The sequence below is a fragment of the Nocardiopsis deserti genome (assembly GCF_008638355.1).
Lineage (GTDB): Bacteria > Actinomycetota > Actinomycetes > Streptosporangiales > Streptosporangiaceae > Nocardiopsis > Nocardiopsis alborubida.
This window is the reverse complement of record NZ_VWVS01000027.1, coordinates 1-53725: the sequence shown is the minus strand read 5'-3', so window position 1 is coordinate 53725 and position 53725 is coordinate 1. Positions and strand designations below refer to the sequence as shown.

Genomic DNA, 53725 nt, shown 5'->3' with positions numbered 1-53725 from the left:
GAGGACGGAGACGGCCAAGACCATTCAGGACCTGCTGCGGGATCCGGGGGTGCGCGGGTACTACGACGTGCGCGGCTACACCTCTCAGGCGCCGTCGCGCCTGGAGGTGCTCGCCTCGAATGAGGATCCGGCGATCACGGATGCGTTCTCGGCGTCCGACTACCGGAAGGTCACCGAGATCCTGGAGCGTTTCTACTCCATCTGCATTTCCGACTGCGGTACCGGGATTCTGCACGATGTGATCCGCGGTGAGGGCGGGGTGCTGGACCGCACGGACCAGCTGATCGTGGTGTCCAACACGTCCATCAACGGCGCGAAAAAGGCGGCGGAAACCATGGACTGGCTGGAAGAGAACGGCTATAAGGACCTGGTCCGCAATTCTATTTCCGTGATCAACATGGTGGGCACGAAGGGGCATAACCAGATCGACATGCCCCAGATGATGGCGCATTTCCGTTCCCGGTCGCGCGCGGTGGTGCAGGTGCCGGTGGATGAGCACCTGAGCACCGATGACCGGATCGACCTGGAGTTGCTCGCCCCGGCGACGCGGGATGCGTTCCTGGAGCTGGCCGCGCTGGTGGGTGGCGAGTTCAGCAAGCAGCCGACCAGGTAGGGGTGCGAACCAAGTAAGCCAGAAAGGGGCAATGGGCCAACGTTTGCGCAGGTCAGGAGGTAGGCCAATCCGGAGCTTTTGAGTGGTCTAGCGATCCGGCGTGGTTCGTCCCGGTATCGACCGGTTCTGACCTCCGGTAACTGCTCTTATCAGTACGGTCAGCGCCGGTTCTTGCGGCGCTGGACTTCATCAGACGAAGGAATCCTTCATCGGATGAAGCGCATTGCCCCTTCCGGCCTTATTTGGTTCGCCCCCCAGGTAGGACGGTACCCCTGACCCCCTGTAGCGCTCGCGGCCCCGGGACCGGTTCGGTCCCGGGGTCTCGCGCGGAAAGGACTCCCCATGCAGCGTCGTGACCCCCGGCGGCGAGGTTGGCGCCTGACGTTGACCCTGTTTTTCCTGATGGCCTGCCTGGTGCTGGTGCCGGGGTCCTCGTCGGCGCTGAGCTGGTGTGACGAGAAGCTCGCCCCTGAGCCGGCGACGACCGGCCAGGGCGTGGATGCGGTCCTGAACAATGAGCCGGTGGTGGATCGCATTCCGCCGATCGGGAGTGAGGGCTCGGGGAAAGGGCTCTACGAAGAGTATTTGATGTCGGGCACGACCTGGTTCGTGATCATCGACAGCGAAGACTGTTTCGATGAGCAGCGCACGCAGGGGTGGCCTTTCCTCTACAGCATTTTGTGGGGCACGGCGCGGGCCGTGGACATGGTCGCGATTGAGGCGCTGCGTTTCGCCATCGCGCCGCCGCTGGAGGAACTGGAGGCGGTGGTGGTCGACGTGGTCGACCACATGCGTGATGAGATCTGGCGGCCGCTGCTGCCTGTCATCACGATCTTGGGCGCGGTCACCCTGGCCTGGTGGGGCCTGGTCCGCAAACGGGCGACGCTCACCTTTGAAGGCGTCATTTGGATGGTGGCGGCGACCACCACCGGGCTGTGGATCCTGTCCGCTCCCGCCAGTTTCATGGGCATGGTCAACGGCGCCATGACCTTCGGTGAGAACCTGATGACGTCGGCGGTGACCACGGTCACCGACGACGGGTCGGACGGGCGGTGCATCCCGGGGGCCCCGGAGGTCGTCCGGGGCGTGGGGGAGGACCACCGCGAGTTCGTCGCGCGCCAGCAGGCCGAGTACCTGTATGAGTCGCTGGTGTGCCGCCCCTGGATCGTGGGCGAGTTCGGGTCGGGGCCGGCCGCTGAACAGTTGGCCGAGGAACACGCTCGGGACGTCATCCACGCGCAGGCGCTGACCCGTACCGAGTCCCTGAGCGTGGGCACCAACGTAGACGAAGACGGCAACGACGAGTATTACGACACCCTGGTGGAAGAGCGCCAAGAGCAGTTCGGCGAGATCTCCTCGGCGATCGAAAGCGCCCACACTCCCACCTGGGACATGTTCCGCGGGGCCAAGGGCGGGGATCGCGCGCTTGCGGGGCTGGTCGGTCTGGCCGCGGCCCTGACCGGCGGGCTGATGGTCCTGGCGGCCGCCATCGGGCTGCTGGTGATCAAACTCGGTTTCCTGCTGCTGATGCTGCTCTCCCCCATCTTCTTCCTCGTGGGCATTCACCCGGGGTGGGGGCGCCGGGTCCTGCTGCGCTGGGCCGAGCTGCTCGCGGGGCTCTTCCTCAAAATCTGGATGTGGATGGCCATGCTGCTCATCCTCGTCCTGGTGCTCAACGTCATCCTCTCCTCAGTTGAGCCCTACGGCCTGGCCCTGGTGATGCTCGGCGCCCTGACCGTGGCCGTCCTCAAGTACAAGGACGCCATTTGGACACCGCTGACGAATATCCAGTTCTCCGGCAGTGCCTCCGGCGGCGGGGGTGGGGGCGGGGGCGGCTACTCCGCGCTGCGCCATCAGATGACCCGGGGGGCCACACGCGCGGCGGGCACGGCCACGCGCAAGGCCGGGTCGCTGACCACCGATGCCGCCAAGCTCGCCACCAAGGGGGCCGTGGTCGGCACCGGGGCCGTGGGCGTGGGCGCCGTCGCGGCGGGCTACATGGCCACGCGCGCCCTGAACAAGAAGAAGAACGGCGACCAGGACCAGGGCAAGAGCGGTTCGCAGACCGTGGCGGACGCCTTCACTAACATGCGCAAGGAGGCGCCGGACCGGCGCGGGGACTCCTCCGAGCGGGACCAGGTCGTGCGCCAGGGCGCGGGCGCTCCGCGTCCCACGCGCAAGGACGGCGCCGCCTCGCGGACGGCGCGGCCGTCGGCTGAGGCTCCCGAGCGGCACACGCCCGCGGGCGGGCGGGCTCCCACGCGGACCGAGACCGGCCAGGGCGTGCGGGGGGACCGCCAGCCGGACCAGGCGCCGGCCGCGGGCGGACGCCCGTCCTCGGGCTCGGCTGCGCCGGATCGCTCGGGTTCGGCGGGCCGGTCGGGGCCGCGGCCTGCGCCGCGCGGTGATCAGCCCTCCCCGGCTCCGCAGCGGCGCGACCCCACGGGGGGTTCCTGATGGGCGCCAAGAAGGGTCTGGCCGGTGTGGGGCTGGGTCTGGGCGCGTGCGTGCTCGCCCTGGCCGTGGTCATGCAACAGCTCACCGCGATGACCTACCGGCAGGGTGGGGCGAGTCAGTCGTGTCAGCCGGGCAGCACGCGGCCGAGCGGGGTGGTCGACCAGGCCGGGGTGAGCGATGCGGCGGAGGGTGAGATCCCCGCCGAGATGCTGGAGCTGTACCAGGACGCCGCGGAGGCGTACGGGATGGACTGGGCGCTGCTGGCCAGCGTGGGGTATCAGGAGTCCACCCACAACACGAACCGGGCCGTGGACGTGGAGAATCGCGCCCGTGCGCTGGGGCCGATGCAGTTCACTCCGGCCGCGTGGGAGCACCACGGCCGGTACTGGGGGGACCTGACCGGCGATGAGGGCACGCCTCCGCTGGAGGACCGCCTCGACCCGGCCACGTCGGTCTGGAGCGCGGCGCACAAGCTGACCGACCAGGGGGTGAACGGCAGTCCTGAGGCGGCGCTCATCGCCTATTACGGGGCCGATACCGACGGGTACGTGGATTCGGTCATGAACCGGGCCGACAACTACCGGGACGGGGAATTCTCCTCGGGCACCGGCGGCGAGATCGTCATGACCAGCGCGGACTGTCCGCAGGAAGGCACCGGCATTCCTGGGCAGGCTCCGTCCTACTCGGTGGACGCGCTGGCCGCACAAACGCATCTGGAGCCGTGCATTGTGGAGAATCCGCCGTTCTCCCCGGGCAATATTCGGCCGTTGACATGCGCGGCGCACCGTAATTTCGTGGAGAACTTCGGGCCGCGGCTGAACTTCGGGGGCAACTGCATTCGCAGCGGCGGGGGCGGGGATCATCCTCGGGGTCTGGCCTGCGACTACATGACCTCACCCGGGGGGACCTACTCCACGGGGCCTCAGGAGGAACTGGGCGACATGATCGCCGAGCACGCCGTCACCAACGCCGATACCCTGGGCGTGAAATACGTGATCTGGCGCAAGTCCATTTGGAACGCTGGGTGGACGCTCTGCCCGCCCGACCGGTACGACCGCACGGACGGTTGGTACAACGGGGTTCCGGATGTTGAGGGCGGGAAGTGGTGCGGTATGGAAGACCGCGGATCCATCACAGAGGACCATTACGACCACGTCCACATTTCCTACATCGGATAGCCGCGCGAATTCGTGCATCTGATGCGAGCGCGGTTATCCGTTGAAGCGCTCGGCCAGTTCCACGGTCCAGGTGCCGCCTGAGGTCCGGGTCATGATCACCAGGTACTCGCCCAAGTCCTTGGGGTCGGCCTCGCCTTCGGGGTCGGCCTCCAGGCTCATCAGGAAGTGGATGCTGCTGGGGTCGTAGGCGCGCACCTGGTCCACGTCGGCCTGCCCGGTCCAGGTGTCCACGCTCGTGTCCTGGCCGAGCACGCGCCAGACACCTTCGGCGATGCCGTCGGCGGTGGTGAGGGTGACGGCCTGGGTGTCGGTGGCGTGGTCGCCGAGTCGCTCGCTGTGGGCCTCGAAGTCGTCGCGGGTGAAGTCGATCGTGGCGACCTGGCCGAGAAAGTCCTCCGCGGCCTGCCCGGCTTCGGCGAACTCCGCGCGGGAGTGGGGGAACCAGTCGTCCACCTCGTCCACGGTGCTGCGGTCGGGGGCCGCGGGGGTGGCCGTGGGCTCGGGGGAGGGCTCGGCCGACGGGGCGGCGGCGGGCTCCTCCTCGGTGAACTGGTCGCGGATGAGGGTGAACCCACCGATGACGACCAGCACCACGACGGCGCCGATGATGAGGGCGCGCGCCAGGCGCTGGGGCAGGGGCTGGTCCTTGGTCTCGGGGTCGAACACGGGGGTCTCCTCCAGGGGTGAAACTTGGCGGCGGCTACGCACGGTGTGCGGGCCGTTGGCTACTGTGGGGCACCATGAACGGTTCCCTGGTGCGGCTGGTGCCGCTGGCGGTCCTGCTGGGTGTGGCCGGCTGCGGCGCCGAGTCCGACGCGCCGCCCCCTGCGGCCGAACAGACGGCCCCGCCGACGCCGACGGCGACCGCGCAGGTCCGGATGGTCTACACCGGTGTGACGGACGGGCGGCTGCTCGGCCTGGACTATGAGGTCACGGCCGAACTCGGCGAGCCGATCAGCGGCGCGGGCTGTGAGCTGGCGGCCCCGGCCGGGACGGTCACGGTTCCGGTGACGGTGCGCCTGGTCAACACCCACGATCCCGACGCCGCGGCGGCCGCCGACGGCGGGGAGCCGGTGCGCTGGTCCACGCCCCGGTACCTGACCGCCGAGCCGGTGGGCGCGGACGGTCCGCTGCGGTGGGCTCCGGAGCGGGCCGGGCACCCGTGCACCGACCAGCCCGACCTGGCCTCGTTCGTGTCCCTGGGATGGGAGCACCGCGAACAGGCCACGTTCACCGGCTACCTGACCGGTGTTCCCGAGTCGGACCGCGACGGGGTCGGGGTCCGACTGGAGTTCGTGCGGGAGCTGTGGGAGGTCCACCAGGGCGAGCCTGAGCCGCTGACCGTGACCTACTGACCACCGGCGCCCACCGCCTCCTGTGCGGCCTCTGGGGCGGCCTCGGTGGCGTCGGGGCGCTGGCGGGTGGGGTTGGTGTCCAGCCACGCCAGTAGCTCCTGCGAGACCAGGTCCACGGCGATGCGGGCGGTACGCCCGTCCAGGTCGCGGAACAGGCACTGGCCGTTGCCGAGCGTGCGCAGCGCCGCCCGGTGCTCGGCGCTGTTGTCGATGCCCAGCAACGCCATGACGTCGGTGACCTCCCGGTCCTCGGTGGATCGGAAGGTGAAGACGCTGGACAGGCAGTTGGTCACCTGCTCGTTGAGCATGTCGCCGGCGTTCTGCGACACCAGGATCAGCGCGGTGTTGCGGGAGCGTCCCATCCGGGAGACCTCCGGGACCAGCTTGGCGCCCTCGGGGGTGGAGGTGACGGCCCACGCCTCGTCCAGGAAGATCGCCTTGGGCAGGCGCCGGTCCAGGCCGTTCATCAGACGACGGGCGAACTGGGACACCAGGTACAGCAGCGCGACGGACAGGCGCTGTTCATAGCTGTACTCGTCGCGGTGGGTGGACGCCTCGGGCAGGGACAGACCGGCCAGGGTGAACACCGTGGTCCACCCTTCGGTGTCGATCTGGGCGTCTCCCTGCGGGTCGAAACACAAGCTGGCCAGGCTCATTTCCGACATGGAGGCCAACACCGCGCCGAGGTTGCGCGAGGCGGCGTCCTCCTGGGCCTGGAGGTGCTCGACCACCCGGGCCAGGGAGGGGCGGGGCTCGTTGGCGACGGCGGCCACGGCCTGGATCATGGCGGACTCGCGCTCTTCGCTCATGCGGGGCAGCAGAAGGCGCAGGGTCTCGGTGGCCATGGTCTTCTTGGCGGCCAGGTCGTCGCCGAACGCGAAGGGGTCCAACAGGCCGGGCTGGGCGGAGGCCAGGGACATGGTGCGGGCCTTGCGGCCGCGGCGCTGGAGCAACTCCACCAGGGATTCGGCGTCGCCCTTGGGATCGATGGCGGCGATGGTGACGCCGCGCAGGGCCAACTGGTAGATGAGCAGCAGCGCCAGGGTGGTCTTGCCGCCGCCCGGCTCGCCCGTGACGGCGATGGCGGTGGGCCGGTTGCGGGCCGCGGCCACCAGCGGATCGAAATGCACCACGGAGCGGGCGCGGCCGACGGTCTCGCCGATGTAGGGGCCGGTCCAGCCGTTGCCCGCGCCGTCGGCCTCGTCCCCCACGGCCACGGTCGCGGTGGGCATGCCTCCGGCGATGGTGCGCAGCGGCTGGCGCTGGGCGTAGGCGGACAGGCGCAGGTGGTCGCCGGGCAGGGACTCGTTGAGCAGCGAGAACTGGTCACCCGTGCTGTGGGCGATGTCGATACCGATGTCTCGATAGTGCTCGATGACGGCCTCAACCCGCTGGGTCAGGACGTGGGGGTCGCCGGCCGAGACGCGCAGCCGGTGCCAGCCGTAGACGAAGGGCAGACGTTCCTTGGTGATGCCGTGCTCCAGCATGCGGGCGGCGTCGATCTGCTCGGCCAGGGCGATGGGCGCCTCTACCCCGGCCTCGGCGATGTGGGCGTCCATGTCGCGGGCGTGGGCGAGCTTGCGGCCCACGTCCCTGCTGGCCTTGGCGGGGGAGACCAGGCGCATGCGGGCCGAGACCTCGACGGGGAACGGGAGGGTGTCGGCGTAGTACATCCACGGTTCGCCGTCGGGGAAGGCCATGAGGTCGGGGAACCGGGCGAAGCTCAGGTAGGCCACGTAGCTGGTGGACGTGGGCTGTTGCAGGCGCAGCATGGACCGGCCGTTGACGATGATGCCCTCGGCCAGACGCTCGATCTCTCCGCGCCCCCACGCGCTGCGCTCGGTGGCGGAGGGCTGCCACGTCTCGTCCACGCCCTTGGTGGTGTGCTCCATCAGCCACGCGAGTTCGTCGGCGGTGGCGTGGCGGGCGTACAGGGCGCTGGCCGACAGGGCGCGGCCGAGCCGCTCGGCCTGGTCGGTCCACCGGTCGATCTCCTCGGCGTCCACCTCGTGGTCCTCCAGCCCCATCGCCTGTTCGGCGCGCAGGTAGAGGTCCTTGAAGTAGCCGAGCACGTCGCCGCCGGCCGAGCGGGCGCCGCGGGAGCCGAGCCGCACGCCGAGATAGACCTCCTTGGTCCAAAAGTCCTTGGCCCACACGTGCCGGTACATCTCGTCCAGGTACTCCGACCAGCCGGGCCCGGCGCTGACGCGCTGGTCCAGGGCGTTGGCCCACTCGGCGGCCGGGTAGGGGCGGTGGGCGACGCGGAGGTGAACCTCGGCGTCCTCCATGCGGATGGCGGCCAGGGCAATGGTGATGTTGGTGGCCAGAACCTCGCGGTCCTCGGGCGTGGTGAACTCATACGCCGCGGTGGGCAGGCGGAAGTACGCCCACGCCTCGGCGTCGTTGAACAGCACGCGGTCATCGAAGTAGCAGACCGCGAGTTGGGCGCTCGACTTCTTCACGGGGTCTCTCCTGAGTCAGGCGGCGGCCGGGGCGGTGGGCGACGCCTGCGGCTCGGGGGCGGGCTGGGCGGTGATGGCGTGCGGCAGGGGCATCGTGGGTAGGTGGCGCCGGGGCCGGGCCGCAACGTGGCGCCGGTCCGGGGCCTGGGGGCGGTGCCACACGGTGGCCGACACGCGCAGGTGCGCGGGCTCGTACTCGGGGCGCAGGCGCACGTACACGCGGGCCTCGCGCAGATACCGGACCTGGCTGTGCGCGAGTTCGCCGAGCCGCTTGGACTCGGCCACGGGCCGGGTCGCGGCGACGGCGACCAGGCCGGGCGGCAGAACCCACAACACCAGGTGCCAGCCGTTGCCGAACTCGAACGGCACCCGCAACAGCATCAACAGCACGCACCACACGAACAGGGACGCCAGGGCGATCCCGGCGGTGTTGACCGGCACCGGGGCGGGCAAGCGGAAGTCGTAGAGCTTGTACAGGCGCTTTTCGATGCGCCAGATGTTGGTATAGGTGGGCAGGTCCACGCGGCGCCTCCTCGCGTCGTCGGGGCCCGTGCGGGCCCGGGGAGGGTCAGGACTGGTCGGCGCCGACCGGGGCGGCGCCCTGGATGTCGCGCACGTACCAGGCGCCGGCCGACTCGACCATGGTCAGCGCGTAGCGCTGGGTGAGGGTGTCGACCTCGGTCCCCTCGGCGAGCTGCCAGGTCACGGTGGCCTGCACCTGGTGCGACTCTCCAGTCTGGCCGGGGGGCACGACCAGGGCGTCCAGGCTCGCGAACTCGAACACGCCGGCGGGCAGGGCCGCGATGTGGGCGCCGGGCTCGGCGTAGCGCTCCAGGTGCTCGGGGGTCTCGGCGTAGGCGGCCAGGAACCCCGACACGACCGGTTCCATGGCCTCGGCGGTCTGGCTGTCGGTGTCGGGGGCGCTCTGCTCGGGCAGGACGGCCTGGGCCGGAGCGGGCAGGAGTGCGGGCGGTCCGGCCACGACCAGGGCGGCGGCCCCGTCGGCGTAGACGGGGACCTGGAGGTGCATCGGCTCGCCGTTGACCTGGGCGGAGAGGGTGACCAGACCGTGCTGGTCGTCGGTGGCCTCCACGTCCACGATGCGCACGCGGGTGCCGGTGAAGCCCTCGGGGAGGGTGAACTCCGCGGCGGAGTCCTCGGGGACGAAGTCGGCCAGGACGGCGCCCTGCTCCTCCTCGGCGTCGGCGTCGGGGGCGGCGGGCTGGAGGTAGACCTCGGCGAAGCTGGCGGCGAACGCCGCGGCGGCGTCGGCGGGGAAGTCCGGGACCTGCTCGGCGGTCGTCTCCTCCTGGGCGGCCGGGGCGGCGTCGGCGGTCCACACCCGGTACTGGTTCATCCCCGCGTTGACGATGACCAGACCGATGAACGTCCAGATGACCCCGCGACCGAGGTAGACACGCCAGCGGCCCCCGCTGCCCCGGCGGCCGGTCCGGGGCTCGGGGGCCTCACCAGTAGAGCGCTTGGGGGACATCAATCCTCCGGTTTGTGTGGGATGAGGGGGTCACGGGACACGGCAGGCTGCACACGGATTGTAGAGGTCAGGACCCTCATTAGGGCAGTGAGTTCCACGCCGAAGGGCCCGGCCGAAACCGGCCGGGCCCTTGGGATCTTGCGTCGTCCGTCAGGCGCGCGTGCGCCGGGGAACCTCGGGAGTGGCGGGGTACCCGCTGTCCTCGCCGCGCCATTGGCGCATCAGGCCACAGAGGAACTCCTCGACGGTCTGGCTGCCGTCGGGCTCGTACTCCTCCCACTGCTCCCACACGTGGGAGGCGAACGCCTCCGCCGAGTGCGGCGGGACGTAGCGCTCGGCCCATGTCCGGATGTCATGCTCCTCCGGGCCGTCAGCCTCCTCCCCGGACACGGCCGGGTCGTCCCAACCCGGGAACGGTGTGGTGGTGTCGGTACTCATCGGTTCAGCTCTCCTTGGCGGTGGTGATCAGGGCGGCGCGGACCAGGCGGGTCACGGTGGCCTGGTACGCGGGATCGGCGTACTGGGACAGGATCAGGGCGGCGGCCGCGGCGCAGGCGTCGACGTCTTCGCGGCGGGCGGCCAGGATCTGGGTCGGCTCCTCGCGGTCGTCGGTGGCCACCCACTGCATGACGCGGGTCAGCCCGTCGCCGTCCAGGGCGGCCGCGTACAGCAGAGCGGCCAGGACGCCGTGGGCGGCGCGGCCCGTGGGGGTGTTCGGGTTGGCGGGGGTGGCGGCGGTCAGGACGGCGGCCCGGGTGCGGGCCTCCTCCAGCGTCGGCGCCGTCGGGGTCGGGCTCTCGGTCTCGGTCACGGTGTGCTCTTCCTGCGGGTCGTCTGGGCGGGCGGCCGCCGCACGCCCGGGGGCGGGTGCGCGGCGACCGGGGTTCAGGCTCTCGGTCACGGACTCGCCTGGTCCTTGCGCATGACCAGGTAGGACCCGACCAGATCACCGGACGGGCGCACCCGGTACCCGGCGCCGGTGAGGATCTGGTGGGCACGGGGGCCGGCCTCGGTCAGGTCGGGGTCGGTGGAGACCTCCACCGCCTGGGCGCGGGGCGCCGGGATGTAGGGCACGACCTGGATCACGGCGTTACCGAGCGGCTCCAGCAGAGCGGTGACGACGTCCACCAGGCGCCGCCACTCGTCGGTGACGTAAGGCGGGCGCAGAGCCCGGTCCGCGGCCAGGGCCGCGCGCAGCTCCTCGGGCACCGACACCGGGGCCAGGGCGCGGGCCAGGTCCTCGATGGACACCAGCGGCCCGCCGCCGGTGGGGGCGCCGTCACCGCGCACCACGTACGCCTCCCACGACTGGTCCCATTCCACGGTCAGGGCGGTGCCGGGGATCGGGTGCACGCGCGGCTCGGGGCGGGCGCCGGTGTCGACGCGGCGAACATCTCGGGGACGTCGGGGCTTCACTGCCCACCTCCGGTGACGTGTCCGATGTGGGCCAGACGGCTGGTGAGCACGTCTATGGCCTCCTGGATGTCCTCGACCGCGCGCCCCTCCAGGCGGTGCAGCGGGTCGGTACCGGTGACCAGCACCGTGCTGCACAGGCCGCCCTGGGCCTGGTAGGGCTCGGCGACGTAGCCAAGCGGGGCCAGGGCGCCGAGCATGATGGGTCCAGCCGGGTCGAACCGACCGTAACCGCGCACGATGAACCCGGCGCGGGTGGCCCTGGTCTCGATCACCCGGTTCTCACTCCAGCGGGCGGCCAGGGCCTCGCCACACACCTGCACGATCTCGGTGTGGTCGGCCTCGGTCAGCGGGAGCTGGCGGGCCCGGCGGGCGGGCGGCGCGTCGGCGCCGCTACGGCGGGTGAACATCTTCATGAAGTGGCTCCGGCGTGGCTCAGGGCGTGGGTGATGATCTCGCGGACGGCCCGGTGGTGCTCGGGCCGGTCGGTGTCGTGTGCGGCCAGATCGGCGGCCACCAGGCGCCCGGGGCGGGTCCCGCGGGCGCCGACCTTGTGGGCTCCGAGAATCCGGCGCGGCGCGGCCAGGTCGGCGGAGTTGTGGAGCCAGTGCTCCACGTGGGCGTCGCCACCGCCGATGTGGACGGCGGCCGTCCACAGGGCGGCCAGGACGCGCGCGGCCTCCACCTGGGCGAGGGTAGCGCCGGGCTCGACGGCCTGAGCGAACAGGTGCGACAGGGCGCGGTGGGCGCGAGGTGCGGCGGGTATAGGGGTGTCGTCCTGGGGCATCATGGGTGTGGCTCCTCTTGTTCCTCGTCAGGGCTGGGGAGTCCCAGGGCCGCCCGATCTTTGCCGGTGGGGCGGCCCTCGGCCTGCCTGCGGTCTCAGCCGCCGTCGGTGCTGCGGTCCAGGGTGTGCCCGTTGGGGCACACCAGGCGCGTGATGTGCAGCTGCTGGAACGGGGCGCGCTCCTCCAGGTGGACGGTCCCGGCGGTGAACAGCTCCCCGCAGTCGTCGCCGTCCGGGATGAGGCGCTGGCAGAACGTCCCGTCCTCGGCCAGTCCGGCCAGCCGAGCGGGCGACAGCTCGCGGCGATGGTGGCTGTGCGGGCGGTGGACACCGGCCGCAGGGGTGATCCGGGGCCGGGCGGGCACCGCCGTGCCGCGCACCTGCCCGACGGCGCCGGGGCGGTACTGGGCGGCGCGAGCGGCCTCGTCGTCGGCGGCCTGGGCCGCGCGGATGGCCTCCATCACGTCTCGGTTCGGTCCGCTGAACGCCCGGGGGTGCATGGCGGACAGGGCGCGCAGGTCGCCCATGTGGGTGCCGTCGCGCAGGGCCTCGGCGCGCTCAGCGCGCTCCTGCCTGCGGCGCGCGGGGGTGGTGATCCCGAGTCGGCCCAACAGGTCCGTGATGCTGCTCATGCGTGCTCTCCGTTCACGTTCGTGTTCGTAGTGGTGGCGGGTTCGGCGGCGGTGAGGGCCTGCCCCACCAGGGCGGCGATGCGGTCCCGGTCGGGGTGACGGTCGTAGGCGGCCAGGGCCTGGGCGTGGTCGTAGGCGTCCGGGGTGCCCTGCATGCCGAGCCGCTGCCGTGCGGGCTCGGGGTCGGCCAGACCGGCGCGCACTTCCTCGGCTAGTACCGGCCGTCCGGCCGTGCGGGCGGCGGCGTCCAGGGCCTCGATCACCCGCGCGGCCAGAGCCGCGTGGGGCTCGTGTTCGCGGGCGCGGCGGCGCAGGTCGATCTCCGCCCGTGCCGGAGCAACCCCCGGGGTGGGTGTGGAGGCGGCTGGGAGGCGGCGACCGTGCCACCACGCAGCCACGGCCGCGAGTGCGACGACGGACAGGCCAGGGGCGATGATCAGCAGCAGTGTTGTCACCACTCCGCCACCTCCTCCACCGCGGCGAACGCCTCAGCGCTGATGAGACGGTGGTGGCGGGCTCGGGCGCCCACCCGCCACAGCCAGGCGTCACGCTCATAAGTGACCTTGACCTGGGTACCGTGGGCCTGGGCCTGGTGCTCGGCGTCAGGGCTGGGGAACAGGGCGGCCACGGCCTGCGCGGCACGCTCGTCCAGGCACGGCAGGTTGTAGGTACGTACGTCCCGCTCCCTGGGGCTGCTGGCCAACTGCACCCGGGCGCCGGGCCAGTTGGCGCGGGCGGCCGTCAACGCCTGGGCCGGGCTGTCAGCCTTGATGGCGTCGTCGGCGGTCTCCCCGTCCGGCCAGGTCAGCACCACCGCGTGCTCCGGGCGCGGGTCGTTGACGTAGCTGTAGTAGGTGTTGCCCCACTTGTCGTATCCGCAGGTGTCGCACACGGCGACGGCGTTGGGGACGTAGGTGGCGCAGCCGGTGCACCGCCACGTCTTGGTGGTGGGGGCGTGCTGCGGGGCCGTCCAGACGGTACGAACCTCGCGGGCGGGGCCGGGCTCCGGCGCGGAGGGCGAGCCGGTCGGGTGCTGCTTCGGGCTTTCTCCTCGGTGGTGGGTCATCTTCTCCTCTTCTTCCTGTGCGAGTTGTGGGGCGGGCGCCCCTGGGGGCCGGTGAGGTCTAGGACTGGTCCTGAGCGGCGGGCGGGTCCCACTGGTCGATGCCGGCCGACACCACGGCCGTGATGTCGGCGCGGGTGCCCTCGGGCAGGGCGGCGGTGTCGGCCAGGACCTGGTGGGCAGCTTCGGCGGCATCCCGGGGGGCGGCGGCGAGCCCGTCACCGGCTCCCGCGAACATGGGGTCCTCGACCCACGCGCGCAGGTCGGCGCCGGTGGCCTGGCCGTAGCGGGCGGCCAGCAGCAGCGCGCCGAGCACGTCGGCGGCGGTGCGCGCCAGGAACGGCGAGATCGTTCGGTCGGCGGTGGCGGTCTCGATGTAGCGGGCGGCGCGGGCGGTGTGCGCGGGCAGGGTGGGGGCGGTGGGCAACGACTCCTCGGCCACGCCGTGCCGCTCCCGTAGGCGCTCGAACCGGGTCGCGGCCGCGCCTTGGCGGGAGTATCCGCGCAGGTCGGCGATTTCCTGCCACGTGGCGTCAGCCGCGCGCAGGTGGGCGGCCACGACCAGTTCGGCGTACTCGGCGCCGTCGACGGCGGCACCGGCCAGGGCCATGGCGGCGTCCATCTGCAAGCGGGTGACCGGGCGCACCGGCCGGCTGCCGAGTTCGGCGGCGCGCAGGTCCGCGGCGAGGAACACCAGGGCGGCGGCGGCCAGCATCTCGGATGTCTCCCCGGCCCGGTCGCGTAGGTCGGGGTAACGCTCGATGAGGATGCTCTCGGCGTCGGCGGTACTCAGGTGCGATCTCATCGGTGGTCCTCGTCGTGGTCGGGGTCCGGCAGGGTGCCGCACCCGGGGTCATAGGGGCCGGTGGTGAAGAAGTAGGCGGTGCCGGGCCGTCCGCACTGGTAGCGCTCGAAGGGGTGCCGGTCGAAGAAGGCGTACGTGCGCTCTGCGGCCTGCATGTGGGTCTCGCACAGCGGGGAGGTGTGCAGCGGGGCGGGCTGCCACGCCACGTGCCAGCGGGCCGGGGCTCCGCACGGGGTGCCGCACCCGATGTCGTGCCACAGGCAGTGCTGCGCCCCGGCGGGCGCCAGGGGCCCGGTGGGGAAGGGGTTGAAGCTCACGGCGGGTCCTTCTCTGGGTGGCGGGACCGCCCCGCAGGACGGGCGGGGCGGCCCGGGGTCGGGCTACTCCAGCAGGTCGCGGGGGCACGCGAACGGGTTGTCCTCGTCCTCCTCGCGGGCTTCGTCCTCGGGGCCCTTCTCGCAGTGGGCGCACACCCGGTGGTCGGGGTGGTCGTAGTGGGAGCGGTCGGCGTCCGCGTGGCCCTTGACGACCAGGTCGCCGAACCATCCGAGCTGTTCAGGGTCGGCCTTGACCTCGTAGGTCTTGCCGTCGGGGCCGGTCAGGGCGATGGTCGTCTTGGGGCCGTCGTCCATGGGGTACTCGGTGAACATGGCGGCCAACAGCTCGGCCACGTCCTCGGCGGTGGTGTACGGGGCGCCGCTGGTGGTCTCTACGGTGTTCTCCTGGGACATCTGGTCCACGGTGTGCTCCTGTTCGTGTCGGGTGGTGGGGCCGCCGCGTGGCGGAACGGCGGCCCCGGGGCAGGTGGTCTAGTTGCCGACGGCGATGGTCAGGCGGGCCCCGGCCTGGGTGCGGACGATGGCCTCGGCCTTCCAGTAGACGGGGGCGATGGCCTCCACCGCCAGGGCGTGACCGGCGGCGTCCAGGGCGCGCAGGACCTGGAGCAGGGCCGCGAACTCGTCGTCCCTGGGGTCGATGTCGTCGGCGACCTCGGCCAGGGTCAGGGGGCGCGCGGGGTCGGGGGCCTGGTCGCTGTCGGGGGTGCGGGGGTAGTGGTGGTACTCCTCCCCGATGGTGGCGACGGTCAGGACGTGGTCGTAGCCGTCGCTCCAGCGGCCTCCGGCCTCCACGGCGCCCTCGTTCCGGGCCAGGGCGGCGGTGACGCCCACGGGGGTGCCCGCCCGGCCCATGGCGGCCAGGGCGGCGCCGAGCACCTCCATGGCGGCCGGGTAGTCCACGGCCTCGGCCGCCAGCTCCTCGCGGATGTCGTCCACGGACAGGTACGGGTCCTGCCCGGCTCCTACGCGGCGGTACTGGCCCATGACGCCCTCCTGTAGTTCCTCGTTCTGAGTAACTCTGATGTGTTCATCATACCGAGAAACTACCGTGCGAGTACCCATTTCGAGGAACTTTCTTCAACTTCCTCGTACTGAGTAGTAGCACATAAGGCCAGTTATGGACGGAACGACATTTTGTCGTAGCTATGCGAGGAACAGGGTTTCGTCGCCTTGGCGGACACTGTGCCCTGTTGTCCTTCCTGCTGCCTCCCTGGTGCTTCGTCGTCTCACGACTCCAACGCGCTTAATGTCACCTCGGTGTCGTTCATGCGAAACCGCCACGGCTCGGCGTCTCCTGCTATACGGTCCTGCCATGGAAGAACACGACACACTGTCGGACGCCTCGAACCTCGACGTCCTGTCCGATGACGCGGCGGTCGGGCCGCTCGTCCGCCTCGCCGCCCTCGCCCACGCCCTGGACGCCCCCGGCGCCCCGGCGCCCTCCCGCGCCGAGCTGCGCGCCGGGCTCGCCGCCCTGGGCGCCGCCGAACCGGCGCTGGAGCGCGCCGCCCTGGTGGTCACCTCCCACGCTCGCGCCGCCGGGCTCACCTGGCCCGAGATCGCCGACGCGCACGGCGGGCGCCCCGATGCCCTGGCCCGGCGCCACACCCGGCGCCGGGAGCGCTTCCCCGACTACGCGCCGCCGCTGGCGCCGACCCTGGAGGCGTACACCGCGCACGCCGCCGACCTGCTCGCCCCGGTGCTCACCGAACGGCCGCTCTCGCCGTTCCTCGCCCACCTGGCTGCCGAGCGGCTGGGCGCGGTCCTGCTCACCGCGCACTGGGAGCGCGTGGACGCGGTGGGCGTCGCCTCCTGGCTGTCCGACGACGCACTGAGCGAGCCTCACCAGCGGCTGAACCACCACTACAGCCAGGAAGCCGGGCACGTGCGCGGGGTGCTCAACGCCCACGCCCTGGACCCCGGCCCGGTCCAGGCGTCCCTGGTCGACCTCATGCGGGAGGCCGTGGGCGCGGAGGACCTGCTCCGACACCTGCATCCGGTCCACCCTGTGCCCCGGCCCGCCTGGGCGGTGCCGGCCGCCACCGGCCCGGACGCCTCGGCGCCGCTGCCCCCTGCTGCGGCCGAGCGGGACGCTGACGCCCTGGTGGCCATGGATGGCGGCGTGGGCGTGCTCAACGTGGCCGTGGACCACGACAACGGCGTGGTGAAGCCGCACCGGGCGACCCCGAAAATCCTGCGCCGACTGCGGGAGGCCGGGCTCGTGGACACCGGCGGCCGGGTCACCGACCGGGGGCGCGCGGCCCTGCCGCTGGCCACGGACCGCGTGACCGGCCAGGGCCGGAGCGCGGTCTCCGGGTACGCGCCGGTGCTGGTGCGGGCCGGGCTCGACCGGGCGGCGGCCGCCGCCCTCACCGCACCGCTGACGGCGTTCACGGCCACGGTGGAACGGGTCAAGGACCAACAGGTGGACGGGGAGCTGCGCGGCGTGCTGCACGCCCTGGCCCCGGTGCTCTCCGACGGCGACCCGGCCCGGGTGCGGTTCCTGCTCGGGGCACTGCCCCACCTGCACCTGACCGGTCTGGAGGACTGGGCGTTGCTGGCCCTGGCCGTGGCCGAGCACGCCCCTCACCTGGATGAACGCGCCGACACCGCGGCGCTGGCGGAAGGCGCTGGGCTGCCCTCCGGCGCGGCCCGTCCGCTGGCCGAACTGGTCGACGCCGCGCGCCTTCCGGTTCTGGCCTCCTACGCCCCTGGCGCCCCCGCCTCGGCCGTCGCCGACGACCTGGCCGCGGTGATCGTCGCGGTGGACACCGCGAACGTCTCCGACCTTCCGGCCGTGCTCGACCAGCTCGTCCAGGCCGAACGCCTCGACCTGGAAGCGGACCAGCCGCACCGGCTCACCAGTGCCTGGGAGGACCTGGTGTACGCCCTCACCGACGGGAGCACCATCCGATGAGCGCCGATCCGATCTACCAGGCTCTCAAGAGCGTCAACGACAGCCTGGCCCGGATCCGCCTCCACCAACTGGAAACCGAGCGAGACGGCGCCGCCCCCTGCGATCACATCATCAGCACACCGTGGATGACCAGGCAAGGGTTTCCGATCTTCGCTCAGTGCCGCCGCGCCACCGACCACGACGACCTACACGAAGACGAACACGGCCGCCGGTGGCACCGCAGCGGTCTGCTGGTCGAAACCGAAGAGAATGAAGGCTGATGACGACCACGCCGAACCCCGGGCACGCCCCGACCGGGGAACTGGACGACGCCGGCCGGGCCCTGCTCGCCTCGATCACCGGAACCGCGGAGGATCGCCCCCCCCGGCGGCGGGGGAGCGGTACGGCTCCGCACAGGCCCTGGTCCTGGACCAGGGGCAGGCGTGGACACCGGCGCCACTGCCCGCCGACCTGGAGCCGTACCGGGGCGTCCCGGGATTCTGCTACGAGAACGCCCTCCACGTGGTCGACTCGGTCTCCGGGCTGGTGTACGTGGAGGGCTACGCCTGCCCGGCCTCGGGGACGGGCTGGGCGATCCCGCACGCCTGGGTTGGGCGCCTGGAGGACGGGGTGGCGCTGGATCCGACCTGGCCCGCAGTCGGGACCGCGTACTACGGCGTTCCGCTCACGGCCGCGTACCTGCACGATGCGCCGCGCGCCCTGGGGGCTCAGGCGCTGCTGGTGGAGATGCTCCCGCGTTCGGTGCGCGCGGGCGGGCTCCCGGCCGGGGCGGTGGCCATCGGGACCAGGTGAGCGGGTTTTCCGCGACCCCAGTCAAGGGCGGTCCACGCTGTTACGCTGGTAGAAGTCGGAGCGCGGAAACCCGACGGGCCGATGCCTGAATGGTGTGGTACACCTATTTTCGCACGCAACATCCGCCGTCGGAGCGGCGGCCTCTTCTGAGCAAAGGACGCGGAGCGCGTCCACTTCGCCCGTGGGCCGTCCTGGTGCACCAGGGCGGCCCACGGTGTTGTGTCTGCTACTCGTCCTGCTCGGCGGCCTCGTCGGCGATCTCACTGACCAGGGATGCCATGTTCACGGCGATGTCGTTCATCGCCCCCGCCGTCTCCCACCCGGGCAGGTTGACGTCCCACCCGTTCTTTTTGGCCTGTTCCCAGTAGACCATGTTCGTCCTGAGGATCTCGTCCCACGCTTCCTCATGGGCGGCCAGCCTCTCCGGGCTCAGTCCCCGGAGAGCAGCCCGGTAGTGCTCGGCCCACTCGTCGAACAGGTTGTGGAACATCACGTGGGGGTCGGCGGGGCGGCCCTCGTGCAGCTCGATGGCTACGGGGACGGCGTCAGGGTCGGGGACCAGGTCGCGCAGGTCGTCGGAGAGGTCGGACACGGGGGCCTCCTCGGGCTCGGGGTGGGAACGTCGCCCATCATCGCAGCGGGCCCCCGGCGACGGGGTTGGAAGGGCGTTTCGGCGCTCACCGGCGCAGGACGTACACGCGCTCCTCGCCCTGGATGGGGGCGGTCTCGCATCCCGCGGGCGTGGCCAGGTAGGGGCCGCGCCACACCCTCCGGGATTCCCCGGTCGACGGCCAGTGCCGGGTGATGCGGTGTGGTCCGATCCACCACCGCACGCTGTAGGTGCGCCCCGTGCCGTCGCTGGGGGCGGGCTGGGCCCCGGTGGCGGCGCCGGTGGGCGGCTCGTAGCGGCGCAGGGTCACGTAGTCCACGGTGCGGGTCGGGTCCCCGCCGGCGCGCTCGATTCTCCGGGCTGAGGCGCGCGGGGCGCTGACGCGCTCCACGTCGTGCAGGCTGCGGCGGCTCGCGGGCTGGCGGATGACCAGCCAAGTCGCCAGCAGCATGCGCATCACGGCGATGGTGTCGTTCTCCGCTTCCTCGACCCCGTCGCCGTTGATCAGCGCTGACCATGGGCGCTCGCGGCCGTCGGCCGGGAGACGGCACTCCCACAGCGGGATCACGTCGGGGATGAGGTGGGGCTCGGTGTGGCGCTCGACGCCCGCGCGCAGGGATCGGCCGAGCCGGGGCGGTTCGGTGGTGGTCGGGTTCAACAGGAGGTTGACCTCGATGCTCCGGCCGCGAGTGCGCCACATGACGCCGTCGGGGGCGTAGCTCATCCCGTCGTCGGGGTCGACGGGAACGCGGGGGCGGCGTCCCCAGATGAGGATGCCGTGAGGCTGGGGGAGGTCGTCCTCGGCGTCGACGGCGAGCGTGCTGAGCTGGGCGGCCATCTCCTGGGCGGTGTCGCACATGTCCGGGTCGACGTAGACCATGCCAGCCTGATCCAGGGCCTGGCGCCAGCGGTCGGTGACGCGGCGGGCCTGGTGGGCGTCCATCTCGGCCGCCGCTGCGATGGTGTTCACCGCGGCGGGGGAGGCGTACCAGTCGGCGAGCCGGTGGCGGATCTCGGGCAAGTGCCGGGGGCTGATCGCGGGGACGCTCATGGGACCAGTGTGTGCCGTACCGGTGACAATCCGCCAGGTCCGGAGTTTCCCGGGTTTCCCGTTTCCCTCTGCGAGGGGCGCGGGCAACACCTGGCCCGGTGAGCTGTGGGCCGTCACGCTGGTGACATGCCTTCAACTCCTCTTCGGATGCTCTCCTTCGGCTACGCCCACGCCGCGCCCCCGTCCGGGATGTGGTTGGTGTGGGATCTGCGGGCCCTCCTGAGTGATCCGGCCCGTGCGCTCGATACCCACCAGCGCCAGCGGACCGGACTGGATCCGGTGATCGCGGCGCACGTGGTGACCACGCCCGGGGCGCTGGAAGTGGCTGCGGCCACGGTGGCGGCCCTGGACGTGCTGCGGCGCTGGACCGGCGCCGGTCCGGTGGTGATCGGCTGGGGGTGTACGGGCGGTCGGCACCGCAGCGTGGCCATGGCCGAACACCTCGCGGACGCCGCACGGGTGGCCGGGTGGGCGGTCGACGTCGTCCACCGGGATCTGCACCGGCCGGTCCTGGCCACCTGAGCCGAACCCGCTGCGCGGCGGGCGACGGCGCTCTACCGTGGCCTCATGACTGCACCTCGCACCACCGTCCCGCCCCTGGTGGACGACCAGGCGGCGGCCGCGCTGCACTCCTACCTCGACCACGCCCGGCAGGGAACCGAGCTGGCGGCCGCGCTCGCCCCGGCGGGGGAGACCGGCCCGGCCGAACGCGGGCAACTCCTGGACGACGCGGCGGCGGCGCTGGACTCGGTGGGCCCGGCGGGCGTTCCGGGGGAGGTGGTGGCGGCCGCGGGCCGGTACTGGGCCGGGCGGGTGGTGGACCTGGGCCGCGCCCTGGCGGCGGAGGACGACGCTTCGGCGGCCGCCGACCTGCGTACGGATCGGGAGATCGCGCAGGATCACCACCAGGCCCTGGAGCACTTCCGCTCGACCTGACCGCGCCTCACTTCCGGTTGGAAATCTTCAACCGGCGCCGGTCCGGTCGGTCGGCGGCCGCGTAGGCTCGACCCATGACCTCGTCCGATGCCTCCGGCGCCCTGGTACCCCTCGCCGAACACATCACCCCCGGCCCTCGGCCGGAACAGAGCCCCGGCCTGGTCGACCAGATCCGGGCCGCGTGGCTGCTCGCGCAGCCCTCCCCGCACACCCGGCAGGCGTACGCCGGAGACTTCGACACGTGGCGGGGGTTCCTCGACGGCCTGGGCGTGGACGTCCTGGCGGCCCGGCGCACGCACGCCGACGCCTGGGCGCGCGTGAGGGAAGCCTCCCAGGACGCGCCGGCCACGCTCGCTCGGCGCCTGGCCGCCGTCAGCGCCTTCTACGCCTTCGCCGCCGTCTACGTGGATGAACTCGGCCTGGCCGAAGACGTGGACGTGACCAACCCGTTCTCCCTGGTGCGCCGCCCGCGACAGGATGCCGGAACGAGTACGCGGGCGCTCACCGCCGGGGAGTACGCGCAGCTGCTGGCGGCGGCCGCGGAGGAACCCCCGGTGTGGGGGGCGCGCGACGCCGCGGTGGTGACCGTGCTCGGCCTGAACGGCTTCCGGGTCTCGACCCTGACCGCACTGAACGTGGACGACCTCGGGGTCCAGGGCGCGCACCGCACGATCTCCTACCGGGTCAAGGGCGGCCGCCGCAAAGAGGCGCCGCTCGCATCGGTGACCCTGGTGTACCTGAACTCCCACCTGGACGCGCGCCGGGAGTTGGGCGAGTTCCTGCCCGGGGAGCCGCTACTCCTCGCGGGCGACGGCGGGCGACTGGACCGCCACCAGGTGAACCGGGTCCTGGTCCGGTGCGCGCGCCGCGCCGGCCTGGCCGATCCGGACGGGGTCCACGCGCACGTCCTACGCGCCACGTACCTGACCGTGGGAGAGGAAGCCGGGATCTCGCTGCGCGACCTCCAGCAGGGCGCGGACCACCAGGACCCGCGCACCACGGAGGGCTACATCAAGCGGGGCCGGCGCCTCGACCAGTCGCCCACCTACCGGCTGGCAAACCACATCCTCGGCGCCGAGTAACCCACACGCCCACCAGACGACTGCTGAGCAGTACACCCACGCGGCGCATCGCATCACACACGGATACCGGCGTTCGTGCGCGTGCGTGCATCCTGACGTGGACACACATGGCTGTTCTGTAAACGAAAAACGCGGTCATGGGGATGGCAAAACCGCCGCCTTTCCTTTACATCGTAGATTATTTGTGGCGCGGATCCGGCGGGCGCACCGGGCACGTTAAAGTATGCGTACTTAAAAGCTCCAGATCAGAGGGAGATATGGCATGGATTCAGCTCCTGCGCAGGTGCGGTTGCGGGTGCGGCTGCGCGCCCGCACCGCTCGGCGGCTGGCCCGGGTGCGCCACCAGCAGGACCGGCGGTGCGCGGACGCTCTGGCGTCCCGTCCGGAACTGGCGCTGGTCGATGACGATGGGGAGGCGCTGCCCGCGGCGGAGCTGCGCGCGCGCAAAGCGCAGAGGCGGGCCCTCGTGGCGTCCTGGCGCGCACGGGGCCGACTGCTCGACACCAACGACCTGTTGGTGAACGTTGCGGTGCGCGCCGAGCTAGTCGCGCGCGGGTGGGATCGGCCCTGGCCGGATCCCGGGCCCGACGCTCCGGCCCCGGCCCGCTGGCCCGGTGCCCGCTCGTCGGGGTACCCGGTGGCTGTGGTGGTGCTCCTGGACGCGGCGCTCGTGCGGCGGGTGCGGGCGGCGTGCTGGGCGCACAGCGCCCCGGCGATCGCCGCCATCCGCGAGTGGCGGGAGGCGCACCCGACCCTGACGCACCGGTGGCAGAGCCCGGAGCTGTGGGCGGAATACGACGCGCTCGCCGACCAGGTCGTGACGCCGGCCGCGGTGTACCGGGCGGGTCTGGACCGGGTGCTGTTCACGGCGCACACCGGCGACCCGCTTGGGCCACTTTAAAGTGTGCGTACTTAAGAGTAGCTGGTCAGAGGCTTGCACCGGTTTGCGCGTGGCGTCGTGGTGGGGCTACGGTACGGCCCATGACGACCTATGACGGCTGGGGCCGGGTCCCCGCCTACCTGATGACCCGCACGCAGCTCGCCGAACTCGAATTCCCCCGGACCCCCGGCACGGTGGCCGCGACGGTAAAGACCTACGACTGGCGGGGCAAGCCCGACGTGCTCGCCCTGTACGACTGGCGGGAGGCGGCCCCGTCCCCGGCCTCGGCCGCCCAGCTGGAGGCCGCGCAACGCTCGGTGCGCGAGTGCGGCGAGTGCGGCGCTCGCCCGGACGGCAAGCTGTGGGAACTGTCGACAGGTCTGCGGGTGTGCCGCCCCTGCCTGCTGGTCGCCCGGCTGCGCAAGGTCCAGCGCGACCTGGCCGACCAGCGCCGGGGCCACGCCCGGGAGGTCGCCGAACTGCTGGCCGCGACCCCTGGGCCGGTGGTGGTCTACCCGCGCCGGATCCGTCCGCCGAAACCGGCCGGGGCCACGCGCACGCCTGCGGTGTGCGCGGTGGAGCTGGACACCTTCGCCGACGGGCGCCGGGCCCGGGTGGTGCTGCGGGTGGGCGGCGCCCGCAACCCCCACGTCCCGCCCGGGGCGGTGCCGCTCGCGGAAGGGGCGCCGGCCGCGGCCGCGCTCCTGGCCGGGCGCATACCGGTGGTGTGGGATGAGACGGCGGCCGACGAACTCGCCGCCATCGGCGAGCACCTGCGGCGGGCGGGCCAGGACGTGCCGGGCCGGGGACAGGTGTGGGCGGCGCGGTGGCGGGCGACGGTCTGGCGCGGGGACCTGGACGTGTCCACGCGGGCCCTGGGCGCCGTGGTGGATCCGGGGACGCCGGATCGGCTGGCGCTGCTGCTGCGCCGGATCGCCGCCACCGCCGACGCACCGGCGCCCGCCTCGACGGCGTGAACGCGCGGCCGCGCCCCCGCGGTGGGGGTGCGGCCGCCGGATCATCCCTGCCTGATGACGGCGGCGGTCGCGTTGTCGTCCACCGCCTGGGCGCCGGCCTCGACGTCGGCGGCGCGGGCTGCGGCGACCAGAGCGGCCGCGCACGCGGCCGGGTCGGCGGTCGTGGCCACGATGCGGCGCAGCTCATCGGGGGCCAGGGCGTCGTGAACGCCGTCCGTGGTGAGTACCACGGCCGCCCACGGTCCGGTGTGGGTGGCGGTACCCATGCTCGCGGGGTCGACCACCAGGCGCCCCAACGTCGACGTGACGACGTGGTCGAACTCGCTCGGGTCCTCGGCGACGGGCTCCCCGGCGGCGACCAGGGCGCGCAACCGGGCGCCCTCGGTGTGGTCGGTGGTGAGCTGGCGCAGGGTCGAACCGTCGGGGTCCAGGACGTAGGCGCGCACGTCGCCGGTCCAGGCGACCACCACGGTCTGGGCGTCGCCGACGGCGGCGGCGCCGACGGCGTCGGGTTCGGGCCAGCCGTCGGTGTCGCGACCGGTGAGGGTGCGCCCGGCGGCCTCCAGGGCGGCGGGGGCCGAGCCGCCGGACAGCGCCGAGCGGACGGCGCCCAGGGCGGCGCCCTGGGCGGCGGCGGGCACGTCGGGGTGAGTTCCGTAGCCGTCCACCAGGGCGGCCGCCCACGTGGTGGACAGGGGTACCCGGGCCACGGCGACGGCGTCGCACTGGGAGTTCCTGGGGCCCTGGTCGGTGGCGGTGCCGGTCCGGATCGGGGCGGCGGCCGCCGGGGCGGAGCCGGAGGACGGGCGCGGGGAGGGGATCGTGTTCATGCCTGCACGGTAGCCGGACCGGCGGCAGGGGGCGGGGCACACGGAAGGGGGCCGACGCGCGGGGAAGCCGCGTCGGCCCCTTCCTCGGGCAGGTGGTCAGGACGCGGTCAGGGCCTGGGCGTCGGCGTGGGCGGCGGCCAGGTCGACGCGGCGGCCGCACTCGGACGCCATCGCGGAGTGCATGTTGACCATGTGGCGCCGGGTCAGCCGGGCCTGGCGCTCGGGGTCGGCGGCGGACCACCGGGAGAGAACACCGCGGTCCCATCCGGCGTGCGCGGCGGCGCGGGGAGTGAGCCCCTGGGCGGCGCCGGCGTGGGCGACGGTGGCGATGTCGCGCAGGTAGTCCATGCGCATGCGCAGGTCCGCGACGGTGGCCAGGTGGCGGGTTTCCACCCGGGCGCCGCCCTCGACCTGGGCGCGGGCGCTGATCACGTTCGCGTGGGAGCCGATGAGCACCAGCGGGGCATGGGCAACCGCGTACTGGAGCCCGTCCAGAGCGCGGCGCGGGCTGATGTGGGACAGGTCAGGAAGGTCCGGGGCCATGAGGTCCCCGGCGATCATCACGTCATCGGCCGGCGACCAGATGAGAGCCTGGTCGGGCCCGGCGCGGTAGGCGCGGGACTGGGGCACGTGCGGCAGGCTGGTGCCGCCGGGGCTGAGCTGGGCCGGGGTCAGGACGCTGACGTGCTCGGGGACCCAATCGCGCAGCTCGATGCTGGCCAGGGTGTCGCCCGAGTGTTCGTGTCCGGCGAGGAGGACCAGACCGGAGACGTCGCGGCCGTCCAGCCACGCGGTGTACAGCAGCTCGGCGGTGCGGGCCAGGTCTCGGCCGTGGTCCACCAGGGTCCAGGCGGTCCCCCGGCGGCCGGACCGCTCGATCAGGGTCGCGCCGGGCCCGGCCGGGCCCGTGGTAGTCAGGACGTTCTCACTCACCCGGGTCCAGGCTGGGACCTGGTGGCCGTGCTCGCGGGCGGTCGTGGTCGTCGGTGCGGTCGCTGCGGCGGTCATCCATCCCCCTGTACCTCTACGGGTCGGTGCGGTGGGCGCCACCCGGGCCGGGGAGGTCAGGAGGGGAACGGCCGGGCAGGCTCGGCCGTCACCTCCCCGCGCAAAGTGCCCGGGTGGTCACCTACGTCTAGAGTGGCTGACCTGTAGCTTTCCGACATGGGCCAAATCCGCAACGGGAAACTATTGACATCCCGCCGGACGATCGTCTAAGGGCTGCCGAGCGGGCCGGTCACCGTGCACAGCTCGACGGCGCGGTACAGCGCCTCGACGGCCGGCGGCTGCTCGCCTGCGAGCATGGCCACGCCGATGTCCACCGGCCGTTCCCCCAACTCCACGAACTTCGTCCCGGGGTAGACGCCGAGATCGCGCGCGGCCAGGGCGTTGACGCCGATGCGCCCGGTGGTGAACACCGCGGGCGAGACGTGTGCGGGCTCTCCGAGCGTGGTCTCCCGGCTGCCCTCCATGACCGGCAGATCCGCCCAGACCTCGCCGAGCCGTCCCGAGACGTCCGTGTAAAGGAACTCCTCGTCCTGGAGGTCCTCGGCGTAGAGAATCGGGGCATCGGCGAACTCGCTGCCCATCGGGACCACCACGGCCCGGGGAGAGCGGTAAGCCACGTGGGTGACCAGCTCGGCCGGCTCGGCGCTACCGAGCTGCTGCACGGAGATATCCACGCTGCCGTCCAGCACGGCACGGTCGTGGTTCTCCGCTGTCAGGGGGACGTACTCCAGCCGGACATCCGGCCACGACCGGCGCCAGCACCGCATGATCTCGCCCGCGTCTTCGGAGCCGAGCCCGACGCCGAGGATGCCAACACGGATCCGGTCCGTACCGGCTTCGTCGCCGCGCGCGGCGCTGGGGAGGTCGGCCAGACCACGCATCATGCGTTCGGTCTCGATGGCCAGTCGGTTGGCGGCGGGGGTCGGTTCGACGGGGCGGCCGGGGCCTCTGTGGAACAGCTGCACCTGTAGATCACGCTCCAGTTTCCTGATGCTGCGGGACAGCACGCCGGTATCGAGATACAGGGACTCGGCCGCCCTCGCGAAATGCCGATGCTCGTAGACCGCAACGAAGTGTGTGAGCCTTCGGGGGTCCAGTAGCTGCATCGTCACCTGCGCCACCTCCTAAGTTCCTCGCCGTCTGGTCACTTTAAGTGCGGACGAAACGACATAAGGTAAAGGGATGGCAAAGCCCCTCGTCCTGGTGGTACCCGTTCAGCGCAGGGCCCACCACGGCGACGGGAGGTGAAAGGGTCAGGGTGGTCAGCCCTGGAGGGCGGCCACCAGTCGACGCAGTGCGGTGGGGATGCGTCCGATGCCGCCGCTGTCGCGCCGTTCGGTGACCTCGTCGCTGCCGCGGGTCTGAACCAGCTCGTAGGTGGATCCGGTGACGTCCAGGGCGGCCAGGGTGCGGTTCTCCACCGCGCCGGGGGTCTGGCCGGTCACCGGCGGGGGAGCGATGCCGAACGCGGCACTGGCCGCCCTCGCGCGCAGCTCCTCGCGGGTGACCTTGGTGGCGTACCCCTCGTACCTCACCGCCACGGCCCACAGTGGCGGGGCTCCCACACGGAGCTGCTGGCCTACCTGCGGCTCGGCCTCCAAGGAGGCGGCCAGGTGGTTCATGACCTCGGCCGGGTGCCCCCATGCCTCCTCGGGCAGGGGCACCTGCCACAGGATGCACCCCACGTCCAGGGGGCCGGCAAGGAACAAGGCGGGCGGCTCGTTCCACTCCACGCGGCCGGTGATGTGGTCGTGGAACACCTGGATCAAGGCGTCCGGGTCGGGGGTGGGTGAGCGCACGGGCGAACTCCTCGTGTGTACGGGGTGGGGCACCTACGGTAGCGACCGCCGCGGCGGGCTGGGCGGGCTTTCGCCAGCGGCGCGGAGACCAGGGCGGCGCCGGAAACGACGGCGGCCCCGGGGAGAGTGCTCCTCGGGGCCGCGGCGGTCCGGGCGGGGTCAGCCGGGGTAGGGGTCGGACGCCTCCCACAGGTCGGCGAACAGCATCGTGTAGGCGTCCAGGACGCGCACCGGGGGGCCCGGCGGGGTGTACCCGCCCATCGGGCCCTGGACCAGGACGCGGCCGACGGCGCGCAGGATCGCGAACCCCGGGGGGTGGACGGGCACGCACGGCGGGACTACCCGCAGTTCGACGTGGTCCAGGCGGGCCAGGTCAGCGACCTGCGCCCACTGGCGCGACATCGCGGCCGCGGGCAGGACCTCGCGGTCGATCCCGGCGCGGGTGACCAGGATCCGGCGCTGGTGCACCCGGACCGTGCGCAGGACGGAGACGCGCACCATGCGGTCGGCCACCGCCCGGCCGGCCTCCTCGTCGGTGAAGACGTCCCCGGCGGTCAGGGCGGCAGCCGCGTACTCCTGGGTCTGCATGGCCTCGGGGATACCGGTGGGCGCCCACTCGTCCACGGGGCCGGCGGCCTCCTGGCGGCTCACCTCGCGCTGGCCGAGCATCATGTCCGCGGCCAGGGCGCGGGCGGGGTCGGTGGTGGTCCTCATCTGCTGTTCTCCTCGGTCGGGGTGGGAAGCGCAGCGGCCCCCGAGAGGGGTCTCGGGGGCCGCTGGACCGCCGCCACACCGGCGGCGGTTCCCCGCCCGGCGGGCGGGGGCCGCCCCTGGCAGGTGGGGCGGCGTGGGTCCGTGCCCGGGACGGACGGGTCGGCGGGCACGGGGTCCGGGGTAGTCAGGGCAGGTAGGGGCGGACCAGATCAGGGGGCGGCGCCGTCTCGGCCTCACGGATGCGGTGGCGCAGCTCCTCCGGGGAGGGGGCGCGCAGGACCTGGCCGGCGTGGGCGGCGACGTAGACGCGGCCGTGCCCGGTGGTGGTCTGGGCGTGCACCGACCACCGGGGGTGGTCGCGCTCGATCAGGTCGACGTGGGGGTCCTCGCGGCGGCGGCGGGCCTGCACCGGAACCACCTGGTACGGGCGCGGCGCGGGCGCGGGCTCGGGGTCGCAGGTCGCGGGGCGCACGGTCGCGGCCGCCAGGGTCAGAACCAGGTCGGGCAGGCTCATCGGGGCCCGCACGGGATCTCGGCCTGCACGGTCACGGTGCCATCAGTGTTGATCAGCCAGGACCAACCGCGGCTGATCGCCTCGACCAGGCGCAGCCCCAGACCGCCGGGGACCTCGGCGTCGGTGTCCTTCACCCGCGGGTAGACGTGTTCCTCGCCGTGGCGAGGGCCGTCGTCGGTGACACGCAGAAGGTAGTGGCCCTCGCGGGTGAACAACTCGACCACGACGCGCCCGCCCTCGTCCCCGGACTGACTGTGGCGCAGGGCGTTCGTGGTCAGCTCGCTGGCGGCCAGCGTCACATCCGTGGAGTGACGGGGGGTGCTGCGGGACGCCCCGGCGGCCCACCGGCGCACGTCGGCGACGGCGGCGAGCTCGTGGCCGATCACGATGCCGGAGTGGTGGGCCGAGCATGTGACCAGGCGGCGGGGTCGTCCGGGCAGTGGTACCGGTCCGGTGCGGTGGGACATCGGCTCTCCTTGGTCTGGAAACGCCCCCAATGACAGGTAAATGCCATGAGGTGCCGTGGCTCAACCATGCACACTCTCAATCCAGCTAGCCACTGATAGGCGCTCATTCAGCCAAGATTGCAGCATGCCACGGCATAGACATGGCATTCACCTGTCATACTTGCGGCATGGCACGACAATCAAATGTGGTCGATCAGGTAGCTCTGTCCCGATTCGCCGAGGAACTCAAGGCGCGGCGCGTGGATGCCGGCCTGAGCCAGGAGGAACTGGGTGAACTCGCCGGGTACTCCCGCCAAGCCGTCGGTGAGGTCGAACGCCTTCGCCAGCCGCCCACGCGCACGCTGGCGCAGAAGCTGGATGACGCGCTGGAGGCTGGCGGGGAGCTGCTGGCGCTGTTCCCCCGGCGCGGCGTTCCTGAGCGCAGCCGTTTGCTGAACGGGTACGTCCCGCTGGAGGAACAGGCGGCCGCGCTCGACCAGTTCCACGCGCAGGTCGTGCCCGCCCTGCTCCAGACCGAGGACTACGCGCGGGCGGACCTGGCGGGCACCGTGCCACCCCAACCGGAAGCGGTGTTGTCCGAGTGGCTCCACACGCGCATGGACCGCCAACGGTCCGCCCGGAACCGGTTGGCGGCGCAGTTCGTCGTGGACGAAGGGGCCCTTCGCAGGCAGATCGGCGGACCGCAGGTCATGGCCGACCAGTACGCGCACATCCTCGACCAGATGAACAGCCAGTGGGTGACCGTGCAGGTGCTACCGTTCGCATCCGGTGCGCATCCCGCGCAGCACGGGGCATGCACGCTCCTGCACCTGGACGGGCCACCCGCGGAGACCGTGCTATACGTCGAGACGATGGCCGGCAGTCAGACCAGCGTGGACCACGCCATCGTCGCGCAGGCCACCCGGCGTTTCGCGGCGCTGCGGGGGATCGCGCTGTCACCGGCGGCCAGCCGGGATTTCATCCGAGCACTAGCAGAAGGACGCGCCCATGAGCATTCCGATCCCGCCCGATGAGGCGTTCCACAAGTCGTCGTACTCCTCTCAGGGCGGCGAATGTGTGGAGGTCGCGCGGACCGGGAGCCACGCCCATCTACGGGACACCAAGCACCGCGACAGCCTGTGCCTGTCGGTTCCCTCGGCGGAGATGGCTGCGTTCCTGCGCGCGGCCCCCTCCGCGTAGTCACACCCGCTCAGAGACGACGAACGGCCCCCTGCCACGGCGACATGGCAGGGGGCCGATGTGGTCCTCAGGCTACCCACAGGGACCGGTGGAGTCACTACTCCATCTGCGGAGTCTCCTCTACTTCTTGCCCTTGGGCAGGTGGGCGTCCAGCGCAGCAGAGATCAGGTCGGACCGGGTGACCTCTGGCTCTCCGAGCGCCTCGGCCGTCTGCTCGCACAGGCGGTCGATGATCTCCAACTCCCCTTTGAGAGGGCGGATCCTGAGCGGGAGTTTGTCCTCGGGCTCGCGCTCCCCCGGGGTGGCTCGGAGCGGGAACAGGTCGTCCGCTGGTGGCGGTGCGGGCCGAAGTCCGCGAACCAGGTCGGCAAGGTCGACATGGTGGGCGCGGAGCGCGTCCAACACCATGGCCGTGTGTGAGGGGGCGTCTCGCCGAGCACGCTCAAATCTGCGCATGACGCTCATGGGGACGTTCACCACGGTGGGCCGGACCATCCGATCGGCCTCGGACGCGGTGGCCGATGCCGGGGGTTCCTCCTGCGTTGGCTCCGCCTTCGGAGTCTGCGCCGGCCGCGGCGTCGGCTGTGGCTTGGGAGCCGGGGCCGGGGCGACCGGCTCGACCTCCTCGGGAACGTCCTTCTCCGTTGCCTCTGGCGCCTCTGGAGCGACCTCCGGGGTCGCCGGTTCCTCCGGTGCGGCGGGGCTCGCGGGCTGGTCCCGCCTCTGGGTGAGCATGGCGGCGAGCCCTTGTCCCCGGTCGCGGGAGCCGAAGGACGACAGGTCGGGGTCCGGCGCCTTGTGGACGTTGCTGCTCATGCGGTCTCCCGCTCCTTTTCAAGCACGCGGCCGAAGATCTCGCCGGCCAGGGCCTGGAACTCGTCGGCGAGGGTGGCGGCCCGCTCGGTCGGCAGCACCGTGCCCGTGACTCGTCCAGCGCGCACGTCCCACCACTTGGGGCCGTCCGTGGCGGACTCCAGCTCGGTGAAGACCTGGCCGCGTTCGCGGCTGGCCTCGGCCGCGCTGTCGATTCGCCGGATCACCTGCTTGAACACGGGGGCCTCGCTGCCCACCTTGCGGAGGTCCGCCTCCAGCTTGGCGCGGATGCGCTTGCGCTGGCCGACTTCCTCGTCTCCGCCGGTCTTGGCGAAGGCGTACATGATGACGCCCAACAGCTCCAGTTCAGGATTGAGTTCCGCGGCCTTGGTGAACCTCTTACTGACCTTGGCCAACCCTTGGCGTGCGCCCTCGTCGAACGTGACGGGGCTGACCGCCCACCGGGCGGTGATGAGCGCCAGGTCCTGGAGCATCGGCTCCAGGGGCGGGCAGTCGAAAAGGATCCAGTCATAGGCCGGCGCGATGTCGGCGACGGCCTTAAGGAAGCTCAACCGCGCATCGTCCAGGGACCCGCTCGCGCCTCGCGCCACCAGAATCCCCGGGACCATTTCCAGGTTGTCACCGCCGGGCAGAGCGTCCAAGTTGGGGCGGACGTCTCGGATCGGGGCGAGCTTGCTGGGGCCCATGACGGACTGGACGATGCTCATGCCGCCGTCGTCTCCCGGCGTTCCCTGGTAGCCCAGATCCAGCCCCAGGTTGCCCTGCGGGTCCATGTCGACCACCAGGACTCGGCCCGTCGAATCCGACGATCGCAGCGCTTCCGCCATCAGAGATCCCAGCTGAGCGGTGCACGTCGTTTTGCCCTGCCCACCCTTTCCGTTGATCACCGCGATGGCCCTGGAGAGCACCGATCGCGCCTTGATGATGCTGTCGACCTGCTCAGATGTGAGCTGTGTAGGCATGGCACGCCCTGTTCTATGGGGGTTGTGTACAGGGCTGTCGTACCACAGATGCCCACTCCACTGGATGTCGTTCTGATCCCAAGTGACGTGAATACTTGGCCAGATCTCCCCCTGAGACAGCGTCAAACGTAACTGGTGACGTATCTCGCGACGTATTTCACGGTGTATCTCATAAGACATCTCATGGGCAGAGTCCACAGGCCCGTCGTACTCATGCGCGTAGTCGCACCCGGGGCGACGTGAGGCATCGCGAACGCAAGTAAACCCGAAGCGTGAAAGAGCTTCCGGCGCGTGGATGCGCATCCGAGAGGTAACGCAGTCCCGGCCTCGTAGACGAACGCGGAAGGTAGTGAACTACCGCGCGGGACCGCGCACGTTCAGACGCCTAGAGTCGTCCTCGTCGTAGACACCGCGCTGCTCGCCGCGAGTGTGCGCCAGGTCGGACGCGCGGTCTTCCTGATTGGCTAGCTGGGAAGCGGTCGCGGCCGTCAGCACGGACCGTTCGCCGAACAGCGACACATGAGGGCCCGACCAGTTCTCTGGTCGGGCCCTCATGCATCCGCGCGGATACCTACTAGCGGCATCCTCCGGGCATGGTGTGGTACTTCTTGTCCTCCGGGTCACCGAAGTCCGCGGGCAGGCCGCATCGCTCGCAGCGGCCAACCAGGATGGTGTACCCGCACACCGCGTCCTCGACCAGGCCGCGGGTGCCCCGCGGCGCGTAGGTGAGTACGTACTGAGGGCCGTTCGTCACAGTGCACTCGGGCACGGGGCAGTAGTAGCCGCGGGCGCCGATCGCACCGGTGGGCTGCATCGCGGTCCGGCACTTCGGGCAGGTGGGCGCAGACATGATCAGCCCTCCGAGTGCGCGTTGGCGATCCGGAGCACACCGACGGCCTCGGCGAGAGCGGTGAGGTCCCGCTCAGCCTCCGTCATGGGGGGCGTGGTCGGCGCGGGGTTGGTGGACTGCGCTGCGGTACGGTTGGACACAGGAATCTCCTTGTAGCGAGGCGTTTCCGGTTGGGCCCGGGGTTGGCGCTGCGATCGCCATCACCTCGGGCCCTTTGCGTTGCCTGAGTTCGGGCTGCGATCCCGAACAAGACCAGCATGCACTATGAAGTTCATAACTTCAACACTTACGAACTTCGCATGTTGCGAACTTATGAGGTATGCTCATCTGCGGAGGTGAGCACATGATTCCGACACAGGACGCGCCGTGACGGCCACGGCGGTGAGGACACAAGTTCCGAAGTTCGGCACTCTGGGTGATGACCACGATGGCCGCCACGGAATGGAGCCTCACCAAATGACCGAATCGCCCCGAACCCGGGTCTATCAAGGCCGGGCAGGCGAGACGCAGCGCCGCAAAACCGTGCCGATGTGGCGAGACCAGTGGAACGACCTGACGCCGCTCGCACGTGACCTACATGCGGCAAAAGAGGATCCGGAGGCTCCCCGGATCACCGAGAACACGTTGATCCGCGTAGCCGTAGATGTCCTCCTTGAACACGCCCACCTGCTGGCGGGGGAGACGGAGGACGACATCCGCAACAACTTGCTGAATGCCCTCAACAACGACCAGTGACCGAACACCCCGACCGGCGCCACTCTCGCCAAAGATCCAGCGCACGGCCGGGGCCAGGACAGACCGAAAGGGCTCTGACCTTGTTGAACAGAGTAGGCCCCAACCAGGGCACGAACAGCCTGAGTGACAGGGATGTCACTCCGCCGGCCACGGCTCAGCCGGGCCAGTGGATGGACAAGCCTCCCGGGGTGCGGGAGATCCACCACTATGGCCCCGGGATGGGACGGCCACGCCCGAACGTCCACGCTCCCGAAAACCCCGCACCGGTCAGTGACCGTATCTCGGCCGGGTCCCTGGTGGTCGCCGGCCTCCTGATCGCCGTCGGAATCGTGGGCGGGATCTGGGTGGTCTATGACGCCCAATTCCAGTTCGCGCTGCTGCACAACCACGAAAACGAAACCGCGGCGCACATTCAGGCCGCGGTGCCCGAGCTGGTGTGGATCGCGATGGCCCTGGTGGGCCTGTCGCAGGCGCTGCGCGGACGCAAGAGTGCGCGGGTGACCTCGCACATCTTGTTGTTCTTCAGCTTGTCCATGGGCGCGCAGCTGATGTACGCGATGCCCAACCCCGGCGGGTACCTGGTCGCCATCATCACGCCGTTGGCTCTGGCGATCCTGCTGGAGACGTTCATTGACGGCGTGTACCGGTGGGCCAAGTCCAGGGACGGAGAGCCGCCGGAAGAGCGCTCGATCCTGGCCACCGTCGGCAAGGTCCTGCGGCGGGTTCCCAAGCTGTTCTGGCTGCTGCCGATCGCCTTGCTGGTGGGGTTCGTGCTGGACTTCCATGGCACCGCACAGGGCACGCGGGCGGTCCTGCTGGCCGTGGTTCCGTGGACGTGGTTGATCCTGCTCGCCTACCCGCTGGCGTGGCTGATCCGGCTGTGGCTGGACAAGGAATCGACTAAGACCGGGCTGGCGGACTGGTTGAAGGACCACATCCCTTACGCCCCGGGGCGCACGAAGGTCCAGGATGACGCCCGTCGGGCTCGCGAGGATGCCGAGATGGCCGCGCGCAAGCTCCAGTCGGCTGAGCAGATGGCCGCGGAGATGGTGCGCAAGGCCGAGCGGGACAGGGACCAGGCGATCGCCGACCAGCGCGCCGAGCACATCGCCGAGACCGACCGGTTGGGCGCTGAGTTCGCTGAGCAGATGGCCGAGCTGCGCCGCACGGCGGCCGAGAACCTGGCTGAGCAGCGGGAGGCGTTCACACGGCAAATCGGAGAGCTGGAGGAACGACTCCACTCCCTTGATGAGGGATCGGGGGCGGCCCTGCGAAAGGCGCGCGAGGATGCACAGCGTCAGCTCGGTGAGGCGCGGGCCGAGTTCGCCCGCATGCGGGAGGCCGACCGGCAGGAAGCGGACCAGCGGATGCAGGGGCTCCAGGCCGACTATGAGCGCAAGCTGTCTGCGGCGAACGCTCAGGCTGCCGATGCTGTCCAGCAGCTGCGCGCCAGCTCGGTGCAGGTGCGGGAGTTGACCGCGCAGGTCGAGAAGATGCGCGGGGCGGCCAGCGGCCGGGACCGGCTGATCTGGGCCTATGAGGCGCTCCAGCGTCGCGGTGACCACAGGTTCGGTGACCGGGCGGAGGTGCGCACGGTGGTGCGTGAGCTGTTGGAGGACCCCGAGATCGGCCTCCAGTCGGTCAACACCGCGTGCAACTACGTGACCGCGTACCTGGACGAGAACCCGCACCTGGGTCAGAACGCCTTTGCGGGGATGTCGTGAACTGCGAGCACAATGAGACGACAACGGTCCCTTGCCAACCCCCTCTTGAGGAGGGCCGGAACCTCATGGACGAAACCCCCGTGGTCGCTGCCTCCGGCCACACCCTCGGCGACAGTGTGTCGACCCTGGCCGACCTGGTCCCGTGGTGGACCCTGCCCGTCCTGGCCGTGCTGCTGTTCGGCGCCAGCGTGGGCTGGGTGATCTACAACGGGCAGCACCGCCAGCACCGCCGGACGACCTGGCCCATCTACCGTCGTGTGCGACTGCGCATGTGGCCCGGCCCGGGGTTCGCCGGCCGGTGGGTGCTCGGCCGTGACTACGGGCTCCTGCGGGCGTGGAAGGTGGCCAAGAGGCGCCGTCCCGACCTGTCACGCCGGGACCGGGCGTTCGGGCCTCGGGGCGAGATTTCCGTCTACCACGGCAAGGCTCAGGGCTTCCTGTACGGGCTCGGCCGCCACAAGGTGCGGTCGACCTTCGAGGACAACTCGCTCACGGTCGCCCCGCCCCAAGAGGGCAAGTCGGTGTCGGCGGTCCCCGTCATCTGGGACGCGCCGGGGGCCGTGGTGGTCAACACGATCCGCGGCGACCTGCTCCGCTCCAGCGCGGGTTACCGGGCGACGCTCGGCGGGGAGATCCTCATCTTCAACCCGGCCAACGTCGGGGAGTACGGATCCACGTTCAAGTGGAACCCGGTGGAAGGATGCAGGGCCTTCGATGTGGCCGTGCGGCGGGCGGGCTACATGGTGGAAGCCCAGACCAGCCAGGGCATGAGCAACGCGGACTTCTGGGACGACCAGGGCGTGATGTACCTGGCGCCGCTGCTGCACGCGGCCGACCTGGTCATGGGCGACCACAACGACCTGGTCCAGGATGAGGAATGGGCCGACCTGCTGCCCGAACCGATCTCGATGCGCACCATCACGCACTGGATCTCGACCGCCAGCCTGGTGCCCTACGAGATCCTGCGCAGGCACCCGGGCGCGTCCCGCTCGGCGGCTGAGGCCCTGCTCAGGTTCTTCCGCGAGACGCCGTTGAAGACCCGCCAGTCCATCGTGACCACGCTCGGGCGCACCCTGCGGTTCATGCTGGATGAAAGCGTGTCCAACATGCTGGTGCCTCGACGGGGAGACATCACGTTCGACGCCGAGTTGTTCGTGCGCAGCCGGGACAGCCTGTACCTGATCTCGCCCCCTCCGGAAGGGCGTTCCCCGGTGGCGCCGCTCATGGCGGCGTTCCTCGGCGAACTCTTCACGACGGCGGTTGCGGCCAACGAGAGGCATCGGTTCGACCGGCCGCTGACCATGGTCCTGGATGAGGTCGCCAACACCGTACCCGTGCCGCTGGCGTCGTGGACGTCCTACTCGGCCGGGTCAGGGATCACCCTGCACCTGTACACGCAGGCCCTGTCGCAGTTCGTGACGCGGTGGGGGCGTGACGCCGCGGACGAAATCGTCTCCAACTGCAAGCTGGTCAAGATCTGGCCCACGGTGAAGGGGGAGAGCCGCAAGCTGCTGGACGCCTCGACCGGTAAGGTCCGGCTGGTCCGCAAGGACAAGCAGGAGTACCAGGACCGCAAGGGCGGCACGAAGTCGCGCACGGTCCGGCACGAGACGTGGGAGGACGCGCTCCCGCACCCGGGCCGTGACATCCCGGACGGCTACGTGGTCTGCACCCTGCGGGAGAAGACGCCGACCGTCATCCAGCCACCGACGTTCTGGAAGGACAAGCGGTTCATCGACCATCCGGTGGAAAACCTGACGTTGCCGCCGGTCACGCAGCGCCATGTCCCCGAAGCGATTCCGGAGCTGCTGGCGCAGATCCACAAGGACACCGTGCGGGAGGGCGCGACTCTGCCCAAGCCGGAAACGAACGGCACGGGCGGGGGCGGGTCCGAGAAGCGTTCCCCGGACAAGGCGCCCCCGCTCAACCGCGGCGGTCAGAGTTCCCACGCGGGTTCGGGTTCCAATCCACTGGACGGTTTTGAGGTTGATCTGTGAGCAGTAACGAGGACTACGAGTACCTCGGTGACCTGCCCGACGTCGGGGGCCCGGCCGCGAACAGCGGTCGGGCCCCCGCCCGTGGGGAGCCCTCGGCGTCGGCGGCGGCCGCGCTGGGGGAGGGCCTGGGGGAGGCCAGGGCTGAGGTGCGCGAACTGCGCAACCAGGTCCAGGACGTCCTGGACCGGCTGACCGAGTCCACCAACGACCAGAAGCACCTGCACGCGCAGCTTCTCCAACTGGGCGAGGTCGTCAAGGCGCTGGCGGAGGCCCAACAGCAACAGGGGCCAGCGGAGGATGAGGAACCGCCGCGGCCCATGGACTGGGCGCAGGTGCCCGTGGACGAACGGGACTCCTGGATGGAAGGCCGGGCCCGGTGGGTGCGTGATGTGCTGTTCACCAACTACGACGACGCACACACCCGGCTACGCCCGTGCTGGCCGCTCCACACGACCCTGCTCAACGACATGTCGTTGCTGGAGTGGATCTATGACGACGGGTTCGGCGAGTCGCGGCGCCTGATCTCGGCCGAGAGCTTCCGGCGCACGGTGGAAACGATGCTGGAGCGCGCCGAGCGGCTCACCCGCTCGTGCCCGCAACCCGATTCCGACCAGATGCACCCGGTGCCGCTCCCGCCCCGGGACGATGCCGCTCAGGTCGCGCTGATGCGGCGTCAGCTCGCGCTACAGCAGGCCCTGGAGTACTACCTCCAGGGCGGAGAGGTACAGGAGGCACTCAAAGCCCTGGGGGCGCAGGCTACGCAGGCCGACCACGACCGCACCGCACAGCGGGTTCAAGAGTTGGGCGAGTCGATGCGCAGCGCCATCCGCGCCGCCGGTGCCACTCGTCAGGAGTGGGAGGCGTTCCGGGACCAAGCTCGGCTCCAGCTCGACCAGCGCACGAAGGTGCTGGCGTCCAGGGGTGAACAGCCCAAGTCCTAACCCCGCCTCGCCCCAACCTGCGGGCCCGTACCGTCTCGGTGCGGGCCCGCACTCATGTCCAGGGGTCCGGTGCTGAGCACAGGGCCCACAGCAACGTGGCCTCCACGCCGCTGACGTAGGAGGTGCTCAGCTCCCGGGCGGCCCGTTCCTGGCCGCGCAGGACGCGGGCGGCCGCGGCCGCCTCGCCCTCCAGGTCCTGGGTGCCAGGCAGGGCGGTGGCTGGCCGACGGTTGGTGACCGGGCCGGTGGGGAGTTCGCCGCGGGCCCACGCGATGGCGTCCAGGATGCCGGCGGCGTACTGGCGGCTCGTGGAGTCGGGGGCGGCGTCCAGGGCCTGGGCGTGCACACGGCTGATCAGGTCGTCCACGGCCTCGACGTAGCGGATGATGCCGAGTTCGTAGCGGGCGTTGTGTTCGGCCTCGCCTCGGGGGTGCTCTCCCCGGTTGAGCCGGGCCCGCAGGTCCTCCAGCTCGGCGCCGGTGAGCCGCCGCGGCGGCTGCGGGTCGGACGACTGGTGGCGGGCTCGGATCTCGGCCAACGTCATCATGCGGTACCGGGGCCGCTGTTCGCTCATGCCCTCTACGGTAGGCCGTGGCGCACCGCGGCGGCGAGGCTACAGCTCCATCTCCTCGTCCTCGTGCTCGCGCTCCGGCTCGGCCTGGCGCTCGATCTCCTCGTCCTCGCGGTCGACCTCGGCGCGCTCGGCCTCGCGCTCCTCCAGCTCCTGGCGGGCCTGGCGCTCGCGCTCCAACAGGGCCTCGTCGATCTCGTGGGCCTGCTCGCGGTGGCGCTGGAGGACGTCGTCATGCTCGGCCTGGCGCTCGGCCTCGATGTCGGCACGGTGAGTGGCGACCTCGGCGGCCTGGCGGGCCTGGTCGATCATCCGGTCCAGCTCGGCGGTGCGGTCCGCGGGCGCCGTGCGGCCCGGGACCAACTCGCCCTCGCTGATGTCCAGGGCGAGCTGGTCGACGCTGACCCCGTCCCGTTCGCGCTGAGCCGCCCAGTCGGCCGCCCACTCCTGACCGGGGACCAGCTCACCATCCTTGATGTCCAGGCTGAGCTGGTTCTCATCGACCTCCTGGGACTCCTGCTCCTGCTCCCGCTCGGCCTCGTCCGTCTCCCTGGGTGCGGGCTCGGCGCGCTCGGCTTCCTGGCGGCGGGCGGGCTCGGGGATCTCCAGCCCCAGTTCCTGCTGGCCCTCGCACTGGCGCTCGCGCTCGGCCTCGGCCAGCTCCTGGCGGCGCTGGCGCTCGGCCTCGCGCTGGCGGGCCTCGTCGGCGTCCAGGTGCAGCGGCGGCAGCGACTCCACGTCCACGCTCGGCTGGCGGCCCTCGCGCAGCTCCTCGGCGGCGCGGCGGCGCAGCTCGTGGTCCGCGCGCTGGGCCAGCACCCGCTTGTCCTCGGTGACCTCGTACCACCGGCTGCGGGCGGCGTCGACCTGGGCCAGCTCCCGGCAGTGCTCGCGCAGCTCCTGGGCCAGCTCGGCGCGGCCGGCCGCGCGGGCCTCCAGCCCGGCCCGGCGCTGGGGGTCCTCGACGGAGGCCGCGCGGGCGCGCAGGATGGCGGCCTCATCGGCCAGGTCGCGGGCCTGGAGGGAGGCAGCGCGCAGCTGCGGGGCGACGTGGGCCGGTGCCCATGCCGTCTCGCGGGCGTAGGCGGCGCGCAGGGCGTACAGGTCACCGACCCCCACGGTCGACAGGTCGCGCTCACCCTCAGGGGCGCCGAGCGCGTCGTGAGCGGCCAGCCAGGACGCGCGGCGTTCGGGTTCCTTGCGGGAGGGGGCTGGGCCGATGGCGTCGGTCGTGGCGTCGTACATCCACTGTTCGCGGTAGGCCACGACGGCGCGGGCCCGCTGGATCCAGGTCTGGCGCTCGTCGTCGGCCTCGGGCACGGGGCCGATGCGCTCGACCAGCCACGCGGACGGGCGCTCGGCCTCGCGCTGGGCGAGTTCCTCAGCGCGGTCGTCCATGGCCTCGGCGACCTCGAACCTGAACCGGTCGATCTCCGGCATCCCGAGAGGCTTGGTGCGCTGGACTTGGGTGGCGTGGATCTCCTCCTCCGTGGGCTCTAGGGCGTCAAGGTTGATGTCCCGGTTCTCGGCGTCCTTGTTGATGCGCCAGTGCAGCACACGGCTGATGGACTCGGCGCTGTCCAGCTCGACCCTGCCGCGCTGGGTGATGGCGATGTCCAAGATGCCGTCGGCGTTGTACCCGGCCTGCTCCAACCGGTTGAGCAGACGGCCGAGAACGGGGAACTCGTCCTCCCCGCGGGCGCGGTCGGCCTCGTCGCGGTCCAGGGTGCCGCGCTGGACGGCGCGCTCCAGGTAGGCGATCGCCTGATAGGTGCGGGTGCTGTCCAGCCACATCGCGCCGAGGTGGGCGCTGTGGCGCGACCGCTCGAACTCGGCGTACATCGCCTCAATCGACGTCTGGTCGGCGCCGTCGCGCTCCAACACGGACGTGAAGATGCCCAACCGCTGCTGGTCCAGGGCCTGACGCTGCTCGGCCTCCTGGCGGCGCTGAGCGGCCGCGTCCTGGGCCTGATCCTGGGTGACTTCGTCACCGATGAACTCGACTTCGCTGCGGAGTTCGCCGCGCTCGCGGGCCGCGGCCTGGCGCTGGCGGGTGACTTCCTCCTCGCTCTGCTCGGGTCCGGTCCGAAGGTCGGCGATCCGCTCGCGCTCGGCGACGGCGTAGGCGTAGTTGCCGTACCGGCCGCGGGTCATGAGCACGTACCACATCTGCCGCGTGGTGGTCTCGTCCGCGATGCCGTGGCAGGTGTCCACGGTGCGGCCCTGGGCGGCGTGGGCCGTACCGCTGTAGGCCAGCTCTACATGCTTGGCCACGTAGGACTTCGGCAGGATGGCGTAGGTCGGCTCCTCCTCGTCCTGGGTGCCCCACAGTGCGGCCTTGATGCTGCCGTCCTCGCGGGTTTCGACCACCTGGAGCACGTCGCGGTTGGTCAACGCACGCTCGTGGCCGCCAACGGAGATGGTGCTTTCGTTGGCGCGCGCCATGATCAGGTCGCCCACACCGGCGGCGTTGGTGTCGGCCAGCGTGATGCCGTCGGCCTCGACCCGGCCGAGTTCGACCAGCTCGGCGCGCACGCGCGCGGACAGCTCGGACGCGGCCTCGTTGGTGCTGGTCAGCAGCAGCGTGTTGCGTCCGGCGAGCAGGTCGGCGAGGTAGGAACGCAGGGCCTGGGCCTGGACGTCGTCGCGGGTTCCCGCAAACAGGCGGCCGTGCTTGTCGTACTCGCGCAGAGCCTCGGGGCGGCCGTCGCGCAGCCCCAGGGAGGCATCCCGCTCCCACTGCGCATCGAACCGGGCCACCTCGGTCAACTCGTAGGCGCCGCCGACCTTGGACAGGTAGCGGCCCATGCCGCCGGCCTCCGGGGCGGGGAGCTGCTCGTGGTCACCGGCCCACACGATTTTCGCGTTCGCCTTGGTGGCCAGCGACTGGATCTTGGCCAACAGATGGTTACTGACCATGGAGTACTCATCCACCACGATGAGCTGGCCCGGGACCACACGGGTCTGGCCAGACTCGATCTTGTGGAGCCACTTCTCAATGTTGTAGGCGCTGCTCAGGCCCTCGTTCTGGAGGACGTTGGCGGCGTTCTGAGCCAGCGCCAACCCCACAACCGGGGTCTGCGTGCGCTCGCGCCAGACCTCGGCGAGCTTGGCGACCACGTAGGACTTACCGCTACCGGCAGGGCCCACGATCATGTCCACGCCGCGGCCGCTGGTGACGATGCCCGCGACCGCCTCGGCCTGGTCGCGGCGAATGGTGGGGTACTTGGCCATGATCTGCCGCAACGCCATGTCGCGCTGGGTCATGGGCGGCAGGGGTTCGTGGCGGACCGGGGCGACTTCGCCGCGGAAGTCGATCGGCCGCGCGGACATCACGGGAGCGGCCGGGAGAGCGGGCTCGACCGCGGGCGCCTTCGGGGCCGAAGTCGCCGCCACTTCGGCCTGAGTCGGCGCGGAGGACTGGACGCTCGGGTCGGTCTCGGCCAGCTTCTTGCCCACGACCTCCTCCCACGCATCCGTCTCGTGGTCGACGTGCGGCAGCAGGGTGTCCAGGAACGTGGTCCGCAGGGTCTCGCGCTCGCCCTCGTCCCGGATGTCGGCCAAGTCGTACAGGTGGTCCAGAACACGCCCGGCCAGGTGCAGCTGTTCGGGGCGCAGCAGGGCGGCCAGGTCGCGGGCCAGGGCCACACGGGATTCGATAGTGAGGGCACCCTCTTCCACCGCGCCGGGCGCCCGCGTCGGCGCCGGGGGCTCGGGGAAGTCCTCGGGGTTGGGCGGCTCGAACCCCCACGACTCGGCGGCCTCCCGGCGGATCTCGTAGGGGGTCTGGGCCGGGGCCGGGTCGGTGACGGACAGGCGGTGGCGGCGGGCGTCCACAGCGGCCTCCACGGCCACGTCCAACAGCAGCCGCTGGCGCTCGTCCAGCAGCTCCGCCAGGCGCTCGGGCTCGCCCGCCAGGTCGCCCGGGTCGACGCCCTCGGGCAGGTCGGCGGCGTGGACCGGGCCGCCTTCGTAGTCGCGGAACAGGTCGAACGCCTTCACCGCGGCGGCGCGTCCGGCCTTGTCCGAATCGAACGCCACGACGGCGCCCACGCCGGGGGCTGCCTTGTCGGCCAGGGCCTGGACGTGCTCGGCGGTGAGCGCGGTTCCGCAGGTGGCCAGGGCCGTCAGCTGCGGGCCGTCCTCGTCCTCACCGTGGGCGCCAGCCACCGCCAGGACGTCGAGTGGGCCCTCCACGATCACCGGGCGCGCGCCATTGAACAGGTCGGGGCGCTGCTGGCCCATGCCGTAGAGGGTGGCGCCCTTGTCGTAGATCTCCGTGGACGGGCTGTTCAGGTACTTGGGGGCCTTCTCGCTGGCCTGCGGCGTCTTGCGGCCCACGAACGCGATGGTGCGGCCGATCTGGTCGGTGACCGGCAGCATCACCCGGTGCCGGAAACGGTCTTCGATCACTCCAGTGGGGCCGTTGCGCTTCACCAGTCCGGCGGCAAGCAGCTCGTCGTTGGTGTAGCCGCGGGCGCTCAGGTGCGCGAACAGGCCCTGACGGTCGCCGGGGGCGAAGCCGACCTTCCACGGCGAATCCTCGGCCAGGACGTGGGACAGACCCCGCCCGGTCATGTACTGGCGGGCCTGCTCACCTGCGGGGCTGTGAAGCTGCTGTTGGTAGTAGGCCGCGGCGTCGGCGTGGGCGTCCCACAGACGCCGGATGCGTGCCTGATCCGCGTCATCCTCGGCGGGGGAGTCCTCTTCAACTTCGTGAGGAACGTCCGCCTCGTCCTCATGAATTTCGTGAGAATCGGCGGTGGTTCCTTCGTGATGCGGGATTACTTCGCCCTCGACCGGATCGACTTCGGTCTCACTCGGAACGACTTCCTCGTCAAACCGGCGGTCCGCCAGCGCGCTGGTGAAGGACTCCACGACCGCGTCGCGGACCTCCTGCGGCTCACCGGTGCCGGCGGCCTCCAGCAGGTGCGCCAGGGCCTGCGCCGCCACCCGGTCATGCCGGGCGGGGACCAGGTGCGCCGCCTCGGCCGCGACCTGCGCCCACTCCTGGCCAGCCTCCCGCAGGCGCTCCACGCGGGCGGCGACCTCCTCCAGCCACACCGCATCAGCCAACGGCTGGTGCTCGGCCTCGGGCAGGGGAGAGGCCAGCATCTCCCGGGCGACGACGAAGCCGCCCAACAGCTCGGGCGCGGTCAGCTGCACGGGCGAGAACACCAAGCCGTGTTCGATCGGCTCGTGCTCGAACCACGTCCGCGGAGCGCCCTCGCGCAGGGCCTCCGAGGTCAGGCGCTGCTGGAGGTCCAGCTCGTCCAGAGTCGTGTACCGCTCGGCGTTGGGCGCCAGGTACGCCGACGTGCCGTCCGCGCGGCGCAGCTCGCCGGGGACAGTCACCACGTCCGGAGCGTTCAACAGCCGCACGCCGGCCGGGCCGCTGGGGTCAAGGGCCTGGTCGGTCAGCTCGTTGAGCAGACGGTCCAGGTGCGCCCCCGGAAGAATCCCCAGGTAGCCGGGCAGTTCGTCGTTGATACGGCGCAGGACGTCGTGGCGGGAGAAAGTGCTCTTGGACTGCTGGACGCGGGCCACGGCGGTGGTGATGATCCGCTCCACCATCGCGGGCGTGGCCTCGAACTCCTCCGTGACCGGGGTCGGCACACGGTCCGGGCTCCACAGGCCGAGCGCGCGCGCCGGGATCTTGATCAGGCTGGAGACCTCTTCGCGGTTGAGCTTGTCCTCCCACCGCTTGAGCATCGCCGCCCGGCTCAGCCGCCCCTGTTCCTTGGACGGGCGGCTGCTGGTGGTCACGTGCTGGGAGATCTTGAACAGCGCGCGGGCGCTGGGCTGGTGGCCGTGGTTGCGCTCGTACTCGGAGAGAAGTCGCTCCAACTCGGCGGTGATTCGCGCGCGCCGTGTGCTGAATGCGGCGATCTGCTCGGGCTCCACACCCTTGATTTCCCAGCCGTTTCCGTCTGCGCGCTGGACCCATTCCACGCCGAGAACGCGGGTGAGGTTTTCCATCATGGTGCGCTCGCCGACCGCTGCGGCCCCGGCCCTAGAACGGAACAGGGCGCGGGAGTCGACCCCGCGCCATTTCCCATCTGCACACATTTGTCTGTTTAGAATTGCTTGATGGACATGGAGGGCAGGTTCTCCCTCGCGGTTCGTATGCTGCTCGAACCGAGCAACCACGAACCCGCCGGCGTCGTCCCATCGGCCGGTGCTGCGCCCTTCCACCGTACCGCCGTGGTAGCCCACACGTGCGTCACCGGCGTGTTCCACAAGGTATTCCAGGCTGGCAGCCGAACCCTGGCGAACGCCTTCCCAAACGGCTTCGGCGGCGGTGCGGTACTGCTGCGCCAGGTCGTGCTGGCCTCGTGCTTCTGCGGTGTGGGCCGCGGCCTGCAATCCTGCGTGCAGCAGAGAAACGGATTTAACCGGCGAAAAAGTGGCGTCGTAGAAATAAACGGTGCTCTGGCGTTCGGCCCTCTGGACCGCTTCGGCCCACAGCTCCTCACGACGCTCCGCGGTCGCCTCGGGCTCGTCATTCAGCGATTTCTCATACCAGGATTCAGCATCCCGGAAGCGCGGCGGGCGCCGGCCGAGACGGTCGGCGCAGTCGTTCTTGAAGAAGTCGTCAGAGGTCGGGTCGTTGAACGTCGAATAGAGCTGTTCCATGACGCGCGGGTCGATGACCGACCCGGGCTCAAAACCGAGCGCTGCCGCGCCGGGCCCCCACCAGCGGCCCGGGGGCTCGCCGTGCTGGGAAATGGCCGCCAGGTAGTAGTTCTTCGGCTCGGCGGTGGCGCGGGTGAGGTATCCGGGGTCGTAGCCGGGCGTCAGGCTCAGCATCTCGGCGACCTCCCCCGGGGCTACGCAGACGACTGGCGGACGCTAGCACCCTACCATGATCACTAATAGTGCCTCGGTGTGTGGAGTTGTTTTAGGAGGCGGAGCCTCCTACCTGGCAGGATGCCAGGTACAAGCCTGAGAGGGACAGGGAGAGCTGAGGGGAGCCATGAGGGTGCTAGGGACACCTGACGTGCGTTCGTCCTCCTGTAGGCCACTGGGCGCCGCAGGCGCCGTTTTCTGCTAAGGTTCACCCGACTTATCACCCGCTTTTAGAAGGCATGCCCCCGCCGTAAGGCGGGGGCATTTTTCGCGCGAATACTGTTACCGGCTTGGCTGGGGTCCTCCGTGCGCTCGACCGACCCTGTTACCCGCGCTCGCTGGCGCTTCTCCGCACCTGTCTGCGCGTTTTAGGAACGTACTGTTACCGGGCTCTCCTCCCCGCTACCGTGGAACGGGTCGGCAACCCTGTAACCGTGAGGCGTCCGCGCTATGTCTGCGACTGAAAAACCGCGTTCTTCTTCCGCTCCCGAACGGCTCCCCGGCCGGGCGGGGTCCTCGGCCTCGGGCATGTCCCGCGCGCATGCGCGGGACGAACTCCCCGCGCTACTCGGTCTGTCCATCGGGGCCGGTCTCGTCGGTGGTATCGGTGCGGGAATCCTCATCGCTCCAATCCCGGGCGTGGTCCTGGGCCTCGTCCTGGCGCTCGCTGTCGGAACCGTGGTGCGGCGCCGTGGAGCGTCGTACCAGTGGCGCATGGGCGCGGTCGGGGAACGGCGCACGGGTCGCCGTCTCAACGCTCTCCGTCGGCGCGGCTGGGTGGTCTTCCATGACCTGTCCTTGCCTGGCTCGCGCGCCAATGTCGATCACCTGGTAATCGGTACTTCTGGCGTGTACCTGGTGGACTCGAAATACCGGCGCGGCGCGGTCCGCTTCGGTGGCCGTCGTGGCTGGATCCGCATCGGGAAAACCGGAGGACCTTTGCTGGTGCGCTCGGCGCAATACGAAGCTGAGGCGGTGACGCGCGTCCTTTCGTCTGCGCTCGGTCGGCGTGTAGATGTGACTGCGGTTCTCGCCGTTCATGTGCCGCGCTCGCGTTTTCCGGGGTGGCGTGAATTCTCGGCGTCGGGGGTGCCGATCATGGCGGCCTCTGCGGTGGTGCCCTGGCTGCGCGCCCGGCGCGTTCGGGTGTTCTCGGCGGCCGAGGTGGTCCGGGTGGCCGAGGTGGTCCGGGAGCGGCTGCCCGCGTACCGCAACCGGTGAGCGACTCGGCTCCGAGTCGGTGTGACTCGGTGGCCGAGTCGGACGGCTTCACCACGAACGCGGGCGGGGCCCGTGCCGAGTAGCTCGGCGCGGGCCCCGCTTCGTGGTGACCCGGGGCCCGGCTCTACCCGGCCCCGGTGGTGTCAGCTGGTGATCACCCACACGCTGAGCGCGCGGCGCAGGTAGGCGAGTTCGACATCACTCGTCGGGCCGCTCGGGTACGCGCTGCGGTAGGCGGGCATGGGGTCCGTCTCCGGTGCGGGTGCGATGGCGTGTCGGCACCGGCCGGGGCGGTGGATGTGGTCGTTGTCGAGATCAACGGTCCTGGCGAAGTTGGCGGCGACGGCGTCGGCCTCGGGGTTGAACACGATGGGCGCGATGAGGTGAGCGTGGGCCGCGATGACCGCCGGGTCCTGGGGGTCGATGATGTGGCGCGGGTTCATCTCGAACGTCGCCCAGTAGTTGACCTCCTCGCGGCGCAGCATCTCGGCCGCCACGTCGAACCGGTCGGCGTCACCGGACTGCATGGCTTTGTAGTAGGCGCTGACGTTGTACACGAGACCCTCGGCAAAGTCGGCGTGCAAGTCGCTGGGGCTGCCCGCGGTGTCCTTGATGTCGTCCCAGCTGAGAACGCGGGTGGTCTGCATGGTTCCTCGTTTCTCTCGGTGGTGTTCCGGGCGGTGCGGGGGAGTGGGGATCCCCTCGAACCGCTTACCTGTAATATACCCGGCCCCGTGGTTCGCGTCAACTCCGACCAGGTGTTTCGCCGATCGCAATACGGGCGGAAAGCCGCGTCCTACACTGGGTGCATGAGCACATCTGACCCGCGCGACCCGCGCGAGGAACTGCGGGACCGGCTGGAGGCCGGCGCCCTGTCGCCGGCTGCCGCCGGCCTCGCCCTGGCGCTCGACCCTGAGGGCGACGCTGCCGCTCTGCGGGCGGCCGAGGAACCCGGGACGCTGTCGGCCGAGGAATCGGCGCGCATCGTGGCGTCCTGGGGCCTGGAGGCTGACGACATCGCCGCGATGGCGCGACACCTGGGGGTAGAAACCTCGTCCGCCTCATGATCGGGGGGCGGGTGCTGGATACCTCCGCGCTGGTGGACTACGGAACCGGGCGCATCTATGCGCGGGCTCTGGTCAGTGCGGCGCTGGGCTCGGGCTCGCTGGTCCTGGCCGTTCCTGCGGCCGCGCTGGTGGCTGCGCGCGGTCGGCTCTCGGAGTCGGCGCGCGCCGAACTGGACCAGCTGGTGCGGCTCTCGCCCGTGGTGGTTGACGGTCTGTCTGCGGACGTGGCCGCGCGGGCGGGGGATCTGCTGGCGCGGGCTCGACTGCGGCCGTCCGGGGATGCGGTGGCGGTGGCGCACGTGGCGTTCTCGGCGCGCGTGCGGGCCTGGCCGGTGGTGACCTCCGATCCCGGGCCGCTGCGCGCGCTGGATGCCGCGCTGGAGATCGACGCGCTGCCCTGAGGCGGTCAACGCGAAAGCCCCCGACCGCGGGTCGGGGGCTTCGTCGTGCCCTGCCCTAGAACAGGTTGAGCTGTCCGGCGGGGGGCTCGGGGGCCTGCGGCTGGGGCCGCATCACGCGCGAGATGCTCGCCCGGCGGACGTGGATGCGGCGTTCCCCGTCGCTGATGGTGTATTCGGGGCGCTCCCTGTGGTCCTGCCACGTGTCCTCGCTCCGGCTGAGGACGACGTAGCGGCCGTGGGCCTCGGTGAGGGAACCGTGGTACTCGACGGTGTCGCCGACGGCGGGGGCCTGGGCGCGGTACTGCTGGCGCATCCGGATGACCTGTCGGCCGATGTCGGCGGACTGGGCGCACTGGAAGCCGTAGCGCTTGCGGCCGAACCGCTCGGTGCGACCGCACAGGCGGTCGGTGCACTGGGCGTCGTGGGCCTCGATGAGGCGGGCCTCGGTGGCGTCGATCTGGTGGGCGCGGATGGCGGTGGTCATGGTGTCGTCTCCTGGTCGGTGGTGCTCGTCGGGGGCAGGGACTGGGCGGGCGCCCCGGGGTGGGGCGCCCGCGCGGGGGCTACAGCTCCCCGACCAGTCCGTCGGCGGTGACGTACTCGATGAGCAGCGACTCCCGGACGGTGTCGACCAGACCTGAGGCCGGACCGCTCGTGTAGCGGATGAGGTGGTGGTGGACCGCCTCGCGGTACTTCCCGCCCTCCACGAACGGGTCGTGAACGGTGCGGTAGGTGGTGTGGGCGGGCTGGAGGTAGACCGCACCCACGTTGACGTTCGAGAACGGGTGGGTGGGGCGGTCCAGGATGAGCTGGTCGCCGGTGGCCAGCTGGGTTCCCCGCACGGTGAACAGGGACAGGGTCGGCTGGGCTTCGGTGTTCGCGATGGCGGCGGTCATGATTCCTCCTGCTAGTTGGTGGTGTTCCGGGGCGGCGCGGGGGAGTGGGGATCCCCTCGAACCGCTTACCTGTAATATACCCGGTCCCGTGGTTCGCGTCAACTCCGACCAGGGGAAATGACCGTTTTGCCGGTTTCGATTCTTCCGTTCGGCGCGCGTCTGGGGACGGGCCGCGAACGGCTCCCGCATGCTGTCGGCCGTGACTTGGCGCCGAGTAGGGGTTACTCGGCCGCTGAGTGGGGGCACTTCATCGCGCATACGGGCGGGGCCGCGCCGAACCCGGGGGTCCGGCGCGGCGGGGCGGCCTTAGGGGCGCAGGGCCTCGGGTTCGTGTCCGTCGGCCTCGGCCGCGTGCAGGATGTCGGCCAGGGCCTCGATGACCTCGGCGCGCGGGGCGCGTTCGGGCGCGGCCAGGGCCTGGCGCATGGCGGCTGTGTGCTCGGTGGACTCCTCGGCGTCGGCGAGTACCTCCCGGGCGTAGGGGTGGGTGAGCGTGGCGTCCATGAACGCGAGTTGGTGGGCGCACAGCATGTCGACGGCGTCCGCGAACGCCTGGGCGGGCTCCTGGACGTCGGCCAGGGCCTGGGCGACGTGGGCGCGATAGTCGGTGAACCCGGGGGGCTGGCCGGTGCGCACTGCGGTGAGTGCGCGTCCGGTGGCCACGCGCTCGGGGACGTCGGTGAACTCGGTCATGGGTCCTCTTCCTCTCGGCGGTGTTCCTGTCGGTGTGGGGCGGGAGTGGGGTTCCCCGCCCCGGGGGGCCGCGCCGGACCGCTCGGGGTCCGGCGCGGCGGGGACGGGCGCTAGTCCCGGGGGTCGTGGTGGATGTCGGCGAACGGCTCGTGTGCGTCGTAGATCGCGTACGGGCTGCCGTGGGCGGCCTGGGCGGCGTGCATGAGGCTGGCCAGGGTCTCCACGTACAGGGCTCGGACCCGCTCGGGGTCCTGGGGCTCGGCCGGGACTCCCGACCGGGTGAGGTGCTGGAGTACCTCCTCCAGACGCTCGGCCGGGGCGTCGACGCCCTCGACGTCCTCGGGCTCGATCGGCTCGCCGTCGTACTCGGCCTGCTCCTCGTTGGCCAGCTGCTCGGCGTCGTCCGCCAACAGGGCGGCGTCTTCGCCGTTCCAAATGGCCGCGCGGGCGTAGGTGCGACGGGCCAACGCGACCAGGTGGGTTTCCTCCAGCGGCTCGAACGCCGCGGGGGCCAGGGCCTGGGCGAGATCCCGGGCGGTGGCGATGCGCTCGGCGATGCGGGTTGCGGCGGCGGTGCGGATGGCGGTCATGGTTCCTCGTTCCTCGGTGGTGTTCCTGTGGGTGTGGGGCGGGGGTGGGGTTCCCCGCCCCGGGGGGGCCGCGCCGGACCGCTCGGGGCCCGGCGCGGCGGGGCGCCTACTGGGCGCCGGTCTCCTCGGCCTGCATGGCGGCGTGCAGCTCGCGCGCGAGGCGGTCGGCCTCGGCCGGGTCGGACGCGGCAATCTCGCGCAGGGTGGCCGTGAGCATGGCCTGACCGGTGCGGGCGATGGCCTCGACGTACTCGGCCTCGGTCATCGGGCCGGGGTTGAGCTTGCTCACCAGGCGGTCGGCGCGGGCGGCGACGGTGTCCAGGAACTCGGTGATCTGCATGGGTTTCTCCTACTCATCGGCGGTGTTCCGTTCGGCGGTACCGGGGGAGTGGGGATCCCCCGAACCGCTTACCTGTAATATACCCTCTCCCTGCGCACGGGTCAAACACAGGTCGACGGTTCGGCCTGCTGTGACCCTACTGTTACCCGGCCTTGCGGGGGCGGCCCCGGCGGCCCGGCAGGCTGGCCACGAACGCGGCCAACTCCCGGGCGCTGAACGTGCCGTCCGTCGCGCGCGCGGGGGCCTTCTCGGCATAGGCAGGGTTGTTGACGGCCTTGCGGACGGTGTCGGCGTCCTTGCCGGTGCGGCGGGCGAACTCGGCATAGGTCACGCGCTCCCCCTCCTCGAACTGGGCGGGGTCTATACGCGGGGCGCGCGCCGGGCGCGGCCACGCCTCCAGGGTGGCGAGACTGTAGATGCTCGGGCCCGGGGTGCGCACGGACGCGAGGAACTCGGCCAGCTCCTGAGCGTCGACCTGGCGGGCGCCGTCGCGCGCGGGGGCCTGCTCGGCGTGGTCGCGCAACGTGCGGTTCACCGTGGTCTTGGACATGCCGACCCTGCGGGCGAACTCGGCGCCGCTGACGCGCTCACCGGGGGCGAACTCCTCGGCCGCGCGCTCGACCGCCTCGGCTGCTCCGCTGACCGGGTGCGTGCCGCGTAGGGCCCGGTCGGGGAACCCGGGCAGGCGCGGCCACTGCTCGCCTGCCATGTTGGCGCTGACATCCTGGGCGCTGGCCCACTGGGCCAGGGTGACGGGGTCGGCCGGGAACCTCGGGTCCTGGGCGTGGGCGGGGTCTAGGTCCTGGTCCTGGAGCCACTGGGCCAGGGCGTGGCGGTGGGCCTCGGCGTCGGTGGCGATGGCCTCGGCCTGGGCGTCGTCGTAGCCGAGTAGGGCGGCCCACCGGCGCCGGGCCTCGCGCTCGGCGGTGTCGGTGGTCTGGGTGTTCTCGGCCATGGCGGCGCGGTCCTCTCGGTTCGGTCCCTGTCGCCACGGTGGATGACCGGCGGCGGGCGGGGCTATCATGGTCGGCACTGCTGGGAAAATTCGTTTTCCCGGTGGTGTTCCGGGGGCGCTCGACCGTGGGGCCCGGCGAAAGCCGGGAAATGGTCGGCGCCCCTTCTGCGTGCGCGGGGCGCCGGCCGGACGGGTGAGCGTCCGGCCGGCGCCGGTCCTACGGGGTGTCGAGTGCGCGCAGGGCCCGGACGGTGTGCCCTGCCGGGCCGCGCAGGTACACCGCTTCGTCGTGCTGGGACTCCTCGTACCACTGGTCCTCGGCGGTGCGGGTCTCGCCGTGGCGCCCGTACAGTTCGTTCATCAGGGCGTGCACGTGAACGCGCGTCGCCTCGGGGCCGGTGAGCTGGAGATCGGCGATGGGCTCCAACTCGTCCAGGATCTGGCCGGTGGTCATGGCCTCGACCCTGTCCGCGTGGCGCCGGTACAAAGCGCGCTCGACCATCAGGCGGACCACGTCCCGATCGGACATGTTGGGCCCCGTGGGCCCGGTGAACTCGGTCCTGTTCCTCAGGGCGGCCAGCTGCTCGGTGGTGCCGGTGGCGATGACCCGCGCGGCGCGCGGGCGCTGAAGGTTGATCATGACGTGTGCCTCTCTGCCGGTGGGGCGTGCCTCGGGGGCGCCGGACCGGGCCCGGCTCGGTCGGGCGATCGGCGCCCCTACTGCGTGTGTGCGGGCGCCGCCCGGACGGGGAACCGTCCGGGCGGCGCTGCTCCTACAGGGCGCGGACCGCGTTCAGGACGTAGCCGATCGGGCCCCGCGCGAACACCGCTTCATCGTCGGCGTCCTCGTACCACTTGTCCTCGGCTGCGGCGGCCTCGGGGTGGCGGTGGGTGAGAACCTCCAGGTAGGCGTCAATGAAAACGACGTCGGCTTTGCGACCGCGCGGCCCAACCCCGGTGAGGGGCTCCAGCGCCTGCACGATCGCGGGGGTGGTCATGCCCATGGCCTGGACGTTGTAGCGGCGGGTCAGCTCGTCGCAGATCCACGCGCGGATCATGCGGGACTCGACGTTGGCGGGGGTGGTCATGTCCAGCAGGGTGACCAGCTGCTCGGTGGTGCGGGAGGCGACCAGGCGGATGGCGCGCTCGCGTGCGGTGTTCGACACGATGGTTCTCTTTCTCTCGGTGGTGTTCCGTTCGGGCGGTACCGGGGGAGTGGGGGTCTCCCGAACCGCTTACCTGTAATATACCCGACTCCGGGTGTGGGGTCAACTTCGACCCTCCGGGGCCGCGCCGGACCGCTCGGGGCCCGGCGCGGCCGCCGGTTGCCTACAGCGCGACCTTGACGAGAACGCCGTAGGTGGCGTGGGTCGGTGTGCTGCGGATGACGTACACGGCCTCGGTGAGCGTGTATCCCTCGCCCACAAGGGCCTCGGCGATGCGGTGGCCAACGACGTCGGCTTTGTCGTGGGCGGCGGCGCGCGCTTGGTCGTCGTCGGCCTCGACGGGCTCGCCGTTCCATGTGACCTGTACGGCGGTCTCCTGGTGCAGCGGGCCGACCGACACGCCGCGCATGATGGCGGCGGGCACGGCTTGGGACACGACGCGCATCACAGCAAAGGCCGCGTCGGCGAGTTTCAGCGGGTCCATGGGTCCTCGTTCCTGTCGGTGGTGTTCCTGTGGTGGGCGGGGGTGGGGCTCCCCGCCCGGGGGCCGCGGCCGGGCCCGCGGGGGGCCGGGCGGGGGGG

62 protein-coding genes (1 of these 62 cut by a window edge) are annotated in these 53725 nt (G+C 71.3%); 21 read left to right on the top strand and 41 right to left on the bottom strand.

Annotated elements, in window-relative coordinates; translation table 11 throughout:
• The 3 genes from FYW99_RS29110 to FYW99_RS29100 all read left to right on the top strand — a co-directional run.
• Nucleotides 1-613: the end of a MinD/ParA family ATP-binding protein gene (locus tag FYW99_RS29110; RefSeq protein ID WP_150255316.1), read on the top strand. Its footprint begins 929 nt before the window's first position; only the last 613 of its 1542 coding nucleotides appear in the window; its start codon lies off the left edge, out of view; its stop codon occupies nt 611-613.
• Between the two features lie 342 nt (nt 614-955).
• A complete protein-coding gene (locus FYW99_RS29105) occupies nt 956-3070 on the top strand; it encodes a hypothetical protein (RefSeq protein WP_150255313.1) in 2115 nt (704 codons plus the stop codon).
• Nucleotides 3070-4248 (top strand): transglycosylase SLT domain-containing protein, encoded by a 1179-nt coding sequence (locus FYW99_RS29100; protein WP_150255311.1) that lies wholly within the window; start codon nt 3070-3072, stop codon nt 4246-4248. Before FYW99_RS29105 ends, FYW99_RS29100 begins: the two co-directional genes overlap by 1 nt.
• 33 nt (nt 4249-4281) lie before the next feature.
• Here FYW99_RS29100 and FYW99_RS29095 read toward each other — a convergent pair whose 3' ends face one another.
• Nucleotides 4282-4914, bottom strand: coding sequence for a hypothetical protein (locus FYW99_RS29095; protein WP_150255309.1), 633 nt, complete (start codon nt 4912-4914; stop codon nt 4282-4284).
• A gap of 74 nt (nt 4915-4988) precedes the next feature.
• On the opposite strand from FYW99_RS29095, the gene FYW99_RS29090 reads away from it, so the two are divergent.
• Nucleotides 4989-5603: a hypothetical protein gene (locus FYW99_RS29090; protein WP_150255306.1), complete on the top strand. Its 615-nt coding sequence runs from the start codon at nt 4989-4991 to the stop codon at nt 5601-5603.
• Here the strand turns inward: FYW99_RS29090 and FYW99_RS29085 are convergent.
• The 15 genes from FYW99_RS29085 to FYW99_RS29020 all read right to left on the bottom strand — a co-directional run bounded on the left by FYW99_RS29085 (nt 5597) and on the right by FYW99_RS29020 (nt 15579).
• On the bottom strand, nt 5597-8065 hold the full coding sequence (locus FYW99_RS29085; RefSeq protein WP_150255304.1) for an ATP-binding protein: 2469 nt from the start codon (nt 8063-8065) through the stop codon (nt 5597-5599). The genes FYW99_RS29090 and FYW99_RS29085 overlap by 7 nt on opposite strands.
• Before the next feature lie 15 nt (nt 8066-8080).
• Nucleotides 8081-8587 (bottom strand): conjugal transfer protein, encoded by a 507-nt coding sequence (locus FYW99_RS29080; RefSeq protein ID WP_150255301.1) that lies wholly within the window; start codon nt 8585-8587, stop codon nt 8081-8083.
• A gap of 46 nt (nt 8588-8633) precedes the next feature.
• Nucleotides 8634-9557: a conjugal transfer protein gene (locus FYW99_RS29075; RefSeq protein WP_150255299.1), complete on the bottom strand. Its 924-nt coding sequence runs from the start codon at nt 9555-9557 to the stop codon at nt 8634-8636.
• Between the two features lie 150 nt (nt 9558-9707).
• Nucleotides 9708-9995, bottom strand: coding sequence for a hypothetical protein (locus tag FYW99_RS32020; protein ID WP_190394855.1), 288 nt, complete (start codon nt 9993-9995; stop codon nt 9708-9710).
• Between the two features lie 4 nt (nt 9996-9999).
• On the bottom strand, nt 10000-10458 hold the full coding sequence (locus FYW99_RS29070) for a hypothetical protein (protein ID WP_150255297.1): 459 nt from the start codon (nt 10456-10458) through the stop codon (nt 10000-10002).
• Nucleotides 10455-10973 (bottom strand): hypothetical protein, encoded by a 519-nt coding sequence (locus tag FYW99_RS29065; protein WP_150255295.1) that lies wholly within the window; start codon nt 10971-10973, stop codon nt 10455-10457. Before FYW99_RS29065 ends, FYW99_RS29070 begins: the two co-directional genes overlap by 4 nt.
• Nucleotides 10970-11386 carry a hypothetical protein gene (locus FYW99_RS29060; RefSeq protein ID WP_150255293.1) on the bottom strand — a complete coding sequence of 139 codons (417 nt, stop codon included), beginning with the start codon at nt 11384-11386 and terminating at the stop codon, nt 10970-10972. The genes FYW99_RS29065 and FYW99_RS29060 overlap by 4 nt, the downstream gene beginning before the upstream one ends.
• Nucleotides 11383-11760, bottom strand: a complete 378-nt coding sequence (locus FYW99_RS29055; protein ID WP_150255291.1) for a hypothetical protein — start codon at nt 11758-11760, stop codon at nt 11383-11385. The genes FYW99_RS29060 and FYW99_RS29055 overlap by 4 nt, the downstream gene beginning before the upstream one ends.
• Nucleotides 11761-11852: 92 nt before the next feature.
• Nucleotides 11853-12389 (bottom strand): hypothetical protein, encoded by a 537-nt coding sequence (locus FYW99_RS29050; protein ID WP_150255289.1) that lies wholly within the window; start codon nt 12387-12389, stop codon nt 11853-11855.
• Complete coding sequence (locus FYW99_RS29045) at nt 12386-12847, bottom strand: hypothetical protein (protein WP_150255287.1); 462 nt, start codon at nt 12845-12847, stop codon at nt 12386-12388. The genes FYW99_RS29050 and FYW99_RS29045 overlap by 4 nt, the downstream gene beginning before the upstream one ends.
• Entirely contained in the window at nt 12841-13455 is a 615-nt protein-coding gene (locus FYW99_RS29040) for a hypothetical protein (RefSeq protein ID WP_150255285.1), read from the bottom strand. Before FYW99_RS29040 ends, FYW99_RS29045 begins: the two co-directional genes overlap by 7 nt.
• 58 nt (nt 13456-13513) lie before the next feature.
• Nucleotides 13514-14257 (bottom strand): hypothetical protein, encoded by a 744-nt coding sequence (locus FYW99_RS32895; protein WP_150255283.1) that lies wholly within the window; start codon nt 14255-14257, stop codon nt 13514-13516.
• Entirely contained in the window at nt 14254-14574 is a 321-nt protein-coding gene (locus FYW99_RS29030; protein ID WP_150255281.1) for a hypothetical protein, read from the bottom strand. The genes FYW99_RS32895 and FYW99_RS29030 overlap by 4 nt, the downstream gene beginning before the upstream one ends.
• Before the next feature lie 63 nt (nt 14575-14637).
• Nucleotides 14638-14997 (bottom strand): hypothetical protein, encoded by a 360-nt coding sequence (locus FYW99_RS29025; RefSeq protein WP_150255279.1) that lies wholly within the window; start codon nt 14995-14997, stop codon nt 14638-14640.
• 69 nt (nt 14998-15066) lie between these two features.
• Nucleotides 15067-15579 (bottom strand): hypothetical protein, encoded by a 513-nt coding sequence (locus tag FYW99_RS29020; RefSeq protein ID WP_150255277.1) that lies wholly within the window; start codon nt 15577-15579, stop codon nt 15067-15069.
• Between the two features lie 328 nt (nt 15580-15907).
• Here FYW99_RS29020 and FYW99_RS29015 point away from each other — a divergent pair, with 328 nt between their 5' ends.
• From FYW99_RS29015 to FYW99_RS29005, 3 genes are read left to right on the top strand one after another with little or no spacing between them, the layout of a single operon-like run.
• Nucleotides 15908-17512 carry a hypothetical protein gene (locus FYW99_RS29015; protein ID WP_150255275.1) on the top strand — a complete coding sequence of 535 codons (1605 nt, stop codon included), beginning with the start codon at nt 15908-15910 and terminating at the stop codon, nt 17510-17512.
• Nucleotides 17509-17772, top strand: coding sequence for a hypothetical protein (locus FYW99_RS29010; RefSeq protein WP_150255272.1), 264 nt, complete (start codon nt 17509-17511; stop codon nt 17770-17772). Before FYW99_RS29015 ends, FYW99_RS29010 begins: the two co-directional genes overlap by 4 nt.
• The gene (locus FYW99_RS29005; RefSeq protein WP_150255269.1) at nt 17762-18304 is read left to right on the top strand and encodes a hypothetical protein; all 543 of its coding nucleotides are present in this window, start codon (nt 17762-17764) and stop codon (nt 18302-18304) included. The genes FYW99_RS29010 and FYW99_RS29005 overlap by 11 nt, the downstream gene beginning before the upstream one ends.
• A gap of 226 nt (nt 18305-18530) precedes the next feature.
• Here FYW99_RS29005 and FYW99_RS29000 read toward each other — a convergent pair whose 3' ends face one another.
• Together FYW99_RS29000 and FYW99_RS28995 are read right to left on the bottom strand one after the other, a co-directional pair.
• Nucleotides 18531-18896: a hypothetical protein gene (locus tag FYW99_RS29000; RefSeq protein WP_150255267.1), complete on the bottom strand. Its 366-nt coding sequence runs from the start codon at nt 18894-18896 to the stop codon at nt 18531-18533.
• Nucleotides 18897-18981: 85 nt separating this feature from the next.
• Nucleotides 18982-19965 carry a hypothetical protein gene (locus FYW99_RS28995; RefSeq protein ID WP_150255265.1) on the bottom strand — a complete coding sequence of 328 codons (984 nt, stop codon included), beginning with the start codon at nt 19963-19965 and terminating at the stop codon, nt 18982-18984.
• 126 nt (nt 19966-20091) lie between these two features.
• On the opposite strand from FYW99_RS28995, the gene FYW99_RS28990 reads away from it, so the two are divergent.
• The 5 genes from FYW99_RS28990 (at nt 20092) to FYW99_RS28970 (ending at nt 23840) form a co-directional block, all read left to right on the top strand.
• The gene (locus FYW99_RS28990) at nt 20092-20487 is read left to right on the top strand and encodes a RapZ C-terminal domain-containing protein (RefSeq protein WP_150255263.1); all 396 of its coding nucleotides are present in this window, start codon (nt 20092-20094) and stop codon (nt 20485-20487) included.
• 45 nt (nt 20488-20532) lie between these two features.
• Entirely contained in the window at nt 20533-20901 is a 369-nt protein-coding gene (locus FYW99_RS28985) for a hypothetical protein (protein ID WP_150255260.1), read from the top strand.
• A gap of 74 nt (nt 20902-20975) precedes the next feature.
• Nucleotides 20976-21983, top strand: coding sequence for a tyrosine-type recombinase/integrase (locus FYW99_RS28980; RefSeq protein ID WP_150255258.1), 1008 nt, complete (start codon nt 20976-20978; stop codon nt 21981-21983).
• A 262-nt stretch (nt 21984-22245) separates the two neighbouring features.
• Nucleotides 22246-22884: a hypothetical protein gene (locus FYW99_RS28975; RefSeq protein ID WP_150255256.1), complete on the top strand. Its 639-nt coding sequence runs from the start codon at nt 22246-22248 to the stop codon at nt 22882-22884.
• A gap of 80 nt (nt 22885-22964) precedes the next feature.
• Nucleotides 22965-23840, top strand: coding sequence for a hypothetical protein (locus tag FYW99_RS28970; protein WP_150255255.1), 876 nt, complete (start codon nt 22965-22967; stop codon nt 23838-23840).
• Between the two features lie 41 nt (nt 23841-23881).
• Here the strand turns inward: FYW99_RS28970 and FYW99_RS28965 are convergent, their stop codons facing one another.
• The 7 genes from FYW99_RS28965 to FYW99_RS28935 all read right to left on the bottom strand — a co-directional run bounded on the left by FYW99_RS28965 (nt 23882) and on the right by FYW99_RS28935 (nt 29172).
• Nucleotides 23882-24670: a hypothetical protein gene (locus FYW99_RS28965; protein ID WP_150255252.1), complete on the bottom strand. Its 789-nt coding sequence runs from the start codon at nt 24668-24670 to the stop codon at nt 23882-23884.
• 96 nt (nt 24671-24766) lie between these two features.
• Nucleotides 24767-25678 carry a hypothetical protein gene (locus FYW99_RS28960; protein WP_150255250.1) on the bottom strand — a complete coding sequence of 304 codons (912 nt, stop codon included), beginning with the start codon at nt 25676-25678 and terminating at the stop codon, nt 24767-24769.
• A gap of 206 nt (nt 25679-25884) precedes the next feature.
• The gene (locus FYW99_RS28955; RefSeq protein WP_150255248.1) at nt 25885-26799 is read right to left on the bottom strand and encodes a LysR family transcriptional regulator; all 915 of its coding nucleotides are present in this window, start codon (nt 26797-26799) and stop codon (nt 25885-25887) included.
• Nucleotides 26800-26940: 141 nt separating this feature from the next.
• Nucleotides 26941-27477, bottom strand: coding sequence for a hypothetical protein (locus tag FYW99_RS28950; RefSeq protein WP_150255246.1), 537 nt, complete (start codon nt 27475-27477; stop codon nt 26941-26943).
• 159 nt (nt 27478-27636) lie between these two features.
• Nucleotides 27637-28191 (bottom strand): Scr1 family TA system antitoxin-like transcriptional regulator, encoded by a 555-nt coding sequence (locus tag FYW99_RS28945; protein WP_150255244.1) that lies wholly within the window; start codon nt 28189-28191, stop codon nt 27637-27639.
• Between the two features lie 184 nt (nt 28192-28375).
• The gene (locus FYW99_RS28940; RefSeq protein ID WP_150255241.1) at nt 28376-28705 is read right to left on the bottom strand and encodes a hypothetical protein; all 330 of its coding nucleotides are present in this window, start codon (nt 28703-28705) and stop codon (nt 28376-28378) included.
• Nucleotides 28702-29172 (bottom strand): ATP-binding protein, encoded by a 471-nt coding sequence (locus FYW99_RS28935; RefSeq protein WP_150255239.1) that lies wholly within the window; start codon nt 29170-29172, stop codon nt 28702-28704. The genes FYW99_RS28940 and FYW99_RS28935 overlap by 4 nt, the downstream gene beginning before the upstream one ends.
• Nucleotides 29173-29339: 167 nt before the next feature.
• On the opposite strand from FYW99_RS28935, the gene FYW99_RS28930 reads away from it, so the two are divergent.
• The gene (locus tag FYW99_RS28930) at nt 29340-30185 is read left to right on the top strand and encodes a helix-turn-helix domain-containing protein (protein WP_190394854.1); all 846 of its coding nucleotides are present in this window, start codon (nt 29340-29342) and stop codon (nt 30183-30185) included.
• Nucleotides 30160-30351 (top strand): DUF397 domain-containing protein, encoded by a 192-nt coding sequence (locus FYW99_RS28925; RefSeq protein WP_150255235.1) that lies wholly within the window; start codon nt 30160-30162, stop codon nt 30349-30351. Before FYW99_RS28930 ends, FYW99_RS28925 begins: the two co-directional genes overlap by 26 nt.
• 120 nt (nt 30352-30471) lie before the next feature.
• On the opposite strand, the gene FYW99_RS28920 is transcribed toward FYW99_RS28925, so the two are convergent.
• The 4 genes from FYW99_RS28920 to FYW99_RS32015 form a co-directional block, all read right to left on the bottom strand.
• A complete protein-coding gene (locus FYW99_RS28920) occupies nt 30472-31167 on the bottom strand; it encodes a hypothetical protein (RefSeq protein ID WP_150255233.1) in 696 nt (231 codons plus the stop codon).
• Complete coding sequence (locus FYW99_RS28915) at nt 31164-32147, bottom strand: ParA family protein (RefSeq protein WP_190394853.1); 984 nt, start codon at nt 32145-32147, stop codon at nt 31164-31166. The genes FYW99_RS28920 and FYW99_RS28915 overlap by 4 nt, the downstream gene beginning before the upstream one ends.
• Before the next feature lie 574 nt (nt 32148-32721).
• Complete coding sequence (locus FYW99_RS28910; protein ID WP_150255229.1) at nt 32722-32997, bottom strand: hypothetical protein; 276 nt, start codon at nt 32995-32997, stop codon at nt 32722-32724.
• A 2-nt stretch (nt 32998-32999) separates the two neighbouring features.
• Nucleotides 33000-33137: a hypothetical protein gene (locus FYW99_RS32015; protein WP_190394852.1), complete on the bottom strand. Its 138-nt coding sequence runs from the start codon at nt 33135-33137 to the stop codon at nt 33000-33002.
• Nucleotides 33138-33453: 316 nt separating this feature from the next.
• Between FYW99_RS32015 and FYW99_RS28905 the strand changes: the two genes are divergently transcribed.
• From FYW99_RS28905 to FYW99_RS28890, 4 genes are all read left to right on the top strand, one after another.
• Nucleotides 33454-33732, top strand: a complete 279-nt coding sequence (locus tag FYW99_RS28905; protein ID WP_150255227.1) for a hypothetical protein — start codon at nt 33454-33456, stop codon at nt 33730-33732.
• Between the two features lie 188 nt (nt 33733-33920).
• Nucleotides 33921-35456, top strand: a complete 1536-nt coding sequence (locus FYW99_RS28900; protein WP_150255224.1) for a hypothetical protein — start codon at nt 33921-33923, stop codon at nt 35454-35456.
• A 65-nt stretch (nt 35457-35521) separates the two neighbouring features.
• A complete protein-coding gene (locus FYW99_RS28895; RefSeq protein ID WP_150255222.1) occupies nt 35522-37453 on the top strand; it encodes a type IV secretory system conjugative DNA transfer family protein in 1932 nt (643 codons plus the stop codon).
• Nucleotides 37450-38394, top strand: coding sequence for a hypothetical protein (locus FYW99_RS28890; protein WP_150255219.1), 945 nt, complete (start codon nt 37450-37452; stop codon nt 38392-38394). Before FYW99_RS28895 ends, FYW99_RS28890 begins: the two co-directional genes overlap by 4 nt.
• 52 nt (nt 38395-38446) lie before the next feature.
• On the opposite strand, the gene FYW99_RS28885 is transcribed toward FYW99_RS28890, so the two are convergent.
• Nucleotides 38447-38968, bottom strand: a complete 522-nt coding sequence (locus FYW99_RS28885) for a hypothetical protein (protein ID WP_150255217.1) — start codon at nt 38966-38968, stop codon at nt 38447-38449.
• A 39-nt stretch (nt 38969-39007) separates the two neighbouring features.
• On the bottom strand, nt 39008-45775 hold the full coding sequence (mobF, locus tag FYW99_RS28880; protein ID WP_150255215.1) for a MobF family relaxase: 6768 nt from the start codon (nt 45773-45775) through the stop codon (nt 39008-39010).
• A gap of 678 nt (nt 45776-46453) precedes the next feature.
• Here mobF and FYW99_RS28875 point away from each other — a divergent pair.
• On the top strand, nt 46454-47035 hold the full coding sequence (locus FYW99_RS28875; RefSeq protein WP_190394851.1) for a nuclease-related domain-containing protein: 582 nt from the start codon (nt 46454-46456) through the stop codon (nt 47033-47035).
• 143 nt (nt 47036-47178) lie between these two features.
• On the opposite strand, the gene FYW99_RS28870 is transcribed toward FYW99_RS28875, so the two are convergent.
• Nucleotides 47179-47682: a hypothetical protein gene (locus tag FYW99_RS28870; RefSeq protein WP_150255210.1), complete on the bottom strand. Its 504-nt coding sequence runs from the start codon at nt 47680-47682 to the stop codon at nt 47179-47181.
• Between the two features lie 162 nt (nt 47683-47844).
• On the opposite strand from FYW99_RS28870, the gene FYW99_RS28865 reads away from it, so the two are divergent.
• Nucleotides 47845-48102 carry a hypothetical protein gene (locus FYW99_RS28865; RefSeq protein WP_150255208.1) on the top strand — a complete coding sequence of 86 codons (258 nt, stop codon included), beginning with the start codon at nt 47845-47847 and terminating at the stop codon, nt 48100-48102.
• A gap of 11 nt (nt 48103-48113) precedes the next feature.
• Nucleotides 48114-48503 (top strand): PIN domain-containing protein, encoded by a 390-nt coding sequence (locus tag FYW99_RS28860; RefSeq protein ID WP_150255206.1) that lies wholly within the window; start codon nt 48114-48116, stop codon nt 48501-48503.
• 55 nt (nt 48504-48558) lie between these two features.
• On the opposite strand, the gene FYW99_RS28855 is transcribed toward FYW99_RS28860, so the two are convergent.
• From FYW99_RS28855 to FYW99_RS28815, 9 genes are all read right to left on the bottom strand, one after another.
• Nucleotides 48559-48987: a hypothetical protein gene (locus tag FYW99_RS28855; protein ID WP_150255203.1), complete on the bottom strand. Its 429-nt coding sequence runs from the start codon at nt 48985-48987 to the stop codon at nt 48559-48561.
• Between the two features lie 79 nt (nt 48988-49066).
• Entirely contained in the window at nt 49067-49399 is a 333-nt protein-coding gene (locus FYW99_RS28850) for a hypothetical protein (RefSeq protein ID WP_150255201.1), read from the bottom strand.
• Between the two features lie 306 nt (nt 49400-49705).
• Nucleotides 49706-50092, bottom strand: coding sequence for a hypothetical protein (locus FYW99_RS28845; RefSeq protein WP_150255199.1), 387 nt, complete (start codon nt 50090-50092; stop codon nt 49706-49708).
• Nucleotides 50093-50202: 110 nt separating this feature from the next.
• Nucleotides 50203-50682 (bottom strand): hypothetical protein, encoded by a 480-nt coding sequence (locus FYW99_RS28840; protein ID WP_150255196.1) that lies wholly within the window; start codon nt 50680-50682, stop codon nt 50203-50205.
• 106 nt (nt 50683-50788) lie between these two features.
• Nucleotides 50789-51022: a hypothetical protein gene (locus FYW99_RS28835; protein WP_150255193.1), complete on the bottom strand. Its 234-nt coding sequence runs from the start codon at nt 51020-51022 to the stop codon at nt 50789-50791.
• Nucleotides 51023-51164: 142 nt separating this feature from the next.
• On the bottom strand, nt 51165-51977 hold the full coding sequence (locus tag FYW99_RS28830) for a hypothetical protein (RefSeq protein ID WP_150255191.1): 813 nt from the start codon (nt 51975-51977) through the stop codon (nt 51165-51167).
• A 217-nt stretch (nt 51978-52194) separates the two neighbouring features.
• Nucleotides 52195-52617, bottom strand: a complete 423-nt coding sequence (locus tag FYW99_RS28825) for a hypothetical protein (RefSeq protein WP_150255188.1) — start codon at nt 52615-52617, stop codon at nt 52195-52197.
• Between the two features lie 133 nt (nt 52618-52750).
• On the bottom strand, nt 52751-53143 hold the full coding sequence (locus tag FYW99_RS28820; protein WP_150255186.1) for a hypothetical protein: 393 nt from the start codon (nt 53141-53143) through the stop codon (nt 52751-52753).
• A 163-nt stretch (nt 53144-53306) separates the two neighbouring features.
• On the bottom strand, nt 53307-53627 hold the full coding sequence (locus FYW99_RS28815; protein WP_150255183.1) for a hypothetical protein: 321 nt from the start codon (nt 53625-53627) through the stop codon (nt 53307-53309).
• Nucleotides 53628-53725: the final 98 nt, after the last annotated feature.

What these genes read in the sequence shown, in the direction of transcription:
- FYW99_RS29040 (WP_150255285.1), bottom strand. Translation starts at nt 13,455, where the DNA reads ATGACCCACCACCGAGGAGAAAGCCCGAAGCAGCACCCGACCGGCTCG.
- FYW99_RS28930 (WP_190394854.1), top strand. Translation starts at nt 29,340, where the DNA reads ATGGCACGACAATCAAATGTGGTCGATCAGGTAGCTCTGTCCCGATTC.
- FYW99_RS28995 (WP_150255265.1), bottom strand. Translation starts at nt 19,965, where the DNA reads ATGAGCGTCCCCGCGATCAGCCCCCGGCACTTGCCCGAGATCCGCCAC.
- FYW99_RS28845 (WP_150255199.1), bottom strand. Translation starts at nt 50,092, where the DNA reads ATGACCGAGTTCACCGACGTCCCCGAGCGCGTGGCCACCGGACGCGCA.
- FYW99_RS28925 (WP_150255235.1), top strand. Translation starts at nt 30,160, where the DNA reads ATGAGCATTCCGATCCCGCCCGATGAGGCGTTCCACAAGTCGTCGTAC.
- FYW99_RS28940 (WP_150255241.1), bottom strand. Translation starts at nt 28,705, where the DNA reads ATGAGCCTGCCCGACCTGGTTCTGACCCTGGCGGCCGCGACCGTGCGC.
- FYW99_RS28830 (WP_150255191.1), bottom strand. Translation starts at nt 51,977, where the DNA reads ATGGCCGAGAACACCCAGACCACCGACACCGCCGAGCGCGAGGCCCGG.
- FYW99_RS29075 (WP_150255299.1), bottom strand. Translation starts at nt 9,557, where the DNA reads ATGTCCCCCAAGCGCTCTACTGGTGAGGCCCCCGAGCCCCGGACCGGC.
- FYW99_RS28840 (WP_150255196.1), bottom strand. Translation starts at nt 50,682, where the DNA reads ATGACCGCCATCCGCACCGCCGCCGCAACCCGCATCGCCGAGCGCATC.
- FYW99_RS28970 (WP_150255255.1), top strand. Translation starts at nt 22,965, where the DNA reads ATGACGACCTATGACGGCTGGGGCCGGGTCCCCGCCTACCTGATGACC.
- FYW99_RS28975 (WP_150255256.1), top strand. Translation starts at nt 22,246, where the DNA reads ATGGATTCAGCTCCTGCGCAGGTGCGGTTGCGGGTGCGGCTGCGCGCC.
- FYW99_RS29100 (WP_150255311.1), top strand. Translation starts at nt 3,070, where the DNA reads ATGGGCGCCAAGAAGGGTCTGGCCGGTGTGGGGCTGGGTCTGGGCGCG.
- FYW99_RS28960 (WP_150255250.1), bottom strand. Translation starts at nt 25,678, where the DNA reads ATGACCGCCGCAGCGACCGCACCGACGACCACGACCGCCCGCGAGCAC.
- FYW99_RS28865 (WP_150255208.1), top strand. Translation starts at nt 47,845, where the DNA reads ATGAGCACATCTGACCCGCGCGACCCGCGCGAGGAACTGCGGGACCGG.
- FYW99_RS29090 (WP_150255306.1), top strand. Translation starts at nt 4,989, where the DNA reads ATGAACGGTTCCCTGGTGCGGCTGGTGCCGCTGGCGGTCCTGCTGGGT.
- FYW99_RS28935 (WP_150255239.1), bottom strand. Translation starts at nt 29,172, where the DNA reads ATGTCCCACCGCACCGGACCGGTACCACTGCCCGGACGACCCCGCCGC.
- FYW99_RS28920 (WP_150255233.1), bottom strand. Translation starts at nt 31,167, where the DNA reads ATGAGCAGCAACGTCCACAAGGCGCCGGACCCCGACCTGTCGTCCTTC.
- FYW99_RS28990 (WP_150255263.1), top strand. Translation starts at nt 20,092, where the DNA reads ATGCCTTCAACTCCTCTTCGGATGCTCTCCTTCGGCTACGCCCACGCC.
- FYW99_RS28885 (WP_150255217.1), bottom strand. Translation starts at nt 38,968, where the DNA reads ATGAGCGAACAGCGGCCCCGGTACCGCATGATGACGTTGGCCGAGATC.
- FYW99_RS28985 (WP_150255260.1), top strand. Translation starts at nt 20,533, where the DNA reads ATGACTGCACCTCGCACCACCGTCCCGCCCCTGGTGGACGACCAGGCG.
- FYW99_RS28870 (WP_150255210.1), bottom strand. Translation starts at nt 47,682, where the DNA reads ATGCAGACCACCCGCGTTCTCAGCTGGGACGACATCAAGGACACCGCG.
- FYW99_RS29015 (WP_150255275.1), top strand. Translation starts at nt 15,908, where the DNA reads ATGGAAGAACACGACACACTGTCGGACGCCTCGAACCTCGACGTCCTG.
- FYW99_RS29010 (WP_150255272.1), top strand. Translation starts at nt 17,509, where the DNA reads ATGAGCGCCGATCCGATCTACCAGGCTCTCAAGAGCGTCAACGACAGC.
- FYW99_RS28945 (WP_150255244.1), bottom strand. Translation starts at nt 28,191, where the DNA reads ATGAGGACCACCACCGACCCCGCCCGCGCCCTGGCCGCGGACATGATG.
- FYW99_RS29020 (WP_150255277.1), bottom strand. Translation starts at nt 15,579, where the DNA reads ATGGGCCAGTACCGCCGCGTAGGAGCCGGGCAGGACCCGTACCTGTCC.
- FYW99_RS28905 (WP_150255227.1), top strand. Translation starts at nt 33,454, where the DNA reads ATGACCGAATCGCCCCGAACCCGGGTCTATCAAGGCCGGGCAGGCGAG.
- mobF (WP_150255215.1), bottom strand. Translation starts at nt 45,775, where the DNA reads ATGCTGAGCCTGACGCCCGGCTACGACCCCGGATACCTCACCCGCGCC.
- FYW99_RS29060 (WP_150255293.1), bottom strand. Translation starts at nt 11,386, where the DNA reads ATGAAGATGTTCACCCGCCGTAGCGGCGCCGACGCGCCGCCCGCCCGC.
- FYW99_RS28895 (WP_150255222.1), top strand. Translation starts at nt 35,522, where the DNA reads ATGGACGAAACCCCCGTGGTCGCTGCCTCCGGCCACACCCTCGGCGAC.
- FYW99_RS32895 (WP_150255283.1), bottom strand. Translation starts at nt 14,257, where the DNA reads ATGAGATCGCACCTGAGTACCGCCGACGCCGAGAGCATCCTCATCGAG.
- FYW99_RS28835 (WP_150255193.1), bottom strand. Translation starts at nt 51,022, where the DNA reads ATGCAGATCACCGAGTTCCTGGACACCGTCGCCGCCCGCGCCGACCGC.
- FYW99_RS28850 (WP_150255201.1), bottom strand. Translation starts at nt 49,399, where the DNA reads ATGACCGCCGCCATCGCGAACACCGAAGCCCAGCCGACCCTGTCCCTG.
- FYW99_RS28825 (WP_150255188.1), bottom strand. Translation starts at nt 52,617, where the DNA reads ATGATCAACCTTCAGCGCCCGCGCGCCGCGCGGGTCATCGCCACCGGC.
- FYW99_RS28965 (WP_150255252.1), bottom strand. Translation starts at nt 24,670, where the DNA reads ATGAACACGATCCCCTCCCCGCGCCCGTCCTCCGGCTCCGCCCCGGCG.
- FYW99_RS28815 (WP_150255183.1), bottom strand. Translation starts at nt 53,627, where the DNA reads ATGGACCCGCTGAAACTCGCCGACGCGGCCTTTGCTGTGATGCGCGTC.
- FYW99_RS28910 (WP_150255229.1), bottom strand. Translation starts at nt 32,997, where the DNA reads ATGTCTGCGCCCACCTGCCCGAAGTGCCGGACCGCGATGCAGCCCACC.
- FYW99_RS32020 (WP_190394855.1), bottom strand. Translation starts at nt 9,995, where the DNA reads ATGAGTACCGACACCACCACACCGTTCCCGGGTTGGGACGACCCGGCC.
- FYW99_RS29005 (WP_150255269.1), top strand. Translation starts at nt 17,762, where the DNA reads ATGAAGGCTGATGACGACCACGCCGAACCCCGGGCACGCCCCGACCGG.
- FYW99_RS29050 (WP_150255289.1), bottom strand. Translation starts at nt 12,389, where the DNA reads ATGAGCAGCATCACGGACCTGTTGGGCCGACTCGGGATCACCACCCCC.
- FYW99_RS29105 (WP_150255313.1), top strand. Translation starts at nt 956, where the DNA reads ATGCAGCGTCGTGACCCCCGGCGGCGAGGTTGGCGCCTGACGTTGACC.
- FYW99_RS28915 (WP_190394853.1), bottom strand. Translation starts at nt 32,147, where the DNA reads ATGCCTACACAGCTCACATCTGAGCAGGTCGACAGCATCATCAAGGCG.
- FYW99_RS29055 (WP_150255291.1), bottom strand. Translation starts at nt 11,760, where the DNA reads ATGATGCCCCAGGACGACACCCCTATACCCGCCGCACCTCGCGCCCAC.
- FYW99_RS28855 (WP_150255203.1), bottom strand. Translation starts at nt 48,987, where the DNA reads ATGACCACCGCCATCCGCGCCCACCAGATCGACGCCACCGAGGCCCGC.
- FYW99_RS28980 (WP_150255258.1), top strand. Translation starts at nt 20,976, where the DNA reads ATGACCTCGTCCGATGCCTCCGGCGCCCTGGTACCCCTCGCCGAACAC.